This is a genomic window from Pseudomonas sp. TMB3-21, assembly GCF_054898145.1.
The window spans coordinates 4,636,002-4,691,712 of the sequence record NZ_CM142718.1 but is presented as its reverse complement, the minus strand read 5'-3'; the positions used below and the strand labels follow the sequence as shown (position 1 = coordinate 4,691,712).

The following is a 55,711-nucleotide window of genomic DNA, read 5'->3' as shown; positions in this document are numbered from 1 at the left end:
CAGTGGCTTTAGCCATGGGAAAATACTCCTTTCAACGTTCGGTAAAATGTTGAGCCTACCGGATTCAGTGGCCCATTTCTTCTCAAAGTTCCTTCGGATGTCTACAGGCCGGCCTTGCGCAGCCGTTCGGCATGCTGCACGTACAGGCCCACCGGGTCGACGCCGGGACGGACTCGGCCAGCGGTCTGATTGATGCTGTCCATGTGATCCAGCGGATAGTCGGAGCGAATTACTTTGCCCAGGTGGGAGCTGAAACGGCCGACCATGCCGTCGTTGTGCTCGGCCTCGGTGGAGAAATAGTGGGAAAAGGCACGGCAAAATCCGTGCAATGGGTCCAGCTTGTTGGCGCCTTCGTCCAGAACGCTTCCCTGCAACGTGCCGCTCCAGGAGTAGTAGCGAACGCCATTGACCTGGTCGCGGCCCTTGCCGCCCCACGTGGTTGGCAAGCCCTGCGGGTATTTGTCATTGAATGCGCCCACCCCTTCAGTAGTCAGCGCGTTCAGCGCAGCAACGGCATTTTGTGGCATTTTTTGATGACCGCTGAGTACAGAGATGAAATCTGCAAACAGCGTGGCCACGGTTTCTGCGACTGCTTCCGGAAGTTTCCCCGGCGTGAGCGCCTTGCGCAGGAAATCGGCCAGTTCCGAGCCGTGATTTGGACCGCTGACGGAAGTGACCGACGCGACAAGCTCTGGCGCAACCGCAGCAGCGTAACGCACGGTGAGTGCGCCTTGACTGTGTCCTATCAGGTTGACTTTCTCGGCGCCGGTGCCGTCCAGCACTCGTTCGATTTGCGCCAGCAGTTGTATGCCGCGCGTTTCGTTGCAATGGGTCGCTGAAAGATGAGGGATGAACACCCTGGCACCAGCGCTGCGCAGGGCTTGTTTGATGTCGTGGAACAAGTCGACCCGGCCAATTCGATCAAAACCGAAAAGCCCATGGACCAGCAGAATCGGAAACTGAGTCGTTGCATTCCGTTGCATGTGCGTACCTTCTTCGGGGAAGTTGATTGGGGTGTCCGGGTTTCACTCTAATGCACTCTTGCGCAGCCGCGATGTATGAAAAGTCCGCTGTAGAACGGCGAAAACGGAATAGGTCTGGTACGAAAACCCGTATGTCCACGAGGTCTTGTTCCGAATCTTCGGACGTCCTTTCAACGACTTCTGCGCGGAGCATTGAAGCGCCTTACTCGGCGATAGGCATTTGCCCCAGACATCCGGCGCATTCGCCCGACATCGCCCTCCGGCAGATTCGCGATTAAATAAGCCTCGATTGTTGCCATCCTCAGGCAACGCGATTTCCATGGAATGGAGTAAACCAATGAGCACAAGCGAAGCCGGGATCCCTCAAGAAATCGGGCTATCCGTACCCGTCCTGCATCAGGCGAGGGGCGCCGTTCTGGACCCTGCAGACAGGAAAGCCATCATCCGGATTCGGCCTTATACCGGCATGGCATGTGGCGACAGATTGCTGGTGTCCTGGACGGGTCTCGATGTCGAGGGTGTTGTGTATCGCCGCGAGTTCGCGCGTTTCATCAGCGAGCGGCAGGTGGGTGCTGCCGTCGTCGTCGTCATCGATGGCGAACATATCGCGGCACTCGACGGCGGTTCACTCGAGGTTTACTACACACTCCAGAGTGCACGGATAACCGAGCCTGCACGGTCCGGCTCTTTGCACTTGAGCGTGGGCGATGCCAGCACAGGGCTTTTGCCTGCATGTGTTCCCGAAGCGGTACGCGACACGCTCGATCCAGGCCGAGTCCCGCAAGGCACGCTTGTGACCATCAGAGCGTATTCGCGAATGTCGGTCGGCGACCGTGTTGAGCTGTACTGGACGGGTATTTCCCCGCAGGCAAGCCTGACGGATACGCTGATGATCGAGGCATTTGCGCTGGGTGGGGAGCTGTCATTCTGGATCAATCCGGAGCAAATAGCGCCGAACCTCAACAGCACCGTGACCATTGCGTATTCAGTCCGGCAGGGCGAGGAAACCCGCCACTCACAGCCTGCACAATTAATGATCGGGCCGCTGATCCGCGCTACGCTGGCGCCGCCAGAGATTCTGGAGGCTGACAACGGCTGGCTGGCGCTGGAAGATGTGCTCGAGGGTGCAACCATTTCCATCGTTGACGCTGAGACAGAGGACGGTGAGCTGGTCTATCTGAAATGCAATGGCGAGTATTTCAGTCATCGTGACGCGCGCGAGATTTCGAAAGAGTCGGCCGGCGAACCGCTGGAGTTCAGCGTGCCTTACCCGTTTTGGAAAGAACACCGCGGGTCGACCGTTAAGGTGTCTTACTCGATTGAGCGGCTCGACGATGTCACTCAACAATCCGAAATGGCGTTACTGCAAGTGCGTTCATGACGCCGCCCAGCCTTTGCAAGGCCGGACGGCTGAAGCTCAGGGTCGACGCAGCCGCGTTGCCGCCTGAAGCAATAATTGCTCCGTGGCGCTCCAGCCCAGGCAACCGTCTGTGACCGAGACGCCGTAACGCAGCGACGGGCTCAAAGGCTGGCAACCTTCGAACAGATGACTTTCGATCATCATGCCGATCAACGTGGTGTCACCTTGCAGACGCTGCTCGAGTACATCAGTGAATACTGCCGGTTGACGCAGCGGGTCTTTGCCGCTATTAGCGTGGCTGCAGTCGACCATGATCCGTGCCGGGATCTTCAGCTTGCCAAGCTCGCTGTTCACCTGAGCAACGCTGTCGCGGCCGTAGTTCGGCCCGCGATGGCCACCGCGCAGGACGAGATGGGTATCAGGGTTGCCCGGTGTGTGAACGATGGCAGGATGTCCCTGACTGTCGACACCGAAATGACGGTGAGGGTGGGCGGCCGACCGCATGGCGTCGCTGGCAACGGAAATCCCGCCATCGGTGCCGTTCTTGAACCCGACCGGCATGCTCAGGCCGCTGGCCATTTCCCGATGGATCTGTGATTCGGTGGTGCGTGCACCGATCGCGACCCAGCTGAGCAGGTCGTCGAAGTAGCCGGCGGCCATCGGTTGCAGTAATTCGGTGGCGATTGGCAAGCCCAGCTCCAGCATTTCGCGCATGAGCGCCCGGGACAATGTCAGGCCGGGGGCCATGTCATCGCTGCCGTTAAGATGCGGATCGTAAGCCAGGCCTTTCCAGCCTACCGTGGTGCGTGGTTTTTCGACGTAGGCGCGCATGACCAGCAGCATCTGGTCGCTGACTTCAGCGGCGAGACGGGCAAGGTTGCCGGCATACTCGAGGGCGGATTCGGGGTCGTGAATCGAGCAAGGGCCGACGATGACCAGCAAACGGGAGTCTTCACCGTTGAGGATCGAGCGGACGGCATCGCGGTGGCTGGCGACTTGTCGGGTCAGCGTATTGCCGAGCGGCAATTGCTGTTTGAGTTGCAATGAGGTTGGCAGACGCACCGTCAGCGCTTCATTGGCAGGGCTCAGAGTGGACAGTGGCAGAGCAGAGACGGACGAGTTCATATTCAGGCTTCCTGGGCAGGCGGCGGGTTCGTTCCCGCGCACTCGGCCCTACTGGGGTGTTCGACAATTGGCCGGTTTGACCGCGTGTGTGTGCTTGCCACCTGCGGGTGACCGATCGGAGGCGGCAGGCTGTCCCGAGCGGAGGCTGCTAAATCGCCAGGCGGTAAAACTGTCGTGACGGTAATAAGTGGCGTAGTTCATGTCGTTAATCCTCAAGTGTTTGCAAAAGTGGCAAGCTGAAAAAACAAAACCCCCGATCGGGAAGCCGACCGGGGGTTGAGAAATCTCTGGTGGCGACCCGTTTGAAGTGGGCGCCGTGTGGGTATCAGGCGCGCCAGTGGCTAAACCAATACCCAAAATAAAAGCTAACGGACGGACTGACATTATTCACCCGGGCAGCCGCAACCGAGCGCAGGGCGCTGACGGTACTAAGCGGTGAGAGGGTGTTGAACATGATCGATCTCCGATGAATGCGCCGAGCTTACTAGAGGCCGGTACGCGGATTCAATCAGAAAATGCTATCGATTGACGCAGGCACTTCTATTGCTTGAGCGCCGCGCAGGTTGTGACACACTCAGCTCACTTGCCCGGATACAGCCCGATCATGACGCACTCGACCCTCACCCCCGGATATGAATTAAGCCCGGCTACGTCCCGAGACCTGGATTTCGCCCGAGCGCTGACCTGTGAATCCATGCTGCGCTATTACATTCAGCACGACTTGCGCTGGCAGGATGAAGCGTTTGACGTGGCCTGGGCCGGGCGGGAAAACCTGTTGATCCTGAAAGGTGAGGAGCGCGTGGGTTACGTGAGTCTGAGTCGCGACGCCAGGGCCCTGTACATTCGTGAACTGCACGTGCTGGACGCCTTTCAGCGGCAGGGCGCCGGTTCCTGGGTGATCGATCAGGTTTTCGCGATGGCCTGCAAGGAACGACGCCCGGCATTGCGGTTGACGGTTTTTCAGAATAATCCTGCAAAAGCCTTGTATGAGCGAAAGGGCCTCACGGTGGTCGGTAATGACGATTGTTTCTTGAGAATGCAGCGTGACGTCGGAGCCCCGAGTGTCTGAAACGCGCATACGACAAGACTTTCAAGACGAATTGAAACTGTTTTAATGACGCTGGCCGCTAGGTCTGCCAGTTGCTTTTTGCTAAGGTGTCGGCAACTCAATATGACCATATCGCGAGGTGTCTGCTTGATTAGGGTGCTAGTGGTCGATGACCATGATCTCGTTCGTACCGGCATTACACGAATGCTGGCTGACATCGATGGCCTGCAAGTGGTCGGCCAGGCCGAGTCAGGCGAAGAATCCCTGCTCAAGGCGCGTGAACTGAAGCCCGACGTGGTTCTGATGGACGTGAAGATGCCAGGCATCGGCGGCCTCGAAGCCACGCGCAAAATGCTGCGCAGTCATCCGGACATCAAGGTTGTTGCGGTCACCGTGTGTGAGGAAGACCCGTTCCCGACGCGCTTGCTGCAGGCCGGCGCGGCCGGTTACCTGACCAAGGGCGCGGGGTTGCCCGAAATGGTCCAGGCCATTCGTCTGGTGTTCGCCGGGCAGCGTTACATCAGCCCGCAAATCGCTCAGCAGCTGGCGATCAAGTCTTTTCAGCCGACCAACGATTCGCCGTTCGACGCGTTGTCGGAGCGAGAGATCCAGATCGCGTTGATGATTGTCGGCTGCCAGAAAGTGCAGATCATTTCCGACAAGCTGTGCCTGTCGCCTAAAACCGTGAACACCTACCGTTATCGAATTTTTGAAAAGCTTTCGATCAGTAGCGACGTCGAGCTGACGCTACTGGCGGTTCGCCACGGCATGGTAGATGCCAGCCTCTGAACATGACTGATACTTTCGATCCAAGCGCGTTCCTGTCCACCGTCAGTGGTCGCCCAGGTGTCTACCGCATGTTCGACAGCGAGGCGCGCCTGCTTTATGTCGGCAAGGCGAAAAACCTCAAGAATCGTCTGTCGAGCTACTTCCGCAAATCGGGCCTGGCGCCCAAGACCGCCGCGCTGGTAGCGCGAATCGCCCAGGTCGAGACTACGATCACGGCGAACGAAACCGAAGCGTTGTTGCTCGAACAGACGCTGATCAAGGAATGGCGGCCGCCCTACAACATTCTGATGCGTGACGATAAATCCTATCCTTACGTGTTTCTGTCGGACGGGCAATTTCCGCGCCTGAGCATTCACCGCGGGGCGAAAAAGGCCAAGGGCAAATATTTCGGCCCGTACCCAAGCGCGGGAGCGATTCGCGAAAGCCTTAGCCTGCTGCAGAAAACCTTTTTCGTTCGCCAGTGTGAAGACAGTTATTACCGCAACCGCACACGGCCGTGTCTGCAATACCAGATCAAACGCTGCAAGGCGCCGTGTGTCGGTCTGGTCGAGCCCGAGGTTTACGCTGAAGACGTGCGGCACTCGGTGATGTTTCTGGAAGGGCGCAGTAATGCCCTGACGGATGAGTTGTCGGCAGCGATGGAAGAGGCGGCGGTCAATCTCGAGTTCGAGCGGGCTGCCGAATTGCGCGATCAGATCTCGTTGCTGCGCCGGGTGCAGGATCAGCAGAGCATGGAAGGCGGGTCGGGCGACGTTGATGTCATCGCGGCATTTGTTAACCCCGGCGGCGCCTGCGTTCACCTGATCAGCGTACGGGGCGGGCGGGTGCTGGGAAGCAAGAACTTCTTCCCGCAGGTCGGCATCGACGAAGACGTTTCAGAGGTCATGGCGGCATTTCTCGGACATTATTTCATCAGCAGCCCCGAGCGCGACCTGCCAAGCGAGCTGATCGTCAATGTGGTTCACGAAGATTTCCCCACCGTGATCGAGGCGATTGAAGAGCTGCGTGGTCGTGAATTGACCATCAGTCACCGGGTGCGCGGGACCCGCGCACGCTGGCAACAGTTGGCCGTCACGAATGCCGAGCAGGCGCTGGGTGCGCGGCTGGCCAACCGGCAGCATATGGGCGCCCGCTTCGAAGCGCTGGCGGAAGTGCTCAAACTCGATGAGCCGCCGCAGCGTCTGGAGTGCTACGACATCAGTCACTCCAGCGGTGAAGCGACGGTGGCATCCTGTGTGGTATTCGGTCCGGAAGGTCCGATCAAGTCTGATTACCGCCGCTATAACATCGAAGGCGTGACGGCTGGCGACGATTACGCCGCCATGCATCAGGCGCTGACACGACGCTTTAGTAAGCTCAAGGACGGCGAGGGCAAGCTGCCGGACATTCTGTTGGTCGACGGCGGCAAAGGCCAATTGTCGATGGCGCGTGATGTGCTCAATGAACTAGCCGTGCCCGATCTGATTTTGCTCGGCGTGGCCAAAGGCGCGACTCGCAAGGCCGGTTTTGAAACGTTGTATCTGAATGATGCCGCGCACGAGTTCACCTTGCGCGGCGACTCACCGGCCCTGCATCTGATCCAGCAGATCCGCGACGAGGCGCACCGTTTCGCGATTACCGGGCACCGCGCCCGTCGTGGTAAAACCCGCCGTACGTCTACGCTCGAGGGTGTTGCCGGGGTAGGGCCAACGCGCCGCCGTGATTTGTTGAAACATTTTGGTGGATTGCAGGAGCTGTCTCGTGCCAGCATCGAAGAGATAGCCAAAGCACCCGGAATCAGTAAAAAGCTCGCAGAGTTGATTTATGCAAATCTGCACAGCGAGTAGAATGCCACCTCACCTCGTAGCCAGTTGTGCCGATGAATATCCCTAATCTGATTACCGTACTACGCGTCCTGCTCATCCCGATCTTCATTTTACTGTTCTACCTGCCGTACCAATGGAGTTACATGGCGTCCGCTTCGGTGTTCGCATTTGCCGCCGCGACGGACTGGCTGGACGGGTATCTGGCCCGCCGTCTCGAACAAAGCACACCGTTTGGGGCTTTCCTCGATCCGGTTGCCGACAAGCTGATGGTTGCGGTCGCGCTGGTGTTGCTGGTGCAGGAGCACGGTAATCTGTGGCTGACACTGCCGGCGGCCGTGATCATCGGGCGCGAAATTGTCGTCTCGGCGCTGCGTGAGTGGATGGCCGAACTGGGCGCACGTGCGCACGTTGCGGTATCGAACCTCGGCAAATGGAAAACCGCCGCGCAGATGCTGGCGCTGGTGATCCTGCTGGCCAATCCGTCGAGCTTCACGTTCTGGGTTTTGCTGGGCTACGCCTTGCTGCTGATCTCGGCCGGTTTGACCCTGTGGTCCATGGTCCAATACCTGCGCGCCGCCTGGCCGCATCTGAAGACCGAGGTCGAAAAGAAATAAAACATTTTTGAATCAAAGGGTTGACGGGGCATTCGGTTTCTATAGAATGCGCCTCACCAAGACGCGGGAATAGCTCAGTTGGTAGAGCACGACCTTGCCAAGGTCGGGGTCGCGAGTTCGAGTCTCGTTTCCCGCTCCAGGATTCAGAAAAAAGCCACTCAGATGAGTGGCTTTTTTTCGTCTGGAGTTTCCCGCTGTCAGTGTTTGTGTTGGGTGCAGGTTGTTGCTTTCGGTAGGCCTGGCCCTGAAATCGGGCTAAGCCTATTGGCAGCTACAGATACGTGCGGAAGTGGAATCAGCCCTCGATGAAAACCTTCAGCGGTGGTTCGTGCATCAGGAAGTTCTGGTGCGAGATGTTCCAGGCATAGGCGCCCGCGAGAGTGAATACCAGCAGGTCACCAATTGCTAACTGCGGCACCGGTTGTTGCCTGGCGAGGACGTCCTTGGGCGTACACAACTGACCCACCAGCGTTACGAGCTGGTCGCTGATTTGCGCCGGCTGCGAGCCTCGCAGTACCGTGAACGGATGGTCGTGGCCTTGTGCCGCAGGCGTGCGGAAGTGGTGAGTACCGCCGCGTCCGATGGCAAAAAACTCACCATGGCTGCTTTTGATGTCCAGCACCTGCATGAGGTAATAGCCACAGGCAGCGCTGATGAAGCGGCCGATCTCGAAACGTATGCGGGTCGCGCCCATGTCATACTCGTCGATCAAGCCCTTCAGGCCCTGACAGAACGATGGCCAGTCGAATGACCTCGCCGCATCCTGATAGTTGATACCCATTCCTCCGCCAACATTCAGCAGCGGTAGTTGCAGGTCGTGGTCGGTGCACAGCTGACGGAAGGTCAAAAAGTAGCTGCGAATCAATTCAAGGTGCGCGTTGACATCCAGCTGGTGCGACAGCAGATGAAAGTGCAGCCCCTTGAGCTCCAGCGACGGCTCTTCGCGCAGCAATTGCAGGGCGTTTGCCAGACCTTCTTCATCCAGACCGAACGGCGTGGGTTTGCCGCCCATGACCAATCGACTCTGCGGTGCCTGAGCCAGCTTCAGATTCAATCGCAGCATTACCGGAGCCCGCACACCGCGTTCGCGGGCGATGCGTGCCAGACTTCGCAGTTCGGTCACGCTCTCCACGTGAAATGCTGAAATCCGGTACTGCATCGCAATGTCCAGTTCGCGATCGAGCTTGCCCGGGCCACCAAAAATCAGCGGCTGGTCGGGGCACTGCTCATGCAGCCATGTCAGTTCGCCGCCCGAGGCCGCCTCGAAACCATCCACCCACGGCGCAAGGGTTTTCAGCACCATGGCTTCCGGGTTAGCCTTGGCTGCGTAGAACAATTCGCAGTTTTCAGGCAGCACCTGACGCAGTGCCTTTACATGACGTTCAAGGGCCGGCAGATCGTAGACGTACGCGCACAATGGCGCGTCGTGTTCGGCCTTGAGCTGCTCGATGCGGCGGGTGACGGAGGCAGGAAGATTCATGCGCGTTTCCTCTTTTCAGTGATCGTCAGCGGACTGGGCAGTGAGGTGTAACCGGCCTCTCGGTCGGCGCGCATCATCAGGCGCGTCATGAAGTTTTCTTTACTCGGGAAAGGCGCGCCGGCGCACAACTCCCGCAGTTCTGTGGGATGGCCGAGAAGCGCGGATTGCGCGTGCAGCAGGTCGCCGATTCGCGCCCATAGCTGTTGTTCCAGCACGTCGCTGCCGTTGGCCAGGTGGAAAATCGCTTCGCCGAGATTGTTCACCAGTGCGCAGTAACCGACTCGCTGCCACGCCTTGTCCGCGCTGTAGTACACCGAGCTGCGAGTACGTTCATCCAGCGCACTCAGACGTTCGGCGGGCCAGATTTCAGGGACCAGCTTGGTGCCTTCCAGATCGCGAATCCAGATGTGGTCAGGCAATCCGTCTTCACTGAAACCAATCACCGTATTCTGCAGATGCGGCTCCAGCACTACGCCTTGGCGGAACAGGCAATACAGCACACCTGCGAGCATCTGGCTGGCGTAGGCATCCAGCCAGTTCAGCGTGGCTTGCTCAATGGTCAAACCCACCTTTTTGGCGTAGCGCCGCACCTGTTGGCGGCACACGCTGCGACCTTGGTTATCCCAAGTGAACAACGCCATTGCCACTTGCGGCTGGTACCGCTCGCAGTCGGCGACGGAAATGTTTTCCCGGTAAACGATACCGAAGCATTCGGTGACTTCGCGAGACTCTTCGAGCGTACCCAGGGCGCTGAGGTCCAGGCTGGTAGCGCTTGGCTCGGACATCAACATGAAGCCCGGTTGTTGTGTCGCCAACTCGCTCATGATCGGGCCGAGCAGACGAGTGAGGGCGACGGCGCTGTCCAGTTCATACCAGGCGTTCTTGCGTACGCAGTTGGTCAGACGCACATGCATCGAGAACTTCATGAAATAGGCCATCTGCGGATGGTAGAGCGTGCGCACCGACGACGTCGGGTACATGGCCTGACCGAGGGGGCCGAGGTATTCGATCAAACCCTGTTGTTGCGCACGCTGTACCAACGGGTCGGCCAGCACCCGGGCGACTTCCCAGGGGTGGCACGGGTAGGCGTCTTCGCGTCCCGACAGTTGGCGCAGAGTACTGCGCGGATCTTCGCCCTGATGATGAATAAGCGTGGGGTCGACCTTGAACCAGTGCAGCTGAAAGTGCGCACCGACTTCCGGCGAGCACGCCAGCAGGTCGTCAAGGGAGACGCCTTCGCGACTTTTCGGTGTCGGATGCAGAGCGTGTCCCCACAGCTGATGCTGCTCGGAGGCCAGCAGGCTGTTGGCCGCGTCGTTGGCCGGGCGTGAATGACGCAAAAAGGTGCTAGTAACTTGCAGGCTGTTGGCGACCTGTTGCAGCATCTCGCCGACGCGGTCGGCACCACTCAATGGGGTACAGAGCAGGCGCGCCAGTTCGAGGGCTTTCAACGGGCGCCAGCTCTGGTTGCTGCCTTTGAAATAGGGCGCGCTGGTGTAATGGCAGCGACCCAGAAGGCTGGCGCGATCAATGCGTATGACCAACCGGCCAGCAGGCAGGCGAATGCTGATGCAACGGCCGTTGGCCTGGCGCAGGCTCATCGGCAGATCATGCGCCTGATAGTTCAGGTTCGCTTCGTTGCGTGGCAATGCATACTCGCGCAGATAGCAATTGAGCAGGCACTCGATGGCATGTCGCTGGGCTTCGCCATCGAGGGCGTTATCGTGCAGCGATACGGGGTTCAACGATGCAGTGTTCATAACGAGCGTCATGCCGGAATCTCCCGGGAGGTCATCAATAGAGGGCGCGCGAGCACCATGGCCGTCATGGCGGCCAGGCACGCAATAAGGAAGGGGGACGCGATGCCGCAGGTTTGACTGACCAGTGCGGCGGCGGCACCCGCAGCGGTACCGGCCCATTTGCCACTGGAGTCGAACCAGCCGAACAATCGACCGGCGCTGCCTGTTCGGCTGCGCTGGCTGAGGCAGCGGTGCAGCCCGACAAAACTGAGCAGCATGCCGGCCCCGCTGATCAGACGCAGAATAAACAGCAGCTCGGCCTGCACGCTCCAGAATTGCAGCGCGTTACTGATTGCGAGCAACGCCAGCCCCGGCAACAGCAGGTTGCTCTGCTGTCTCTGTACCCAAGGCAGGGCCAGCAGGTAAACCAAGTGCGGCAGGCTGTAGAGCATGCCGATCACGGCATCGCTGCCAATTCCCAGTTGCTCGCCGAAAGGCATGAAGTAGGGAAAGGTGACGACCATCGCGAAGCTGAACAGAAACTGCACGGCCAGCAGCCGTGGCATGTCTTGCGGCAGTTCGCCCAATGCCTCGGCTTTTTTACTGCCCAAGACATGCCTGGGGGCATCCTTGGGCAACGGCAGGATGAGTACGAAGGCCAGCAGGGGTAACCAGGCCAGATAGCGATACAGGCTCAACCCCATGCCTTGAGCAGTCAGCAGCCCCAGCAGAATCGGGCCACTGATCATCGCCAGGCGCGCCGAATACTGTGTCCAGTTCAGGGCGCGGGATAAATCGCCGCCCTTGAACTGGGTCGACAGGTAGGCATTGGATGCCGCCATCGCGCCGCCGAAGGTGCCCTGGATGATCAAGGCCAGGACGAATACCGTCAGATTGGGGCTGAAGCCTGCCAGCAGAAAACCCGCGAACAATCCGGCATGAGCACGCAGCAACGACAAGCGACAGCCGTTGCGATCGGCCCAGCGTCCCCAGATCGGCGCCGCCAGTGCGGTGCATAGCGTCGGCAACACGAACAGCACTCCGATGGCCCACCCTGGCGTGTCAGGTGCGAGGTCAGCGAGGATGCGCGGCAGGTACAGTGGAATACCCAGCGCTGTGAAGGCTGAAAGGTAATGTCCCAGCAGGACGCTGGAGATCAGTCGCCGTTGCATGGGGTGTCCTCCTGCAGGAAGTTCGCCGCGCTGTAACCATAGAATTTGTTGATGTCGCTGGCGCCTGAATGCGCCTTGCTGAACAGGCTGCCGGCGCTGAGCAGGTATTTCACTGGCAATTTCGGGCTGTCGAGCAGCCATCGGCGCGCATCGTCGCAGTCGATACCTTCGGCTTCGAGTTGTTGCAGGCAGGTCCTCAGACGCTGACGCAGCGAGTCGTACAGGCCGGATCGCGAGATCAGGCCTGCGGTCGCTATCGCTTCCAGGATCGCAACAATGTTCAACTGCAACGTGATGGTGCAGAACATCTCGGCCAGCGGCTGGCTGCTGTCGACGCGAATGCGCTCGTCCTGCAAGGCCGCCGGCAGATCAGCGAGATGCGGGCAGGCAGTGGCGAAACGCTGAGGCCACAAACGAGCGGCGTCGTTGTCCTTCATCAACAGACGCAATGGCTGACCTTGCTCGAACATCAATACGGCGTTCTGCTGGTTGGCCTCCAGCGCGATGCCGTAATGCAGCCACAGTCGCAGATGCACCTGCAGCAGTAGATCGAGATAATCATCCAGCCAGTGTTGCAACGACCCCGCGTAGAAGCGCTCGGCCAGTTGTTCAAGGAACAGGCGCCCGTCGGCAAGCGGGCTGGCCAACGCGGCGACTGGAACCAGAGTGATGTTCTCCAGCCCTGTCGGATAACGGCGCGCGATATAGGCCAAATGTCGACTCTCGGCGGCATGACCACCGTGTTTTTCGTCCACGTGCAGATAACGTGACGACAGCGCCACATCGCGCTCGGTCAGGGCCTGCAAGGTGGTCTGGAACCAGTGACCGTCGTAGAGGGTGCCGGGCTTGATCAGGCGCAAATTGCGCGCACCGAGCGTGCTGACCAACAACGGCAGTTTGATATGCCACTGAGGTTGAGTGATGCAAACCACCGTGCGCACGGACAGCGTTGGCTCGACCTGCATCGCGGTACGCGGAGCCTTGAGGGACCCATCAGGCAAGCCGTATTGCTCCAGTTCGCACCATGTCAGCGGGTGCACTGGCAGTAATGAATGACTGTTTTGCAGGGCTGATGACAAGCCGACTTCCTCGAAGTCCGGCCAGTGCGGCGGCTGCGCGCTGGTCAGGGTCAGGGCGTTGTTGGGAATCGCCAGCCAGTTGAGTTCGAAGCGCGGCGCGAACTCCGGCGCGTAGCCTCTGAGCGCGGCGGCATCGAAACCGCTTTTGGCCCGTGCCGTTGGATAAAACGGGTGATCCAGGTAGCTCGCCAGTTGATCGATCTTCAGCAACCTCTGCGACCAATCCTTCAGGTCGGTCACATCGCTCAGCGCAGGCGCATGTTGCCGATACGCCTGATTACACAGGGTCCGGTGTTCGCTCGCGCAATCGGCTTCGTTCAGATACGCCGCGAACAGCGCCAGACTGTCTTCGTCCAGGCCGTGGCTCAGGTGGCCGAGCCAGAGCGCGTAGCCGCGTTGAGTCTCGCCGTGGCCTTGTGGCGACACTTTGATCCAGGCGTCACCTGTTCCGATCCAGTCCTGCAACGGATACGCCTGGACCACCGGCAGCCAGAGTTCGTCGGGGCCCAGGTGGGCGATTCGCAGCCAGCTTGCATCGGACTGATGCTGCAAGTGTTGACTCAATTCTTCCGGCATCGGGCAAATCTGTCCTGCGCTGACGATCCCCCGGATGTCCTCCCGCAGGCAGCAATCGATGATGCGTCCAGTCATGTACGCCTGATCCTCGGCGTCCGGATACCGGCTCATGACATCACCCACTTCAGGTTGTTCAGCGTCATATTCAGTTGCGCTTCGAGGCTTGCTTCATCCGGGGCGATCAGTCTCAGTACGCCAACATAGTCCTTGTTGGAATGGCTAATGGTCACGGTGTCGCCGGTGTTGTGAAGTGCGCGGTAATCGCACCAATGGCTCTCACTTTCGCGATTGAAGCTGGCACTGGCCTGTTTCAGCTGTCCCGAACAGTCGGCTACAAGGTAATGAACGGTAGCTTCGGCCTGCGCGGGTTGTGTATCGACCAGCTTTTCTCCCAGATGCAGAGCGATGATGCGGTCGAACCAGCCCTGTGGCAGAAGTCTGTCCAGCAGGAACTCGCGGCCATCACCGATGCTGCGGTAGTTGATCTCGACCAGTACCGGGCCGTGGGCGGTCAGAATGAACTCGCTGTGGCAAACGCCGAAATTGACCCCGAACGCGGCCACTTGAGCCAGGGCGCCGGCGCGCTGCGCGCGGCTGAGTTGGCCATTCCAGCGTGCGGCGAGTTCTACGAAATGCGGCGGTGCCGAAAGGGTGACGTCGAAGCCACCGATGGCTTGCAGATTGCGCCCGTCGCCCAGCGTCTCGAGGGTAAATAAAGGACCCTCCATGTACGCCTCCAGCAACAACGCCCGGTCCGGCTGCTGCTGCCAGAACTGCTCGCAGTAAACGGCCAGATCGGCGGCGTTATGACACAGTCTGACGTCCAGGCTGGCGACACCTTCACGAGGCTTGGCGACCACTGGCCACGGCGCATCGGTAGGCAGTCTGGAATTCGATGTGATCACCTGGAACCAGGGGCCGGGCAAGCCGAGACGTTGCATGCGCTCGCGCATGGCTGCCTTGTTTTTTGCCGCATAGCACAGTTGCCAGTCCTTGCCGGGGCATTCGAATACCTGCGCCACCATGGCTGTCGCGGTCTGCAGGTGATCGCTGTTGGAGAACACTGCAGCGGGGCGCAAACCCTGACTGTTGAGTGTCTCGACGACCGCGAGCGGGTTGAACACATCACATTCGATAACGTGCAGCTCATCCGGCGAAATGTGCGAGGTGGCGAGCAGGCGCCGGTGCTCCTGAGCGTGGTCAGTAATGATCACGATCGGCAACCCGCGTGCGTGCGCGGCAAACAGAAAACCCTCGAGAATGGCTGGGTGGGCGACGTGGGCGAGAATGACGAATGGGTGTTCCATGGCAGTTTCCTGGGGGCAGCTGCTGACCGTCCCGGAGGATCGGGCAGCAGATTGACAGGGGCGCAGATGCGCGGTTTAGAAGCGGTAGTTGACGCCGAGGGTGAGCGAGCGCTCTGGCGCGGCTTGACGACCCCATGGGCTGGTGTCGATACCGCGGAAGTAGTACTCGCGGTTGAACAGGTTGCTGACCCCCACGGACGCGGTCAAAAGGCTCTCGTCCGCCAGCTTGAATTCACGCTCAAGGGCTGTGTTCCAGAGCCAGTAAGCAGGCAGTTTGCCCACGCTGGCGGTGGCATCTTCATCGCTGGAGTTGGCAGCATCGGTGTAAGCGCTGCTGACATACAGGCCGTCAAGGTTGTAAGTCCAGTGCTCGGCAAAACGGTAACGACCGTCAATCGTGAACTGATTGCGCGAGGAATACGGCACTTCGTTGCCCTTGAATGTGCCGTTGCGTTGCTTGGCATCGAGGTACGCAAAGCTGGCGTGCAGGTCCAGATCAGGGAGCGCTTGCGGCGTCCAGAAAATCTCGCTCTCGAAACCCTGGTGACGTGTGCTGCCAAGGTTATTGAAGCGGTCAGTCGTGGCGTTGTAACTGATCTGGTCGTCGAAATCGATGCGGTACAGATTGAAATCTACGCGCAGGCCGTCCCACGGTGTATAGCGCACGCCGGTCTCATAGTTCCACGCCAGTTCGGCGCCGACATCGCCTTCCTTGACGATCTGCGTGACTTGCGGTGGGCGCAGGGACTTCTGGGCGTTGGCGTAGACATACCAGGTGTCGGTCGCCTGATAACCCACTGTGAGGCCCGGCAGCCATTCTTCGGATTTGTTCTCGCGCGAGAAGCCGGTGATGCCGTCTGCGTAATCCATGCGGGCATTTTCGTAGCGCACGCCGGGGGTGATGGTTAGACGATGATCAAGCAGGCTGATGGCGTTGCTGAGGTAGAACGCGCGGGCGTCGTCATCGAACTTCCAGTCCCGGAATGGCGTCGTTCTACCGGTAGCGACGCTCTGGCGGTTGACCTTGTAATCGATGTCTTCGCTGACATAACGGGCGCCCAGCAACCAGGTCTGGCCAACCGTGTCGCCATCGATGGTGGCACTGATGCGCGGCTCCGAGCCCCAGACTTTGAAATCGCGTGGACCGTCCTGTTTGGTCACCGCCGTACCGTCCGGAGTGAACGGCAGGCCGACGACGAAGTTGCGGTAGCTGTCGTGGGCGAAATTGGTCCAGCTGTATTCCACTGAGTCGAACGGCCCTATGGCGCCCAGGCGCTGGGTGTAGGTACCCCATACGCGATTGGTGTCGCCCTCGAAGCGGTCCAGCGGGCGCGTCGATTGCCGTGGATCATCTTTGTAATCCTTAACGCTCAGTGCACCGGCCAGGTCCATATCGGCCTTGTAGTGCTGGATACCGAAGCTCAGATCGCGATCGTCGTCGATGTTCCACTGTCCGCGCAGACGGTAATTCTGAACATCGGTTTCGGAGTGCTCGCGCCCGGATTCGCCACCCAGGGTGTTGAGGTCCAGTTGCAGGCCGAAGTTGTCGGTCAGGTAGCCGCCGGTGCCCAGATAGTTGTCCCACAACCGGCGCCCGCCAGCGTTAAACGTCAACTTCTCCTGCAGCGTGGTTTCCCACTCGCGCGGAATCGGCTTGCTGATGAAATTGATTACTCCGCCAACGTTGTTCGGGCCGTATTGCACCGCGGCGCCCCCACGCACGATATCAATGCGATCGACAGTGGCCATGGTCATCGGAAACAGTGACATACCCGTCTGGCCATACGGTGCCAGTGCCAGCGGGATGCCATCCGACAACGCTTGAATCCGGCCGCTACGACTTTCGTACAGGCCGCGTACCGATATCTGTGGCAAGGCGCCGGTGCCGGTTTCGTCAAAAATCTTGACGCCCGGTACCCGTTGCAACGCATCGTCCAGACCGCGAACGCTGGCTTTTTTCAGTTCGCTTGCGTCAACGACGCTGCGGCTGCCGGCGTAGGTACGCACCTCTTGATCGCTGGCCGTGCCGAGAACGTCACCCTGAATCACCACGGGCACCAGTTCCATGCTGCTGGCAGGGCTGGCGGACGCATCGACGGGTTGTTCGGCGGCCATGGCAACCTGGCAAATACTCAACGTGATGAGACTGAGAGAAAAATGTAGGGAATTTGTTGTTTTCATGTGGGCTACGTTGGCTCATCTTTTCGGTTGGAGAGTTACGGTTGGAGAGAATGCAGGCGGGCTTTCAATGCGTTATGCAGCAAGCCCCGGTCTTCACCGGCGAGAAAACTCCGGATCCCGCGAGCGCGCCACAGCGTGTTTTGTTCGGGCGTGCGGGGATTTGGGCAGAAAGGTATTGCGGCGCTGAAGCAGGCATCGGCCATGTTTTGCAGCGTTTGCCAGACTTGAGGGTTGAGCGGATCGGGTCCCAGGCCTAGATCGAGGGACAGGTCCAGCGCGCCCTCCATGATCATGCCGACGCCCGGCAGTTGCAGGATGTCGTCGAGCGCGTCGACCCCGGCGCGGCTTTCGATCATGGGAATAATCGGCGTCTGACGATTGGCCAGATCAATGTATTCGGGTAATGGAAGGCGACCGAACCCGGTGATACGGCCACCGGTGATTCCACGCTTGCCCAAGGGAGGGAAGAAGGCCGCTTCGATGGCGCGCTGAACTTGCGCGGCACTTTCGGTACGTGAAAGGACGATGGCTTCGATACCGGCATCCAGCGCCCGACCGATCAGTTTTTCGTCCACTTCGGGTATGCGCAGCCAGGGCGAAATACCCGCGGCCTCACACGCGCGGACACAATGCATGATGTCTTCTTCAGAGCGCAGCAAGTGCTCAAGATCCAGAATCACGAAGTCATAGCCCGCAAATGCGAGCATTTCGCAGAGCATCGGGGACGGTAGAGAGTTAAGCAGGCCGTAGACGTTGTTCCCTGCGTGTAACCGGGAGAACACTGGAGAGGTTCGTATCACTGCGCTAATCCTTCAGGCTGGGTGCGCGCTAATAGTAATCATTCCCAAACATAAGTAAACATTTTTAGTCAGCGCTACGGGATATTCGATCTATCATCCCGAGCGAATCGTCTGGCTTAAGGACGCAACGTCTAAATGGAGAACACAATGACCGACACCAAGCCACGGCTTTCCAAAGCCATCCCGATTCTGGCGTCGACGGATATCGCACGCACACTCGATTTCTACAGAGGATTGGGGTTCAAGGCTCAGCATTTTGAAGATTTTTCTTATGGGATGGCGGCCTGGGGCGACGTCGAGCTGCTTTTCTGGAGCTGCGCTGACAAGTACATCGCCGAAAATACGTCCTGCTACATTCGCGTTGACGATATCGATGCCGTGCATGCGGTACTGAAGGGTGCGTTACCGGAACTCCAGGACGTGAGTCGCACAGCCTGGGGCACCGCCGAGATTTACGTCATCGATCCGGATGGCAACCTGCTGAAGTTCGGGCAGTCGCTCGATTAAAACTATCGTGGTGCAGTGCTGCGGCGACAAAAAAAGCCACTCGATGAGTGGCTTTTCTACATCTGGGGTTTACGTTCTCCGGGGATTGCTGATCAGATCTGGCAAATCAAAGCTTCGGCAACTGCCCGATACGCCCCATCATTTCCGTCACGATCTGCAAGTCCAGCAGAAACTGGTCAACCGTTTTGAACTCGTTATCGGTATGGCCGGTGTATTTCGCCTCAGGCCGCGCCAGGCCAAACTGCACGCCATTGGGTAATTCATGCACCGAAGTCGCGCCGGCCGAGGTGCCGAATTTATGTTCCATGCCCAGGTTTTCGCTGGCAACGGCCAGCAACGCCTTGACCCATTCGCCTTCCGGATTGCGGTACATCGGTTCGGCGACCGAATAATCGAACGCCACGGCGACCTTGGACTTCTTGCTCCAGGCGTCCAGCTTTTCGGCGATTTCAGTCTTGAGCACTTCCGCAGACTTGCCCTTCGGCACACGCAGGTTGACCGCCAGCTTGAAGTTTTTTTCATCCATGCCGACAAATGTCAGCGAGGTGGTCAGCGGACCCATGAACGCATCGGAGAAGCCCACGCCCAATTTTCCACCGAGGTAATCGAGCCCCCAGTTGTCGGCGGCGTAGCGGGCGGCGTCGGTAATGTAGTTGTGCTTGAGCGCGACTTTGCCGTCGAGGCTATTGATGAAGTCGAGCATTCTGGCCACCGGGTTGACGCCGGATTCTGGCTCGGAGGAGTGCGCTGAAACACCGGTAACTGCCAGTTTGACGCCCTTGTCGACGACTTTGGCCGTCACGCTGAAGTCGCCACCATTGCGCTTGACGTAGTCCGCGCCGGCCTTCTCGAGTGTAGCGGCCAGTTCGGCGGGTTGGTCGGTGACCAGCGTAGCGACCGAAGCAGATGGGATCTGGTTGGTCGCCAGGCCGCCGGTCATGCTGGTGATTTCGGCGCCTGTGCCCTCGGCTGGGCGCCGGGCAAAATTCGCCATGACCGTGCCGGAGCCTTTTTCAGCAATCACTACCGGGTAACCGCCGTCCAGCGCCAGGTTGTAGTTGGGTGTCGGGTTGCGTTCGAAGTAGTAAGGGATGGCGTCACTGGTGGTTTCTTCGGTGGTGTCGACCAGCAGTTTGAAATTGCGCGCCAGGGGCAGTTTTTCTTCCTTGATGACTTTCATGGCATACAGCGAAACGACGATGCCGTTCTTGTCATCCTCGGTGCCGCGACCGTACATGCGGTCGCCGATCAGTGTCACCTTGAAGGGGTCGAGCCGCGTGCCGTCCTCCAATACCCAGTTATCTGGAGTCACTGGCACTACATCGGCATGCGCGTGAATGCCGACGACTTCAGGGCTGCTGCCTTCCAGCGAAATCTCGTAGACACGGTTGTCGATGTTGCGGAATTTCAGGTTGAAGGCTTCTGCGAGGTTCTTGATCTTGTCGGCGATCTTGATGAATTCCGGGTTGTCATGCTGGGCCATGCCTTCGACCTGAAAGGTCGGGATGGCCACCAGTTCGCGCAGCGTCTCGGTCGCGGCGCTGCCGTACTTGATCCGCGCGTAGAGGCCAAGCAGACGATGAATTTCGTTCTGTTGTTCAGCGGTGAGGGACTTGTCGCCTAGGAAAGCGCCGATTGCCGGGCCAATATCATTGGATTTGGCCAGGTCGGTTTTCGCCAGGCTGGCGAGGAACTGGCGGAAATCCGTAACCGAGGCCTCGTCAAACGTCTTGAGGATGGTCGCGTTTTGTTGCGGCGTAAGGTTGGCCTGGGCCGATGTGGTGAAGGCCGACAGGCCAGCCACGAGCAGAGTTGTCGCAGCCAGATGTTTGAACGAAAAGTGCATTGCGGAGCATTCCTTTGCGGGTGTGGTGAAGGTGATTGAAACAAAACATTTCCAAGGTAACACCACTGAGCGATTGGGCAATCGCTCATTCGGAATGTGTCGCGGAGCAGGCTGAAAGGGGCGCTCAGATGTAAAAAATGAAATTCAACTGGCTACGTTATAGGGTAACAATATAATCTGTATCCCGATTCCCTCGCGACTCTTTCAACTCACCCTTTTTGCAGTGCGAACTTTTCATGACTGTTGCTACACACCCTCCCGCTGGAACGGCGATTGGCCGACTTCTGTCTATCGATGCCTTACGCGGCATGGTGATTCTTTTCATGCTGCTTGACCATGTGCGTGAAACGTTTTTCCTGCATCGGCAGGTGTCCGATCCCATGGACATCGCCACGACGGAACCGGCGCTTTTTTTCAGCCGCACCCTGGCGCATTTGTGCGCGCCGGTGTTCGTCCTGCTCACCGGCCTGTCCGCCTGGCTATACGGCGAGAAATATGCCGGCAGAAGCGATGTTTGCAGCTTTCTGTTTAAACGCGGTCTGTTTCTGGTGGTGCTCGAATTCACCCTGGTGAACCTCGCGTGGACGTTCCAGCTGCCACCCACCGTCATCTACTTGCAGGTGATCTGGGCGATTGGCTTGAGCATGATGGCCCTGGCGCTGATGGTTTGGTTGCCGCGCCCGATATTGCTCGCGCTGAGCCTGGCAATCATCGCCGGCCACAACCTGCTCGACGCGGTGCATTTCCCGATTGAATCAGCGATGCATGTGCCCTGGGCGATTCTCCACGACCGTGGCTGGATCGATGCCGTCGACGGGCTTCGTCTGCGCACTTCGTATCCGGTGCTGCCATGGATCGGCGTCATCGGGCTGGGTTACGCCATCGGACCGTGGTTCGGGCGGGCGGCCGATGCGCAGACTCGTCAGCGCAGACTGTTGATCGCAGGTGTCATGGGATTGATCGGGTTCGTGGCATTAAGGCTCTTCAACGGTTACGGCGAGGCGCCGTGGCATGAGGGTGAGACCGCCGTGCAGACGCTGATGAGTTTTTTCAACATCACCAAGTACCCGCCGTCACTGCTGTTTGTCACGCTGACCCTGAGTGTTGGCTGTTTGCTGCTTCTGTGGTTCGAACGCCTGCACACCACGCGGTGGCTGCGACCGCTGACTGTATTCGGTTCGGCGCCGATGTTCTTCTATCTATTGCACTTGTACGTACTGAAAGTGCTGTACCTCATCGCCGTTGCGCTAGCAGGGCCTAATCAGGGCATTTTGTTCGGTTTCGACTCGATAGTCGCGGTGTGGCTCACTGCGATTCTGTTGACGATCGCACTGTATCCGCCGGTGAAATGGTTTTCGGCATTGAAGGCGCGGCGGCGTGACCTTGCGTGGTTGAAATACCTGTGACCCGTGCACTTTTATAAAGCCCGAGCGCTTCGATTGCACTAAGGGAAGGCATCGCGTTGAACGTGTAGACACGCTCAACGTCGAGAAAACCTTTGTAAATCAGTGTTTTTTTAATCTGGCACAAACACTGCAAGACATCGGTCAGGCCCACCGCGAATGCAATCGAGTGGGCAGCCCCTCGATCAACGACGATCGATTCACGGGCAACATCGGTGGACCAGGCACAGTCGTCTGCAGTCGATACCGCAAAAGAACAGGCAAAGGCGCCTGGAACCGAAAGGTTTCAGGCGTTTTTTTTTGCTTTCTGAACCGCTTTAGCCGGGTGCTTCTTATGAATTCCAATGTTGCCGCGTTGAACAAATTGCAAACTCTGGTGGTGATCGGCAATGGCATGGTCGGCCATCATTGCGTTGAACAGTTGATTGAGCGGGGCGCGCTTGAGCAGTATCGGCTGCACGTGTTCAGTGAGGAGCCGATGCGCGCCTACGATCGCGTGCACCTTTCCGAATACTTTACCGGCCGCGATGCCGAGTCGCTGGCCCTCGGTCACGCTTCGCTCTATCAGACGCCGGGCGTCACGCTGCATCTGGGCGTACCGGTGCTGGAAATCGACCGCGCGCGGCGTCAGGTGATTACCGCACAAGGATGCGTCGCTTACGACAAACTGGTGCTGGCCACGGGTTCATATCCGTTCGTGCCACCGGTCGAGGGCGCCGAGGGCAATTCACGACTGGTTTACCGGACCCTTGAAGACCTCGACGCGATTCGCGCCGCCGCTGCCAACGCCAGACGCGGCGTGGTGGTGGGTGGTGGATTGCTCGGTCTCGAAGCCGCCAATGCGCTGAAAAGCCTTGGCCTGGAAGCGCACGTCGTCGAGTTTGCACCGCGCCTGATGCCGGTGCAGCTGGATGAAATGGGAGGCATGGCGCTTAAGTCGCAAATCGAACGCCTCGGCGTCGGCGTGCACTTGTCCCGCGCAACCCAGTCGATCACGGCGGGTGAGCAGTATCGCTATCGAATGAATTTCGCCAATGACGAATTTCTCGAAACCGATCTCATCGTGTTCTCCGCCGGCATCCGCGCGCAGGACGCGCTGGCCCGGCAATCGGCGCTGGAGATCGGCCCGCGTGGCGGCGTCGTAGTGGACAACCACTGCCTTAGCAGCGACCCGCATATTTATGCCATCGGCGAATGCGCTTCGTGGAACGGCAGCCTGTTCGGCCTGGTTGCGCCGGGCTACCAAATGGCACGCGGCGTAGCAGCGGTCCTGTGCAATCAGGTCGCCGAGCCGTTCATGGGCGCGGACATGTCGACCAAATTGAAACTGCTCGGCGTCGATGTCGGCTCCATCGGCGACGCTCACGGCAGCACGCCGGGCTCACGCAGTTATCAATTCATCGACGAAGCCAGCGCCAGCTATCGTCGCCTGGTGGTGGATGCCACCGGCAAACATGTGCTCGGCGCGGTGCTGGTCGGCGACAACAGCTATTACGATACGTTGCTGCAATACATGCAGAACGCGATTGCTTTGCCGGCGGAACCGGCGAGTCTGATTTTGCCGTCTTCCGCAGGCGCACCGACACTGGGCCCGGGGGCGTTGCCGGAATCGGCCACGATCTGCTCGTGCCACAACGTCACCAAAGGTTCGATCTGCTCGGCCATCGACGGCGGCTGCAGCGACCTTGGCCTGCTTAAAGCGCAAACCAAGGCCTGCACCGGTTGCGGCGGTTGCGCGGGTCTGCTCAAGCAGGTTTTTGAACATGAGCTGATAGCCCGAGGCGTCAGTGTTGATAAAAGCCTGTGTGAACATTTCGCCTACACCCGTCAAGAGTTGTATGCATTGGTGCGCGTCGAAGGGGTGATCACCTTTGAAGAGTTGCTCGCCAAACATGGTCGCGGCCATACCGGTTGCGATGTGTGCAAACCCGCGGTCGGTTCGATTCTCGCTTCGTGCTGGAACCAGCCGATCATGGATGCGTCGCTGGTGCCGCTGCAGGACACCAACGACACCTTCATGGCCAACATGCAGAAGAACGGCACTTACTCGGTGGTGCCGCGCATTCCCGGTGGCGAGATCACTGCGGACAAACTGATCGCGATCGGTGTGGTCGCGAAGAAATACGACCTTTACACCAAGATCACCGGCGGCCAGCGCATCGACCTGTTCGGCGCGCAATTGCACGAGTTGCCGGACATCTGGGCCGAGCTTATCGAGGCCGGTTTCGAGACCGGCCATGCCTACGGCAAGTCCACCCGGACAGTGAAGTCCTGCGTCGGCAGTACCTGGTGTCGCTACGGTGTGCAGGACAGCGTGCAAATGGCCTTGACCATCGAGGACCGCTATAAAGGCCTGCGCTCGCCGCACAAGCTTAAGTTCGCGGTGTCCGGTTGCACCCGCGAGTGCGCCGAGGCGCAGAGCAAAGACGTCGGTGTGATCGCCACCGAGAAAGGCTGGAACCTTTATATCGCCGGTAACGGCGGCATGCGCCCACGCCACGCCGAGCTGTTCGCCACTGACCTCGATGACGCCATGCTGATTCGCTACATCGACCGTTTCCTGATGTTCTACATCCGCACTGCGGACAAATTGCAGCGCACCTCGGTCTGGCGCGAAAGCCTCGAAGGCGGCCTCGATTTCCTCAAGGACGTGATCATTCACGACAGCCTGGGCCTCGGTGCGGAGCTCGAAGTGCAGATGCAGCTGGTGGTCGATCGCTACGAATGCGAGTGGGCCAATGCCCTCAAGGACCCGCAAAAACTCAAGCGCTTCCGCACCTTCGTCAACGATAAACGCCCCGATCCGGACATTCATTTCGTTCAGGAGCGCGGTCAGCGGCGCCCGATCATGGCCGCCGAACTCAACCTTATTCCCGTCACCGAGGAGATTGCCTGATGAGCCAGATCAATACGCAACCCATCGCAGCCATGACCGGTGCCGAGGTGTGGACGCCGGTGTGTGAACAGCAGGACCTGGTCGACAATTCCGGGGTGGTGGTTTGGCTGGACGGTGCGCAGGTGGCGCTGTTTTATCTGTCGGCGGCTGAAGGTAAAAACCTCTATGCCATCGACAATCACGACCCGCAATCGGGGGCCAATGTGATCGGCCGTGGGCTGATCGGCAGCATCAAGGGCGAGATGGTCGTGGCATCGCCGATCTACAAACAGCATTTCCGTCTGGAAGACGGCAGCTGCCTGGAATACCCGCAACAGCGTCTGCGTGTGTGGCCGGTGCGCTTAAATCAGGGTGTGGTTGAAGTCGGCAAGGCATGACGCCAGATAAGACAGTGGCGCTGCCTGCCCTGTGGGAGCCGATCTTGCTCGCGATGGCGACGTGACATTCAGCGTTTGAGTTGACTGTCCGACCGCGATCGCGAGCAAGCTGTGCTCCCACAGACATCCATGCGTCTCAGCGGGAGATAAGCCCGTGGTCCATCGCGTATTTGACCAGTGCTGCGGGCTTATCGATGTTGAGTTTGCGCCGAATGCTCAGCCGGTGGGTTTCCACGGTGCGCACGCTGATGTCGAGTTCGCGGGCCATTTCCTTGTTGTTCAGACCTTGGGCCATTTTCGACAGCACCTGGTTCTCGCGTGGGGTCAGCTCGTTGTCGGTGGTTTTATCGGCAATCAAACGCTGGGCGATCTCGGCGCTGTAGAAGGTGCCGCCGCTGGCGATGGCTTCGATGGCGGCGATGATTTCCCGTGACGGTGCGTTCTTCAGCACGTAACCGCTGGCGCCGGAGCGCACCGATTCACTGACATATTCGTAGTTGTCGTACATGCTCAACACCAGCACTTTCAGCGCCGGATACTGACCGCGCAGAACGCGGGTGAGTTCGAGGCCGTTGATGTCCTGCAGGCTGATATCGACCAGCAGCAGATCCGGCTGGCAGCGGCCGACCATCTCGATGGCGTCCGCACCATTTTCAGCTTCACCCACGACTTCAAGTTGGGCCATGACCGACAGCAGCGCTCTGATGCCGTCACGCACCAGCGAATGATCGTCAACCAGGGCAACACGGATCGGGGAGGGCAGGTTCATCGCAGGCATTCACTCTTAAAGGGCGGATCAGCGTCTTGCGCCGGGAATTTTCATCGGCAGCAGCACATCCAGCACGCTGCTGCCCGGCATGGATATCAGTTCAAGGCGGCCACCGAAATGTTCGACACGTTCGCGCATATTGCGCAGGCCGATGCCGGCCTGGTGACGTTCAACCTGGGCGACGTTGAAGCCGATGCCGTCATCGACCACCGTCAGTCGAATGGAATCTTCAGAGCCGTGCAGGGTAATCGAAACGTGCCTGGCCTGCGCGTGGCGCTCGATATTGGTCAGGCCTTCCTGGACGATGCGAAACAGTGACACAGCAGCGCCATCGACCAAATGGCAGTCGAATTCATTGTCGTTGTACGTGACCGTGAGCCCGCTGCGTTGCTCGAATTCTTCGGCAAGCTGGCCGATGGCGGCGGACAAACCCAGGGTGTCGAGCAGGGAGGAGCGCAGGTCGTGGGAAAGACTGCGCACCTCGCCAATCGCCTCGCCGAGCCGTTGAGTGGCTTCGCGCAAAATGCTCAGCCCCTTGTCCTGGCCATTTTCCAGCACGTGGCTGGCGAGCTCGAACTGAAACTTGATCGAGACCAGCACCTGGCTGATGCCGTCGTGCAGCTCACGGGACACTCGTGAGCGTTCCTCTTCCTGCAGGCTGACGATGCGCTGAGTCAGGCGCTGCAGTTTTTTGTCGGCGAGGCGGTGTTCGCTGACGTTGAGGGTCATGCCGCTGGCGAACACGAAAAGCACGGCCACCAGCGCCACGGCGGCAATCGCCAGCATCGTGGTGCGAATGCCTTGCGCCACTTCGTCGCGAGCCTGTTGGGTGGCGCGTTCGACGTCCTCAAGGTAAATGCCGGTGCCGAGCATCCAGCCCCAGCTGTCCAGCATGACGACGTACGCAAGCTTGTCGGTGACCTGGCCGGACGACGGTTTATTCCAGGCATAGCGCTGAAAGCCTTCCCCCGATTGCGCGCTTTTAAGCAGCGCCTGAATGACTGGCAAACCTTGCGGATCTTTCATGTCCCACAGGTATTGACCGACCAGATCGGACTGGCGCGCGTGCATCAGGCTGCGGCCCTCGCGGTCGTACACGAAAAAATAGCCGTTGATGCCGAAGCTGAGTTTGCGCAGTTCTTCCAGTACCTGGCGCTGTGCCTGCGCGTCACCCTGGCCATTGTCATAGAGCGGGGCGATCAGGCTCTGCGCCATTTCGACGTAGTTTTTCAGCTCGGCGCGTTTGCTGGCCAGGATGCTGTCTTCGATCAGTTGGGCCTGTTGATCACCGAGCTGGCGGTTCAGCGAAATCACCAGCGCGCAGATAACCGCGATCGCGAGTACCAGCGGTAGAATCCCGAGCGCGACGATTTTGTGTTTGAGCTGCATCTGGGTTCCCGGCTGGACGGAGGAAAGCGGTGGCGAGGCATCATATGCCAAAGCAGCGTATACCCAGAAGCGTGGCTGGACGGAATGATCGTGCACCTGAATCGGTCATTGGAAAAGCCAATCCAATGGCCTCGGGAGTCTGCTCAACTCAGGCGCATCTGGTCTGCCAGAAAATCGATCAATGCGGTAACGCGCTTGCTGCAGGGGCCGCTCGAAGTGACGGCGTGGAGATCTACGTGAGGTAGGGCGTAGTCGTCCAGTGCGGTGGATAACAGATTCTGTTCCAACTCACGTTTTATTTCCCAACGGTGTTTTAACATGATGCCGTAGCCCTTCATGGTCCAATGCCGCAGCACAGCGCTATCATTAGCGCTGCGATTGCCAGTGACTTGAACGTATTTGCGTGTGGTTCGATTGATCAGACGCGTTTGAAGCTGTTCTTCGAGTTGCTGCAGGGCGAGCGTCACGGTTGAGGTGGCTACGGATTGCTGGCGCGCCGCGGCGGTGAGCCTGCCGGTATCGGCGATTCTGACCAATAAGCGTAAGGCATCGAAACTGTCCATAGATCCCTCTTGGGCGCGCTAAAGAATGGCTGCCTTATCCATCGATCCGATGGCCGCGGATGAAAATGGCTAAACAGGCCGCAGCAGCAAAGACAAACAGGGCTGTCACGACATTTGCTGCCTCGAGCATGACACCAAAAAGTGGCGTCCCGGCTGTTTGGCCAAGTGCCAGAACGAGGAAGGGGATACCCAGGCCCAGGACCGGGCGATCTGGAAACAGGTCGATGCCCTGAATCAGATAGACGCCTGTAGAAACAATATAGGCGGCGCCGAATACGCACATGGCCGTGAAGCCAAAGATCGGAGAGAGGGTCGCTGCAGCCAGGCTCAGGATCCCGATCGCCATCCCTAGAAGCGCCAGACCATGCATTCTGCGCGTACCGTAGCGGTTTGTAAGCATGCCGGTTGTACACCCGCTGATACCGGCAGCGCCGAGTGCTATCCAGGCCCAGGCGATGTTGATGTCGTTAAAGCCAAATTTATTACGCAGGAGGTCTGCGCCGAACGTCCAGATCGCAGTACTCGCCAGGCCCATGAGAAAGGCGCTGCTACACAGTGCCAAAAGACCGGGCCTTTGCAGCAGTTTTACGGAGAACCGGGATGCGGTGTCAGTAGCGCCCTGCGCAGGCACGGCAAACCACAGCCACACGGTGACGCTGCCGCCGATCAGCGCAAACAAAGCATAAAGCTCTCGCCATGCCCCGTACGCCAAAACAGCGGCCAAGCCTGAAAAGACAATGCCTGCGGCTGTGCCCGCGTTAATGAAACCGTTCGCTCTGGGGCGATCCCTATCCGCGAGCAGGGCGGCGACAGCGGAGGCGAGCGGGGGCGACGTCAACCCCGTGCTCAGTCCCGCGAGCGCAACGCCGCAGCCCAGCACCAATCCCGAGCCGGCGAAGACAATCAGTCCCATGCCAATTGAAGCGGCCAGGCCTGCGCTGACAGCCATTGCGCGAGGGCTCAGCCTGCCATTGCTCAGAAAGGTCATGATGATGCCAAGACAATAAGCCGCAAAAGCGCTACCGCCGATCCATCCCGCAGCGGATACACCGAGGCCAAGATCGTTGCGAATCTGCGGCAGGAACAGGCCGTAGGCAAATCTTGCCAGGCCGTATGACAAAGCAGTCAAGGCGAAGGCAGCGGCTATCAGGTTATTGCCCGGCTTCATGAGTGGCGTCCTCGAGCACATTCGACCAGCGTGAGCGCAGCGCTCTTGGCGTCATCGATAATTGACACGTTTGAAACGGTGGCGGCCGCCGTTGCGCCCTCGAACAGTAACCAGATCTGATTACGTAGTTCAGCGTCCTCTTGACCGAGCGCAGCCAATACACGCGCGGCCACTTCAGCTCTGAATTCCAGCTTTTGACGCTCAACCAGCCTGGCGATTTCCAGGTTGGCTCCGGCGTATTCGCCACGGGCGCGCAGTAGCATGCAGCCGTGTGCGCCCCTGAGTTTTGTCCAGCAACGAAGCGTATCGAACAGTGACCCCACCGGGTCATTGCTGCTACTTTCCAGGGCGAGCTGTTCCATGAAGGCAAGATGCCTGGCCTCAAGTACCGCGATGACCAGGCCATCCCGTGAGCCAAAATGCTTGTACAGCGTACGCGTTGAAACGCCAGTGGAAGCGAGGATGTGGTCGATACCTATTCCACGAAAGCCTTGCTCCTCGAACGTAAGCGCTGCACCGGCGAGAATTTCATTTCGTTTATCCATGCAAATGAGTGTAAAACGATCGCTTTACCGGTCAAGCCGATTATTCGGATAGTGGGCTCGCCGACGTGCGAGCACCGCGGGTAATGCGCTGCAATGTAGAAGGGGAGTGTCATTGAAGAATACCTGGCTGGCGACGGTGGTCGCTTCCACCATCAGCGTGAGCTTCTGGCTGACGGCGTCCTGGATGGCGGGGGTGAATGAACCGTGGGACGCGCAATGCTACTGGACCGTTCTCTATCCAGCGGCTTTGGCGCTGACATTGATTCTTGGGCTAATGTTTTCAAAACATGCATGGCTGTCGGGTCCTATCGTCATGTTCGGACAGATTCCGTGCGTGATGGCGACCTCCGAAGCGAGTCCTTTGCTCGTTGTCGGCCTTTTGTACGCCCTGCTGTTATCTATCCCGGCAGCGATGCTGTCGTGGGTCGCGCGGGCGTTATACAGGCGAATGACCGTTAGCTGACGCAGAAAAAGCGATAGTCCCGACGTCGGCCTGCGATTTCGGCCACGTCGCCTGGGCGATGCGCAAAAAGTTCTCACCAAAAATCCCATCGATATCCGAAGCGCTGTAGCCCATGAGCGACAGCTGCGCAGCGACGGTGTTGAGCCTCTCGGGTTGCAGCTGGGTGTGCCCAGCCATCTGCCCGTAATGTTCCGGTGGCCACCAGTCATTTGCGTTTTCGCCGGCAGGCAAGTCATCGAGAGAATGGAACTCGGTATCCAGGCCCAGGCCGATGTGACCGGTCCCGACTCGCTCGGCCAGGTAATCGATCTGACGGATGAAAGCGGCGACCGAGGCCTCAGGATCTCCCATGAAAATCCGTAATCCCGTCAGACCTATCACGCCTCCCTGCGCTGCGCAGGCGAAAATCTGCTCGTCGTCGATTGTTCGTGGATGCTCAAAGATGGCCTTGACGTTGGTGTGAGAAAAGATCACCGGGCGTTGAGATATGGCCATGGTCTCGAGGCTTGAACGTTTACTCGCATGGGAGCAATCGATGATGATGCCGGCCGTGTTTACAGCGCTGACAACGTCACGCCCCAAATGGGTCAACCCCATTCCCGAACCATGACAACCGCCTGCAACGGGGTTGTCGCGATTGTAGGCCAGCAGCATCTGGCGAACCCCAAGCGCCGCGTACAGCTCGACCATCGCCGGGTCCTGAAGGAGCATGTTGGACCCTTCGAGATCAAAAGAGACCGCCATCTTTCGATGCGTGAGGGCATGGCGAATGTCGTCAGTGGTAACGACCTGCACGTAGTCTTCCGCATGGGACGCAATCCAGCTTCTAAACCCTGCAATCACCTGCATCACCGTACTGAACGGCGTCATGTCCATACCGACGTTTATCGAGACATGCTGAAAGCCTGCATCTCGATACCTTGCCAGGCCCGACATGTCGTACCCGGGAATCAGGGGGAGACACGCGTGCGCTTCCCATCGAACGACAGGCGTTGTGCTGGATTTCGAAGGGCTGGACATCTTGATAACTCCGCTATTGGGTTGCCTGTGGGAGCCTTGTCGTGGCCGAAAAACGGTAGCGTCTACGTAGAACTACGTAGACCGCGCGTACGTAGTAACGCGGATTTATTTGTAGACGGCATGCGCGGATATTGGGCCAGCTCCGCTCAGCGGACACAATTATAAAAAATTACCGCCGCAGTCACTGGCTGTCGGCAGGAGACACGCTATGCCCCGTATGGCTAAACACCTCGCCTGGTTTGCCGTGGCTGTCCTGGGAGCGTTCGCGCTGAGTGTCGTGGCCTTGCGCCGCGGCGAAGCCATCAACGCCCTGTGGATCGTAGTCGCAGCAGTCGCAATCTACCTCGTTGCTTACCGTTATTACAGCCTGTTCATCGCCACCAAGGTGATGCAGCTGGACCCCAATCGTGCCACGCCCGCCGTGCTCAACAATGACGGTCTGGACTTCGTGCCGACCAACAAACACGTGCTCTTCGGCCACCACTTCGCCGCCATTGCCGGTGCCGGTCCGCTCGTCGGCCCTGTGCTCGCCGCGCAAATGGGCTACTTGCCCGGTACGCTCTGGCTGATCGCCGGTGTAGTGCTGGCGGGCGCGGTACAGGATTTCATGATCCTGTTCCTCTCCACCCGTCGCAACGGTCGCTCGCTGGGCGACATGGTCCGAGAGGAAATGGGTCGCATCCCCGGCACCATCGCGCTGTTCGGCTGCTTCCTGATCATGATCATCATCCTTGCGGTGCTGGCGTTGATCGTGGTCAAAGCGCTGGCCGAGAGTCCGTGGGGCATGTTCACCGTGATGGCGACCTTGCCGATCGCAATGTTCATGGGCATTTATATGCGCTACATCCGCCCGGGTCGTATCGGTGAAATCTCGATCATTGGTGTGTTGCTGTTGCTGGGCTCGATCTGGCTCGGTGGGCAGATCGCTGCCGATCCGGTCTGGGCCAAGGCATTCAGCTTCACCGGCGTGCAAATCACCTGGATGCTGATTGGCTACGGTTTTGTCGCAGCGGTATTGCCGGTGTGGCTGATCCTCGCTCCGCGTGATTACCTGTCGACCTTCCTGAAAATCGGCACCATCATTGCGCTGGCGATCGGCATCCTGATCACCATGCCCGATCTGAAAATGCCGGCACTGACGCAGTTTATTGACGGCACCGGGCCGGTGTGGAAGGGCGGTCTGTTTCCGTTCCTGTTCATCACCATCGCGTGTGGTGCGGTCTCCGGTTTCCACTCGCTGATTGCTTCCGGCACCACGCCGAAATTGCTCGCCAGTGAAGGCCATGCCCGCTACATCGGTTACGGCGGCATGCTCATGGAATCGTTCGTCGCGATCATGGCGATGGTCGCCGCTTCGGTGATCGAGCCGGGCGTTTACTTCGCCATGAACAGCCCGGCGGCTATCGTTGGCAGCGACGTAGTAACGGTTGCACAGACTGTCAGCAGCTGGGGTTTTGCGATCACTCCGGAAGCGTTGCAGGCGGTGGCCACCGACATCGGTGAAACCACGATCCTGGCCCGTGCCGGCGGTGCGCCGACCCTGGCGGTCGGTATCGCGCAGATTCTGCACAGCGTGCTGCCGGGTGAGAACACCATGGCGTTCTGGTACCACTTTGCGATTCTGTTCGAAGCGCTGTTCATTCTGACGGCCGTTGACGCCGGTACCCGTGCCGGCCGCTTCATGCTGCAGGATCTGCTCGGCGCCTTCGTGCCGGCGCTGAAACGCACCGAATCCTGGACCGCCAACCTGATCGCCACCGCCGGCTGCGTGGCGATGTGGGGGTACTTGCTCTATCAAGGCGTGATTGATCCGCTCGGTGGCATCAACACCTTGTGGCCGCTGTTCGGCATCTCCAACCAGATGCTGGCCGGTATCGCCCTGATGCTCGCCACCGTTGTGCTGATCAAAATGAAACGCCAGCGCTACATCTGGGTGACCATGCTGCCTGCTGTCTGGCTGCTGATCTGCACTACGACCGCGGGCTTCATCAAGCTGTTCGACGCCAACCCGGCGATCGGTTTCCTGTCGCTGGCCAAGAAGTACAGCGATGCGCTGGCCAATGGACAGGTGCTGGCACCGGCGAAAAATATCGATCAGATGCAGCATGTGATCTACAACGCGTATACCAACGCGACGCTGACGGCGCTGTTCCTGTTCGTGGTCTTCAGCATCCTGTTCTTTGCGCTCAAGGTCGGTATCGCCGCCTGGGGCACCAAGGAACGCACGGATAAAGAAGCGCCGTTCCAACCTGTGCCAGATGCCTGAGCGAGGAGGGCCGCATGTTCAATGACCTGAGTCGCCTCGGGAAATACCTCGGTCAGGCCGCGCGCCTGATGGTGGGGATGCCCGATTACGACAACTATGTCGAGCACATGCAGACCAAACATCCGGACCAGCCGTTGATGAGTTATGAGGTGTTCTTTCGGGAACGTCAGGAGGCTCGTTACGGCAGCAAGGCCGGACCGAAGTGTTGTTGAAATACATCTTCAGGTAACACGATAAAACCGTAGGAGCAGAGCTTGGCCAGTCTGACTCCTACGGTTTTTTTTCGTCCATGGTAAACGTGCTCACGGTAGCTCTTCCCAAGAGACCTCGGTCAAACCAGCAGAACTTGCATGTTCGAGCAAGCGCAGGTGATCGTCCTGCGGGTACGACTCCCCATACAAAAGGCCTACGCCGGAGTGCAGGCACGCGTAATACCAGGCATCTTCATCGGTCATGTGTGAATCCGGCTGGACGAATATTCGTCGAGCCTTGCTAAAGCTGTAAGTGATTTGAAAATGCCGAGGGCGCGTCATCCGATTCTCCAGGTGATGTCGCTACGACATTAGTGGCGGAGTGCCAGTTCCGTGGCTGCTGTAAAAAATTAAGTAACCGGTCAAGAAAAAGCCCGCTGATAGCGGGCTCTGACACATCACGAAGTATTCAACTGCCGCCGCTACCACCTCCACCGCCACCACTGCTGCTGCCGCCACCCGCCTTGTCACCGCCGCCGGTTTTCGCGCCGCCAGGGGTCGGGCCGCTGTCAGTGGTTCCGCCGTCGGCACCTTTGGGCAACGAGCCGGCATCCGGGTCGGCATTGGTGCTTGGGGAGGCAGGCTGCCGGGTGTCCGTCGCCCCATCACCGGACATGCCCGTGCCAGTCGAGGTGGCCGCCATAACGTGAAACGAGCACGCCGAGAGGATGCCGGCAAGCGTGAGCACCGCAATTCTGTTGTTCATCATTTTGAATCTTCCTTGCGAGTGGATGACACCACATTGGAAGTGCGCTGCTTGAAAACGTGCGAGTCAGCGGACGGGCGGCATGCTCAATCGACGATTTCCACGCGCTCGGTGGCAAGAACGTATCGCTCATCAATTCATTGGAACTCCCGAGCGCAGTTTTTCGTCATCTGAATGGATGGGCTTCAGGCACATGACGCTGCAGCCCCGACACGCTTGTTTTTCATTTCGAAGGCGAGGACGACATGAATACTTCAGATAACAGGACTGATAATCAGCCTGGCAATCAGCAATCCGGGGGACCGGAAAAGGGCTTTGACCAGATCAAGGAAAATGTGACAGAGGCGCTCGGTGGTGCGCGGCAGCAAGCGGATGCGCAATTCGGTCAATACCGCGACACGGCAGCAGACCAGATTGAAGCACTGGCCCAGGGCGCCAAATCTGTGGTCTCGGAAATGGAAAGCAAGGATACCCTCGGCATGTCCGATTACCTTGCCGATGTTGCCGATTCGATGACCGGGCTGGCCAGCAACCTGCGTGGAAAAAGCGCCGAGGAACTGTTGCACGACGGCGCCGATCTGGCGCGGAAAAACCCGACACTGTTCATCGCCGGCAGCATCGCGTTGGGCTTTGCGCTGTCACGGTTCCTCAAGGCGGGTACCGCACCGGCTGCATCTTTCAACGATGATCGTGATCCGGCCGAAAGCAGCTCGATGCCGCCCTCAGGTGGTTTCGGCGCTCAGCGACCTTACGAAAGCTCCATGCCTTCGCGCGGCGGGTCCGAATCCGGGCTGGCAACCGGCATTACTCCGACCTCGCCAAATGAGCAAGACCATCCCTCGGACTTCGCCTCGTCTGCAACGCCCGGGTCCTCGACATCGACCTCGAGCCCAACCACAAATCCGACCTCCACACCGGGCTCCGCAAGCTTCAACTCGACGCCAGGTTCCTCGACTTACAAAGGAGAGCTGTGATGAACAGAGAAGATACTGAGTTGCCGGGTAGCCGTCCTGCTGCCGCGCCGGAAAACGATGCCTCGGTTGTCGGGTTGTTGCGCCAGCTATCCCGCGAAGTGCCAGCGCTGTTTACCAAAGAACTGGCGCTGGCCAAGGCCGAGCTGCAGGCCAGCCTCACCACCATGAAGGCCGGGATAGCCGGTGTGGCCGGGGGCGCGATCGTGCTGCTCGCCGGTTTCATCATTCTGTTAATGGCGGTGGTTTACGGCCTGAGCATGGTCATGGCGCCCTGGCTGGCGGCATTGATCGTTGGCGTGGTGGTGATGATCATTGGCTTCACCATGCTGCAGTCCGGCAAGAAGCAATTCGAGCCATCCAACCTCAAGCCTGATCGTACGCTGGACGCCTTGAACAAAGACCAGGAAGCGCTGCGGAGGAAAGTCTCATGAACCGTGAATTCGACATCGAATCAGAAAGAAGCCCTGAAGACATCGAGCGCGAAATCGATGCTCAACGCGAAAGCATTGGCAACATCGTCGATGCCCTGGAAAGCAAGTTCACTCCGGGGCAAATGTTCGACCAGGCCATGGGCATGATGCAAAACAACGGCACCACGTTCCTGACCAATCTGGGCACCAGCGTGCGCAACAACCCTGTGCCGGCGGTCGTGACGTCGGTCGGATTGCTGTGGCTGATGATGAGCCAGAACCGTCCACCTGCAGCACGTCATGTGTACCGCACAGGGCCGGATCAGGACAGAACAGGCCAGTGGGCCGATGGTCTGTCTGATGGCGTCGACAGCGCCCGCGACCGTATGCATCAGACCGCCGATTCGCTCAAGGGCGGCTATCAGTCGGTCAAAGGCAAGGCGGCTCATCTGGCAGACAACCTGTCATCGGCCACCGACAGCCTAAGCCACACCGCGCATGACGTCAGCGATCGCATCAGCCACACCGCGCACGATGTCAGTGACCGTGTTGCACGCAGCACCCAGCAGATGGGCAACCAGTTCAATCAGTTGCTCAGGGACCAACCGCTGGTGGTTGCCGCTGCAGGCATCGCTTTGGGTGCGCTATTGGGCGCTGCATTGCCGTCTACCCGTACCGAACAGCGTTACATGGGCAAGACCAGCGCGGACATTGCAGACAAGGTCAAACAGCAGGCACGCGAAGGGATGGAAGCGGTGCGTGACACGGTTACCAAAACTACCGACCATCCCGACACCAAGGAGAATTCAAACGCCAACACCACGGCCAACGCGAGCTCGAATGCTCAATCTTCGACGCAAACACCCAAGCCGGGTGGTACCGCTGCGGATTTGTCAGGGGGGTTGGGTACGCCTTGAGCAAAACAAAGCGGGAGGCCTTGAGAGCCTCCCGCTTTTTTTGCAACTCACCACAGATGACTCAGTTTCCGTCTGCCACTTTGCGTTCGATCTCTGCGGTCTTGCGTTGCAGCTCGTCCACCTCCTGCTCTTTGACGCGAGTCGACGAAGGCGTGATCGTTTTGTCCACGCCATCGGTATCGCTGTCGCTGTCCTGAAGGTCGCGTTCAACCACATTCACCGGTTTGCCTGCCGCATCGGTGGGTGGCGCATTCGCCGGTTTGCCAGTGTTCACACGGTCGTCGTTATTCATTTCACATTCCTCCGTTGGCTTACATCAGTGGAGCATCGCGGCGGCCCAAAAGTTTGACTGGATCGCGCCGTGCTCGACGATTGGCACCCGAGGCGTGACGGTATCCACCCGGCAAAAAAATGCCTCTGGTCGGCATTCCTGAACCTATGCCGACAATCGCTGATCCATCCAGAAATACGTCAGGAATCCGACCGCCATGAACTCCTTCAGAAACCTGCTGACGCCGGCCCATGAGCGACGACTGCGTGCGCTGGATCGCTGGCACCAAACGCTGGACAACGCCGCGCTGCGCAGGGAGTCTCCGGATGCCTATCACGAGGAACTGCTGCGTCAGACAGACGAGATGGACCGCCAGTGCATTGTCAGTTGGGAAGAGTGGCGGGACTTGCGTCGTGAAGCGGACCAAGCGTATTTGCGCGCGGTCGCGGGTGATGATTATCACTGAGGGTCGCTAATGAACACCGACCTGAGATTCGGCATAGAAGAGGAATACTTCATCACCGAACTGGCCAGCCGGAGAATGTTCGCGCAGCCGTCTAAAGCAGCCATCCAAGCATGCGAAGCGGCGCTGGGTGAGTACTTTGCCCTGGAGATGTTCCAGGGTCAGATCGAAGTTGCCTCGCCGATTTTCAACAATGTCGCCGAGGCGGCTCATTACCTTGATGAAGCCCGCGCCAGCCTGCGCCATGCGCTCGAACCTCATGGCTTGGGCTTATTAAGCGTGGGCAGCCATCCTTTGGCCGACTGGCGCACGCAACGTGCGACCCAGCAGCCGCATTTTTGCAAATTGTTTGAAGACTACCGTCACGTCGCGCAGCGTAGCGTGCTTTCTGGATTGCACGTGCATGTTGAAGTGCCGAGCCAGCTGGACCGCATACGGGTGATGAACGAGGTCCTGCCATGGACGCCATTATTGCTCGCGCTGAGCTGCTCGTCACCGTTCTGGGACGGCGCTGACAGCGGCTACATGAGTTATCGGCAGACGGCCTGTGACGAGTGGCCGCGGATGGGTATTCCGGAGTTCTTCGCTGACGAGCTGGCCTATGACGCCTACGTGGCGTTGCTGATGCAAACCGGCGCCATCAAGCAGGCCGGTGATTGCTGGTGGGGCGTTCGACCTGCGGGCAAATACCCGACGCTTGAGTTACGCATGACCGACGCCTGCCCGCGCGTGGACGACGCGCTGTGCATCGCCTCGTTTTTCCGTTTGCTGGTTGCCTACGCCATCGAGCACGCGCAACCCGGCGCGGACTACTCGCAAAATTCCCGCTGGATACTCCTGGAGAACCGTTGGCGGGCCAAACGCTACGGCGTAGAGGCTGCCTTCGTCATCGAGGGTTACGACCGACCGTTCACCACCGAGCAATGGCTGTTCCGGGCGCAACAGGTACTGGGTAAAACAGCGCACGAGATGGGTGTGGAAGACGTCTTTCGACAGCTGCGCCGAATGCTCGCAGAAGGCAGCAGTGCGCATCGACAGCTGGGGATTTTCCAGCGCACTTTAACCGACGGCAACGATACCCAGGCGGCGCTGGCGGCGGTGGTCGATCACTTGATGAAGGAAACCGCGAAGCCATCACGCTTCGTCGACCACACGCTGGAAACATTGAACGCCGGTTGAGGCAGTGTGCCTGATTAGTATCAACTATCTGGAGAGCACGACCATGTCGGAAGCAGTCAGCTATTTCATGATCGCCATTGCGGTGTTCATTTTGCTCGTGGACTTGTGGGCAATCGTCAGCGTGTTCAGAAGCGACAAGCCGGTCGGCATCAAGGCGGCATGGGCGATCGGCCTGATCGTTTTTCCGGTCATCGGGCTGATTGCCTGGGGCATCGCCGGACCTCGTGGGATCAAGCAAGGACCAACGTCGCCCGAGCACAGCAAAGGTTGAAGGCGCGATCGGGATTTCCCACGCAAAAGTGACCAAGCCCTGAAATCCAGGGCTTGGTCATTTTCACGATTGCCTCATACCGCAATCGGTGTGAATTAAATAAACCCATGCCGCACCACAAATCCTGTGGGAGCATGGCTTGCCCGCGAAGGCGGTGGATCAGTCAGCAAAGGTGCCAACTGTTCGTGCCCCTTCGCGGGCAAGCCCGGCTCCAACAGGTTTTAGGACCCGCCGCAGATTTGCATCCTCCACGGCTGAGTCAGACTTTCGCCGGGTTCTGCTTCTCCGGGTCGATGCCATAGAGCACAATCGCCTCGGTCACTTTTTCCCTTCCAATCGCGCCGTCATCAGCCAGCGCCTTTAATGCCGCCAGTGCGATGAAATGGCGATCCACTTCGAAGAAGGTGCGCAGTGACTCGCGGGTATCCGACTGCCCGAAGCCATCCGTGCCCAATGCCACAAAACGTCGTTTGGGCACGAACGGGCGGATCTGGTCGGCGAAGATTTTCATGTAGTCCGTGGCGACCACCACCGGGCCCTGCTTGTTCTGCAGGCTACTTTCCACATGACCGATGCGCGGTTCCTGATCCGGATGCAGCAGGTTCCAGCGTTCCGCGTCCTGGCCGTCACGGCGCAGTTCGGTCAGGCTGGTGACGCTCCACACCTCACTGCTCACCCCAAAGTCCTGTTGCAGCAACTGGGCGGCGGCAATCATCTCCTGCAGGATCGAACCGCAACCCATCAACTGAACATGCTTGCCTTCGACCGGCTGTGGCGGAGCCGAGAGCCGGTACATGCCTTTGAGAATGTCCTGTTCAACACCTTCGGGCATTGGCGGGTGAGCGTAGTTTTCGTTGAGCAGGGTGATGTAGTAATAGATGTCTTCGTTTTCGACATACATGCGGCGCATGCCGTCCTGGATGATCACCGCCAGTTCGTAAGCGAAAGTCGGGTCGTAAGACACGCAGCACGGCACGGTGGAGGACAGCACGTGGCTGTGCCCGTCGTCATGCTGCAGGCCTTCGCCCATCAGCGTGGTTCTGCCGGACGTGGCACCCAGCAGGAACCCCCGGGCGCGGGCATCGCCTGCCGCCCAGGCCAGATCGCCGACGCGCTGAAAGCCGAACATCGAGTAGAAGATGTAGAAGGGCACCGTCATTATGCCGTGCGTGCTGTACGACGTACTCGCGGCGATCCATGAGGAAATGCCGCCGGATTCATTCAGGCCTTCCTGCATGATCTGGCCGTCGCGCGCCTCTTTGTAATAACTCAACTGGCCGGCGTCCTGGGGCGTGTACAACTGGCCAACGTGGGAATGGATGCCGATCTGACGGAACAGGCTTTCCATGCCGAAGGTGCGTGATTCGTCCGGAACAATCGGCACGATCAGCTTGCCGATGTTCGGGTCCTTGAGCAGCGTGCCGAGGATGCGCACGAACGCCATGGTAGTTGAAATCCCGCGCTCGCCGGTGCCTTTGAGCTGGGTGTCCAGCGCCGATAACGGCGGAATCTGCAGGGGCTCGACGGCACTGAAGCGTGCCGGAATATAGCCGCCGAGTTGCGCGCGCCTGGCTTGCAGATAAACGGCTTCGACACTGTCCGCGGCCGGTTTGAGGTAGGGCATGTCGCCCAGTTGATCGTCGCTGAGGTCCAGCCCGAAACGATCACGGAACGCCTTCACCGCGTCGTCGCCCATCTTCTTCAGCTGATGGTTGATGTTCTGGCCTTCGCCAGCTTCGCCCATACCGAAGCCCTTGACGGTCTTCGCCAGGATGACGGTCGGCCCGCCGGTGTGGCGCATCGCGGCTGCGTAGGCGTTGTAGACTTTTTCCGGGTCATGGCCGCCGCGTGACAACTTCCAGATCTCGTCATCGCTGAGGTCGCTGACCAGTTCGAGCAACTCGGGGTACTTTCCGAAAAAGTGCTCACGAACGTAAGCGCCGTTTTGCGATTTGTAATTTTGATAATCGCCGTCCACGCATTCCATCATGCGCTGGCGCAGCAAGCCGCTTTTGTCTTTTTCCAGCAAGGCATCCCAACCGCTGCCCCAGATGACTTTGATGACATTCCAGCCGGCCGCCCGGTACAGGCTTTCAAATTCCTGGATGACTTTGCTGTTGCCGCGCACGGGTCCGTCGAGGCGCTGGAGGTTGCAGTTGACGACAAAAATGATGTTATCGAGCTTCTCTCGACCGGCCAGGGAAATCGCCGCCAGAGATTCCGGCTGATCCATCTCGCCGTCACCGAGAAACGCCCAGACTTTACGACCTTGATGCTCTTTCAGGCCACGGTCTTCGAGGTAACGCATGAACCGCGCCTGATACGCTGCGGTGATCGGCCCGAGCCCCATGGATACCGTCGGAAATTGCCAGAAGTCTGGCATTAGCCTTGGATGTGGGTAGGAAGAAACGCCATCGCGGTCGGTCTCGCGGCGGAAATTATCCAGCTGGTCTTCACTCAGGCGACCTTCGAGATAAGCGCGGCCGTAGATGCCTGGCGAGGAGTGGCCCTGGATGTACACCATGTCGCCGGCAAATTGCTCGGTGCGCCCGCGGAAAAAATGCTCGAAGCCAACGTCGTACAAAACGGCCGCCGAGGCATAGGATGCGATGTGTCCGCCCACGTTCGAATGCTTGCCGGCGCGCAGCACCATGGCCAAGGCGTTCCAGCGAATGTAAGCGTTGATCCGGCGCTCGATGGCCAGGTCACCGGGGTAGGGCTGCTGACGGTCGACCGGGATGGTGTTGACGTAAGGCGTGGTGACGCGCCCATAGAAATCACCGTGACGGTTGGCATCGAAATCAAGCATTTGATCGATCAGGTAATGAGCGCGAGAACGCCCTTCGACGCTTGCCACCGATTCGATGGATTCGAGCCATTCGCGAGTTTCTTGTGGATCCTCGTCGAGAAACAGGGGTTGTTGAGCCATCGTCGTCTCCTGGACAGTGCAGCAGCACCGAGTCGTTTGGTGCCTGGTGAAGGGGCGCGGGTAGACGCCAGCCTTGAGGAATTTTTGTAGTTGCAATTGCAACTACGAGTGAGAACTTAGCCTGCGCCACGCTACAATTGCAACTAAATCGAATTCATCAGAAGGGTGAAGCATGTCGTCAAGTGATCCGGATACCTGGTTCAGATTCGTCCGGGCCCACCGTTGCCTGATCCGCGAAATCGAGCGTCGGCTGGCTGCCGCCGAGCTCCCGGCTTACGCCTGGTACGACGCGTTATGGGGCCTGGAAAGCGGCCCGGACGGCAGCCGACGCATGAGCGAACTGGCTGACGTCATGGCGATCGAGCGCTACAACCTGACTCGCCTGGTGGACCGCCTGGAGGCCGAGGGCCTGGTCACCCGCAGCCGTGCCAGCGACGACGGTCGTGGTGCGTATGCCGTCATCACCGAGAGCGGCAAGGTACTGCGAAAAAAAATGTGGCAAGTCTATGAAGGGGCGGTCGACGAACTGTTTCTGGCGCAGTTCGATAGCGAGCAACAGCAGGTCTTCAGCGATGCGCTTGAGCGCGCGGCAACGGCCGCGCGCAACAGCGGGCGCGCGGGTTGAATAACGTGCGCGGTCATTGCAGCAAATAACGGTTCATGGCTTCACTGACGCACGTCTGTGCGATCCGCCCGTCATCGGCCAGAGCCCGCAACGCCAGGACGACAATCCAGCGTTTATCCAGCGTTGTGTCGAGGGTCGCTTCAGGCGAGTCAGCACCCAGCGTCACGAAGCGTGACGTGATATGGGCACCGATCTGATCGGCGACATGCCGGCCATACCCCGTCACCGCCACCACCGGACAATCGTCGAGGCTCATGCAGTCGAGCAAATGCGCTGATCGCCGCGGCATGGCCGGATGCATGCGGTTCCATCGCTGCGCCCTGTCTGCATCCCGCGCCAACCGCGTATAGCTGGGGCAACTCCAGAGCTCGCTTTCGACGCCCCAGTCCTCGCGCAACATTTGCGCCGCGGCAACCACCGACTGCAATGCGCGGCCAGCGCCCAACAAGCGAACCCTGGGACCTGCGGCTTCAGCAGCGACTTCGCTGAGCCTGTACATCCCCCTGAGCGCGTGGCTCGCGCTGACTTGGCTGATGGGCGCAACAAAATCATAAGGCTCGTCATGCAGCGCCATGTAGTAAAAACCGTCGTTGCCTTCCACGTACAGGCTGTGCAAAGCGGCGAGCGCAATAGCGTGCGCTTCGGCACCGCTGGCGGGGTCGAAAGGCATGCACTGCGGGTTGGCGGCCAGCCAGATCGAGACCCAGGGATGAGCGCCCTTGGGCCAGCGCGAGGGCAGGGTCTCTATGTCATTGCACAGAATGCCGCGATGGGCCGACTCGTTTGAAAGGGCGCACAGTTCGGCGGACGTCGCAGAACTGGCGAGGTACAACAGGGGTTTTTCGCTGGCACAGGCGGCAGGACTAAAGCGCAGCGGCCACGCATTGATTCGGGTGTGAGCGCCATCGATTTGCGACTGCTTGTTGGCGCGCACGACCCAAATATGTCGGGCGGTTCCGGGATCCCGTTCCAGTCGATTGGCGATGTCGATCATGGTGTAGAGCGGAGAGCAAAACCCCACAGTGTGCGGCTGCGTCATGCTGCGGATTTTATCAATGCAAGCCTGAGCGGCAACGCGGGTATCCGGTGTTTTGCTGAAGCTGGAAAAGCCGATCATGCCTGATATCTCCGTGCGATCCATCGTGCTTGCACCATACTGCACGCCTCAATATGATTGCAAATGCAATTAAAATGTCCTCAACAGGAGATTTCATATGAGTGCGTCTTACCCCATCACGCTTTACACAGCGGATACACCCAACGGGCAGAAAATCAGTATTTTCCTGAAAGAAGCTGCCATTGATTGTGAAAAAGTGAAGTTCGACCTGTCCGCGGGCAGGCAACATTCGGCGGATTTTTTGCGGATCAATCCCAATGGGAAAATTCCGGCCATCGTTGATCATGAGGCTGGTATCTCGGTTTTCGAATCCGCTGCCATTCTCGGTTACCTGTCGCAAAAATTTGAATGTCTGCAGCCTGATTCTTCTGCTGTAAAACTGTCCGTTCAGCAATGGTTATACTTTCAGGTAGGGGCCATTGGTCCGATGCTGGGGCAGTTGTGGTGGTTCCTGCACGGCAGCACGACACCCAACGAAGAAGCCATTGCGCGCTACCGTAAAGAGGCGCTGCGAATCTATGGAGTGGTGGACAAACAGCTGGCCTCGCACAGTTATCTGGCTGGCGATGAGTACTCCATCGCCGACATCGCGGCGTTCACCTGGCTGCGTACCCATGAAGAGCTGGCGCTGGATATCACGTCGTATACCCATGTGGTGCGCTGGCTGGCGGTGATTGAGTCCCGTCCTGCCGTACAGGCAGGGCTCGCCGAATCTCGCAACGCTCCAACGGATTAACACGGGACTGGCCTGGGAGCCTCCCGGGCCTCAACGCCGCTGACTGGTACAGAGGAGGGCGGATGTCCGACAGTCCGTTTGACATCGGCTAATGCAATATTGATTCAGTGCCCACGGGCATCCTTGTAGTGTTGATTTGGCTTTACTACGTAGCGGGACCGAGATTGAATCATTGCCTCAATTGAGATGCAGCAGCGCAAACGTCAGCCGCAACCATAAAAAAAGGAGTTTTTATGAGCACTCGGTACTTGAAAGGGGGCAAAGCGTTACACCCGATTTCGCAAATGGATGAACGTCTGAGAACTGCTTTTGAAAAATGCCTGTTGCCTCTGGAGGGCTGCCATTACGCCTATTTCCTCACGTCCAAGGCTCGTGAGGTTGAACCAAGAATCTTTTCCAACTATCCCGAGCATTGGCTCGATGTGTATAAAACCGAGGGTTACCACCTCATAGATCCTGTCATCAGACACGGCATGAAATGTATAGCGCCGTTCTTTTGGCATGAGGCGCTTGAATCGAAGGATTCAGGGATGGGGCGGGAGGTGTTTGCGTCCTCGGAGAAATACCGGATATCCGATGGTTTTACTTTTAATCTGCATGATGCCCACGGGCTTTTTGCCGCATTGAGCATCAGCAATACCGAGCGTCGTCATGATTTTGAGCAGTTCATGACGGGAAACGCGGCGGAAATCCAGATGACACTCGTTCAATTTCAAAGCCGTTTAACGAATTGTTTTTCCCTCAATGAGCTTTTTCCTGATCTGGATGAGACCGGCCTGTCGGATCGCGAGTTGAGCGTGCTCAAGTGGGTTGTCATGGGTAAGGCATACAGGGAAATTGCCGCCATTTGTGCCATCTCGATTCGCACTGTGAAATTCCACATGGCCAATGTCGTCAATAAACTTCAAGTCTGCAACGCCAAGCAAGCCGTGTACAAAGCCGTAAGTCTGGGGTTGGTCTAAAAGGTGCCTGCGCCTTGATTAGCAGGTGATCTCCAGTGCCTTGCGCAGTGGCTGTTTACTCTTCGACTCGATCACCTCCTTGAGTCGCTTATCATTTTCGGAAGACACTGGCATATTCAGCAACAGCACTTTTTCCCCCGGTGAAGCCTCGCCTGTAGCCAACACTTCATACAGCCATCCCGCCCTTAGAACGATGCGCGACATGGCCTGGCTGACCACCGTAATGATCGATCGCAAACCCTGTCGAGTGGCGTGATCGTGCATCGCCAGAAGCAACATTTCGGTGATCGGTGCTCTGCTCAGGCCTAGTGCGCGGGAACGGGTCTTGTCGACGAAAAAGCGGCTGGACTCAGCAATCAACGGGTCTTTGGGCAACGTACAGTCGAAGAAGCCGCGAAAAGGTCCCTCCACCATGTAAGGGTTCAGCGTATTGATCAAACGAAGGCTGGCCAATGGTATGCCTGCATAGACGCCTACCAGGTAGGTTGAAGAGGCATTGTCATATTCGTCAATCTCCCTGCCCTCGTTAACGATGACCCGCCAGTCCAGACGGTCGGCGAACACTTCCTTTCTCAATCGGAACAGGTTGCCCATCAGTTCTTCTGAGGCATCTGAATAATCGACTTTGTGAAAAATTACCTGGTCCATGCGTTTATGAATTCCGTCCGTGTACAACTACATTAATCGGTTTGTAACGCGCGAGGAGAATGGCGATTGAAACTGCAAAATACAACTGTACCTAAAGACAGGTGTAAAAAAAAATACAAACCTGCACTGAGGTACAGTTGTAGAGCAAAAGAGCAACGTTAATTATTGGGTCGGGTTTATCTGCAGATTTGTGAGCAGGCTATCTACGTAGATAACTAAGTTGACTCTTACAGGAATAACAAGATGAATGTTGCAGCCCGTCATGACGTCAAGGAAGACATCACCCAGCATGAAATTTCTGCCCTGAAAACACGCTTTAACCTGGCTGATGCCCACACGCACCAGGATCAGAGTGTGACTCAGCGAAAAATTGTCGAGCGCTTGCCCGAACTCTGGTATCGCGCGCAAAACCGCACGCAGTATCAGAGTGAACAGGAATTCATTCAGGCGTTTTTTTCCTTTCACGGACAACAACACGCGCTTAAGCGACACGATGAAATTTACCTCGTGTACGCCGCCTCAATTGCGATGCACATCACCGCAACCTACCTGCGCAAACGCAACATGAGTGTGGGATTGATCGAGCCTTGCTTCGATAACCTGCACGATCTGCTCAAACACATGGAAGTGCCGTTGACTGCACTGGATGAAAGCCTTTTCCAATCGCCAGCAAGCGTCTACACAAAACTTCAAACGGCAGCAGCCGATGTTGATTCGATTTTTCTGGTAGATCCCAACAACCCGACCGGTTCAAGCATGTTTGCCACTGGCGCCGACACCTTTGTGGAGGTGGCGCGTTACTGCAAGGACCACGGCAAATTGCTGATTCTGGATTTCTGCTTTGCGGCATTTTTCAAAACAGCAGGCGGCTGCCGATTCGACGCTTATGCAATCCTGGACGACATTGGCACCCAATACATCGTTATGGAAGACACCGGTAAAACCTGGCCACTGCAGGACACCAAGTGCGCAACGATCATGGCCAGTACGGACATCAACGCTGACATCTACAGCATCGTCACCAGTGTATTGCTGAACGTCTCGCCCTTCATTCTCAATGTGGTGACCCAGTACATTCGAGACAGTAGCGAAGACGATTTCGAATCTGTTCGCAGCGTGCTTGAAGTCAATCGCACAAGCGCCAAACGCCACCTCGATGGCCATTTTCTTCGGTACGTAACGCCCATGGTCGAAACCAGCGTTGCGTGGTTTGAAATCATGCGGGGGGGTGTCACAGCCGATGACTTGCAGGCGTATTTGATGGAGTACGAAGTCTACGTGTTGCCTGGCAAATACTTCTACTGGAGTCAGCCGCAGGCGGGGCAAAAGTACATTCGTCTGGCATTGGCCCGCAAACCCGACGAGTTCGAGCAGGCCGTCAACACCATCGCCCGCGCTCTGGAGCAGTACCATGACTGATCCCATCATCCCGGTTATCGATGCCACTGTGTTCATGGGCATGCACCATGCCGATCCGGGCATCCGAGAGACATCCCTGGCTTTTTTCAACGCCTTCTATTCACGTCAGATCCTGATGAGTTTCGGTCAGATCGGAATGTGCGATGCCATCATCTGGAAGAAGAGCCGCCAGTTGCAGGATGTCTATTACCCCTTTATGGACGTCCTCCATACGGACATGGACATTCAGCGTCAGGGCTATTGCAGCAAAGTCCTCAAGCGTGCCTGCCTGCAGACGAATTGGGCGCATCTGAGCGTCGAAAAAAAATTACTCGCCGCGCAGGTAGTCGAGCATCAGCAACCACTCTTCACCCACGACAGTGCACTGCGTGAACTGGAAGCGTTACAGCCTTTCCTGCAACCGTTTCCTTCATTGATAAATGGCCCCGTCTTCCCTGAGAAACTGCAAAGTCTTTACGAACAGTCCCGTGAGATGTCCATTGAACAGGAGGACTTTCAGCATGTCGGCTAAAAATGTTTTCGTCCCGTTGATTACCCCGCTTGATGAGCAATCGCGTATTTGTGAAACCAGCGTGCGCCGGTTGATGCACAGCTCCAGGCCCTTCGTTGACGGGTACATTCCCTGCCTGACTTCCGGTGAGGGCTGGCGCCTGGGGCGTCGCGACTGGCAACGTATGCTGGAGCTGACGCTTGCCCACGCACAGGATAAAACAGTGATCGCTGGCATCGAACGTGCCACTACGGCCGAGGTGATTGAATACGCGCTGCTGGCCCAGGAGCTGGGTGCTCAGGCGATCATGTTTACTTCGCCTTTCGCATCCGGGACGAATCAGAAAGACATCATTGAGCATTACCGCGCCGTTCATGACGCCGTTTCCATGGATATCTTCATCTACAACGAGTCTGCGCTATCCGGCAACGAAAAAAGCTTTGATACGTTAATGGCGATTGCGCGGTTACCCAGGGTCATCGGCATCAAGGATTCACCCTCGCAGCCGCGCGTCCAAAGCGAGATCGATCAGCTGCGCAATGAGGGTCTGGATTACTTCCTCGGCTGGGAAATGCTCCTGGCTAGAGAGCTGCAGTCCGACGGCAATGTCGTGTCGTTGGCCAATCTGGAACCTGCACTCTGTCGCATGGCAATAAGTGCACAGCAACCTTTGGTAAGTGCGCTGGTGGAATCGCTCGACCAGCGCTTCGAACTCGCTGCGGACGATTGGTACGCGCACGTCAAAAAGGAACTCAAGGCGCGAGGCATCATCACCACGGACCAAGTGTTGGTGGCAGAGGGGGCCATGGCATGAACGCACAGCAAAAAGATCTGTTCCTGGCCAATCGCGCCTGTATCAAACAGCTTCAGCCATTGCCCGCACATATCCTGGCCTTTGAGCGTGACTGGATCGATTCAACGATCCAGAAAACGCGAACTGCCAACACGCCCTCCGACCTGGCCGGTTTGCGCAAACAACTCGCGGAACTGGTAGAACTGGAACGCAGCGTAATGCCGCCCAGCGCAGCCTACGTTGGCGATCATATGACGCGTGAGGAATTCAAGATCCTGGTGCAGGAGTTCGCGCTGGATGGCCTGACCGAGGCGCAGGTGTTCTATCACCTGATGCCTCGACTGAGCCTCGCCGCTCAGATGCCTATGTTGCGGATGATGATTGATGAGTTCGGCTCCGGCAATCTCAAGCGTTCCCACACCACGCTGTACATAGACCTGCTGAACGAATTGCAGATGCCGACCGACCTGGCGTTCTACATTGACGTCAATGCTGCAGCCGGGTTCTCGTTTCCCAACATGTTTTGCTGGCTGACAATGCGGGCGGATGATCCGTCGTATTTCGCGGGAGTCATTACCTATTTTGAAACGGTCGTGCCGTTTTTCTTCGAGTGTTACACATCGATTTGTTCGCGTTTGCAAATCAAGGCTCACACGTATTATTCCGAGCATGTGCACATTGATGTGTTTCACGCCATCGAAGGCCAGCGTTTGCTGAAAGCGATGGATGCGACGGGCGATCTGGACCCGGTCAAAGCGTGGGAGGGCATCTGTATGGGACGGGAAATTACTAATGCAGCCTTTGATGCGGCGGTCGATAAGGCCAGGCGTCAGAAATTTTTTGACAAGGAGCGTGAGATTGAGCAAGCCCTCTGAGTTTCATCGCCCCGGCAGATTCACCGTGGAAATCGGCGACCAGCTTTTTGAAGTGCCGCACACGTGCCCGCACCGAGCAGGGTGGCTGGAACACGGTATGGTCAATGAACAGCGCAAGAGCATCACCTGTCCATTGCATTTTTCCGTGTTCAGTCTGGAGACCGGTGAGCAACTGAGCGGCCCGCCCTGTGGGCGCCTGGATGTCAGACGCTTGATTTGATCATTGCTTTTGGCGAGTCCTGCGCCGTGAATGGGGGCAGGATTTCGCCAATATCGCGTCGTTGTCAGCTGACAGACAAATGAACCCGCCGCTATCCACATGGGTTCCATCCGTTTACTTCCAGGTCAGCGCCTTGACTAGCCTGGAGGCTTTTGCATTCAGCTTCAGGATCGCGATACTCCGGGCACATCCATATTGATCTTGCGCCACGCCGCTTGGGCAAAACTGTAGACGGAAAAAGCGATCAGGCCCAATGCGATAATCATCAATATGACTGCACCTGCCGGCAGGTTCTGCAGGGCATCGAGCGCGTCTTTCATGCCCGGCGGGTCCATGGCTTTATAGGCCGAGCCGCTGACCAGCAGTAACACGGCAATTTCGATGAAGACTACGCCTCGGGCAATCAGGCCGAATCTAGAGACCGGACGCACATAACGCATCACGTCTTCATCCGCTTCGAAGTACTTCTCGAACGTCGCCTTCCAGCCTTTGATGATGTGAGCAATGCCGACGCCCAGTGGCACCAGTGCGATGAGGTAAACCAATACGTTCGAATATTCCCAGGACAGCAGGCTGGCCAGCAGGTCCTTGGTCTGACCACCTCCGGAATCGCCCGAGCTCTTGCGCCCACTGACGAGTAGACCCAGGGCAAAAAACGCCAGTGCGCCATTAACCAAACCGCCGGCCAGCAATCCGGTACGAATGACAAGGCCTTTGAATTCCTTGCCGTGATGATCGACGTCGCGGGTCGCTTGCAGCACACGCCAAGCGGCGAACGCCAGCAGGCCCGCCACTACCAGCCCGACCAGCACGTAACCGAATGGCTGGCTAAACAATGCTTCCAGGCTTTTGTGACTATCCTTGGGTTTAGTCGAGTCTTGAGCCGCCAGTAACGCGAAGATCCCGATGATCAGGTAAATAACGCCTCGCGCGGCATAACCGCCGCGTGCGAGAACAACCAGGCCTTGATGAGCGGACATACGTCTGATTCCAGAAAAAGTATTACTACAGAAGACCCATAAACCCGCAAGGCGTTCGAAAAAATCAAAGCAAGGCTCACGCCTGTCGCGCCGCCGCATTCAGGGTGAAAGAACGCTGCGTTGTCCTCATGCTCTGGTTGATACGGCTGGTGTTCATTCGGCGGAGTAAAAGCAAGGATCAAGTAACAGGTACGACCTCTATGTCCTGAAAGCGCCATCGCCGCGAACTTCATCCGATCAATTCGGTCGACCAGTCAGCGGCTTCTTTTCGCACGACGATCCAGAAATACTTACAACAATGGTGATCGCGATGAATTGTCTTATTTGTGTCAACGCCGCAGAGCGCATTCAATGTCATGGGCCCTGGGAGGAAAGGGACTGTCCTGACTGCGGACGCTATCGGGTGTCCGATGAACTGATTCTCGCGCTGATCGACCAAGGACAAATCTTCGACGTCGTGAAAACCCGAGGCTGGCTGGACCGGCAACGGATGCAAGTGGCGATTCCGGCAATCGTAAAAAGCGAGGCGCTGCTGGTTTCTTGAGTTTATTGCGCAGCCCCACGCTGCTTCAAAAGCGATCGAGTCGGTAGGGGTGCAGCGCGGGCAAACCGGGCTTCGCAGAACCCGCTGACACCAGTCCACAAACCAGTTCGGCAGTCACCGCCGCCTGGGTCAAGCCCAAATGCTGGTGCCCGAACGCCAACAGCACCTTGCCCTCACACACCCGGTCGATGATCGGCAGGGAATCCGGCAGCGACGGACGAAAGCCCATCCACGGAGTCGCCTCCTCAGCGTTCAGATCCCGACGAAACAGACCTTTGCTCAGGTGATGCAACTGCCAGGCGCGCTGCATGTTGGCCGGGCTGTGCAGGCCAGCGAATTCGACGGTGCCTGCCAGCCTCAGCCCGGCGGCCATCGGCGTCATGATGAATCGGCGTTCCAGTGAGGTGACGGCGAAGGGCAGCCGATTGTGTTCATGGGGCAGCATCAGGTGATAACCGCGTTCGGTATCCAGCGGGATCTTTTTGCCGGTCAATGCGGCGGTCAATTCGGCTGAATGAGCCCCGCAGGCGATCAGTACCTGCCGAGCTTGCAACGTGCCTTGGTCGGTGACGAGTGCAACGCCATCCTCGTGCAAGTGACCGCCCTGAACATGCTGTTGCACAAACTCCACGCCACTGGTTTGTGCGGCGTTCACCAGCTCGCAAACCACGCGATAGGGATCGAGAAAATGCCCGGTGCGCGGGAAGAACAGCCCGCCCTGAATCTGATGGCTGAGGTGTGGCGCGACGTTGTGCACTGCACCGGCAGACCAGAAATCCACCGGCACCTGTTGCTGATGCAAGCGCTTTTGCAGCGCTTCGATCGCCGGTCGCGCGTCGGCGCGTTCGAACACTAGCAACGAGCCGTCCTCCTTCAGCAGGTCGGGACGCTCAATGGTCGTCAGCAACCGCTGCCACGCACCCAGGCTGCCTTCATTCAGCGCGCGCAAACCGGCGACTGTTTGCTGGAACGGCGCCGAGCGCAGGTTGAGCAACAGACGCGTGAACCAGGGCAGGGCGCGCGGCAGGTATTTCCAGTCCAGGCGCAGCGGCCCCATCGGGTCCATCAGCATCGACGGCAGCCGTTTGAGAATGGACAGGTCGGCAATCGGGAACACCTGCTCGGTCGCCAAATGCCCGGCGTTGCCAAACGAAGCACCGTGGCCGGGCGCCTGTCGGTCGATGACCACGACCCGCAAGCCTTGACGCGCCAGGCGCAAGGCGCAGGCAACACCGATGATGCCGGCGCCGACGATGGCGATATCGTGCGGCGGGTTAGCCGTGTTTGGGTCGCGCATGTTCCGGGGATCCTTGCGGTGGCGTTTTTCAGGCGAGATCGGCTGACCAGCTCTCATACCATTGCCGGAACAACGCGTATTGTTGCTCGGCATAGCGGCGCTGGGAATCGCTGAGTTCGTCGGTCTCATTGAAATGCAGGGCGTAACCTTGATCGCCGTTGAGCACCATCAGGTGCTTGTAAAACAGCACCAGGTCGCAACCTTCATCGAACGAGGACAGCACGGCCAGCGCCGATTCCAGTTCGCGTGCCAGGCGGCGTGCCTTGGCGTCGCCGTTGGCGGCCTGCCTGCTCAGGGCTACCAGTTGCAGCACTTCACGCGGCAGGGCATTGCCGATGCCGGTGATGGCGCCGGTGGCGTTGCAGTTGACAAAACCGTGCACCACTTGCGTGTCGACGCCGACCATCAACGTCACGCTGTCATCTTTGCCGGTGATGTTTTCGGCGGCGTAGCGCAGGTCGGCGGCACCGCCAAACTCCTTGAAGCCAATCAGGTTCGGATGCTCGCGACGCAGTTCGAAAAACAGCTCGGCGCGGGTCGCAAAACCATAATAAGGGCTGTTGTAGATGACGGCCGGCAACTCTGGCGCCGCCTCGAGGATGGCCGCAAAGTGAGCTTTTTGCGCGGTGGCGGAGGCACCCCGCGACAGCACGCGCGGAATCACCATCAAGCCATGCGCGCCTACCGCTGCCGCATGCGCCGCGTGAGAAACCGCTTCGCGACTGTTGACGGCGCCGGTGCCAACGATCGTCGGCACACCGGCGTCCACCAGACGCGCAACGCCTTCCTGGCGCTGGGCTTGCGTAAGCAGCGGCCAGTCGCCCATGGAGCCGCAATACACCACGGCGCTCATGCCGATATCCACCAGTTCACGACCTTTGGCCACCAACGCATCGAAGTCAGGTTTTCGCTCGGCGGTGCAGGGGGTCATCAACGCCGGAATGCAGCCAGTGAAAATGTTTGCGCTCATCAATCTAGCTCCTGGGAATTTTTCAAGTCTGGATAAGGGGAGGGGGCCATTCAGATGCCCCAGGCGAAAGGGTCCTGGTCGTCGATCAGCAAGGTGCTGTCGGCCGTCATGTAAGCGCGTCCGCTAATGAATGGGCGGACACGTTTGCCTTCCCATTCGAAGCGGCCTTCGAACTGGCTGCCGGTGATGCTCGCCTGAACCCAGATCTCGCCCTCGGCGAGTTTGCCGTCGGCCGCCAGACACGCCAGTTTGGCGCTGGTGCCGGTGCCGCAAGGGGAGCGGTCATAGGCTTTGCCGGGGCACATGACGAAGTTGCGGCTGTCCGCCTCGGCATCGTCGGCGAACAATTCCACGTGGTCGATCAACGCGCCGTCTTCGCCGTGAATTCCTTGAGCTTCCAGCGCTTTGAGTATTGACCAGGTGAAAGCGCTGAGGGCGTCGACGTTGTCCATGTGCAGCGCATGGCCATGCTCGGCCACCAGGAAAAACCAGTTGCCGCCCCAGGCGATATCGCCGTAGATGCGGCCGTAACCTGGCACTTCCACCGGCACCAGTTTGCGATAACGGTAAGCCGGCACGTTGCGCAGCGTGACCGCGCCGTCTTCGTGCAGGGTGGCACTGACCGCACCGACGGGTGTGTCGATGGTGTGCACCCCCGGGCTGATGTGCCCAAGATAATGCAACGATGCGACGAGGCCGATGGTGCCGTGCCCGCACATACCGAGGTAACCGGCGTTGTTGAAGAAGATCACCCCGCAGGTCGCTGCGGCCGAAACGGCTGGGCAATACAGCGCGCCGACCAATACATCGTTGCCTCGCGGTTCGAGCAGACAGGCTCGGCGCCATTGATCATGCTCATCACGCAGGGCGTCGCGCTTTTCAGCCATGGAGGTGCCGGGCAGGTTGGGGAAACCTGACATCACCAGGCGCGTGGGTTCGCCGCCGGTGTGGGAATCGATGACGTGGAGTTTTTTCATGGGAGGGTCCATTCAGTGACGGCTCGGCGTTAACACTGAACTTGCGGACGGCGCGGCGATTGATGTTTTATGTCGGGTAGGATGACGAAATCGGCATAGTTGGAGCGCTGGAGGGCGTTTCGCAATTCAACGGGGGCGAGCCCCCTCGCCACAGGGCAGCGCTCGACACCGGCGCGACCGTGCGGCAATCTGCTAACACTTGCAGAAGTAAAGCTTGGTGGGAGCAAAGCTTGCTCGCGATTACGCACTGTCAATCGCCGACAATCTTGAGCAGAGGCAGCAAAACCAATGACACCCAACGCATTCGCTCACCTTTGCCAAGACCCCGACTCATCTCGCGCGCAAACCCTCGAAGACCTGCTCTCCAGCATCGCACCGCTTTTGCCAATGCTGGACGTTATCCCCAACGCCACCATTTTCATCAAGGACAGCCAGGCCCGTTATGTCATGGCCAATCGCACGCTGGTCCAGCGCTGCGGCCTGAAGGACTTGAAACCGCTGCTGGGGAAAACCAGCGCCGAGGTGTTTCCGGCACAGTTGGGGCCGGGCTATACCGAACAGGATCGCCGCGTGCTGGAGCAGGGTTTGGTGTTGGAGGATCAACTCGAACTGCACCTTTACGGCAGCCGCGAACCCGGCTGGTGCCTGACGCACAAGCAGCCACTGTTGAATCGGGAAGGTGTAATCATCGGCCTGACGGGTGTTTCGGTTGACTTGCAATCAGTTGCTGACACCCACCCGGCTTATCAACGGCTGGCCGCTGTCGATCAACATATCCGCGCTCATTTCCACCGGCGCATCGCATTGGCCGAACTGACTCGCATCGCCGATATCTCGGTCGCGCAACTGGAGCGGTATTGCAAGCGTGTATTCCACCTGACGCCACGGCAAATGATCCAGAAGATTCGCCTCGAACATGCGCATCGACTGCTGATCACCGCATTGCCCATTACCGAGATTGCATTGCAATGCGGCTATACCGATCACAGCGCATTCACACGTCAGTTCAAAGATTTGACCGGGTTCACGCCGCGCCAGTATCGGCAGGCGACGTCTGGTTGAGCGGGGGCCTGGATATCCGCTTGATGGCGACGGGCGATTCTCAGCATGCCCCACAGCATCGAAATAGCAATCGCCAGCCAGGCGGCGATCATGCTGAAGATTGTCATTGCAAGGCTCATAAATTCCTCCACTGCTGTGTCGTCTTCCTGCTCTCCCTTTTAATGACCCTGTGATGGCACAGGGATTCAAATTAATGGCCCGTCTGATGGCCAGAAACGACAAAGCCCCGAATGAACAGGGCTTTGTCGTTATCGTGGTGCAGTTGTGAAGGTGCAGTTACCGGTTGCGAGTGACCCGCCACACGGTGTTGGCCAGGTCATCAGCGATGATCAAAGCACCACGCGGGTCGACCGTG

Annotated in this window: 56 protein-coding genes and 1 tRNA gene (2 of these 57 only partly in view); 29 read left to right on the top strand and 28 right to left on the bottom strand. The window is 58.4% G+C overall.

Annotated features, from left to right (window positions below; translation table 11 throughout):
- On the bottom strand, positions 1–16 hold the start of the coding sequence (locus tag ACYZTS_RS21300; protein ID WP_028622714.1) for a peptidylprolyl isomerase. The gene continues 266 nt to the left of window position 1, outside the view; 16 of the gene's 282 nt are visible here — the first part of the coding sequence; its start codon is at positions 14–16; its stop codon lies off the left edge, out of view.
- A gap of 85 nt (positions 17–101) precedes the next feature.
- Positions 102–983, bottom strand: coding sequence for a triacylglycerol lipase (locus tag ACYZTS_RS21295; RefSeq protein WP_028622713.1), 882 nt, complete (start codon positions 981–983; stop codon positions 102–104).
- Between the two features lie 337 nt (positions 984–1,320).
- Here ACYZTS_RS21295 and ACYZTS_RS21290 point away from each other — a divergent pair, with 337 nt between their 5' ends.
- A complete protein-coding gene (locus ACYZTS_RS21290; RefSeq protein ID WP_461991860.1) occupies positions 1,321–2,364 on the top strand; it encodes a hypothetical protein in 1,044 nt (347 codons plus the stop codon).
- 36 nt (positions 2,365–2,400) lie between these two features.
- Here ACYZTS_RS21290 and ACYZTS_RS21285 read toward each other — a convergent pair whose 3' ends face one another.
- Entirely contained in the window at positions 2,401–3,468 is a 1,068-nt protein-coding gene (locus ACYZTS_RS21285; RefSeq protein ID WP_461991858.1) for a 3-deoxy-7-phosphoheptulonate synthase, read from the bottom strand.
- Positions 3,469–4,072: 604 nt separating this feature from the next.
- On the opposite strand from ACYZTS_RS21285, the gene ACYZTS_RS21280 reads away from it, so the two are divergent.
- From ACYZTS_RS21280 to ACYZTS_RS21260, 5 genes are all read left to right on the top strand, one after another.
- Complete coding sequence (locus ACYZTS_RS21280) at positions 4,073–4,537, top strand: GNAT family N-acetyltransferase (RefSeq protein ID WP_033050616.1); 465 nt, start codon at positions 4,073–4,075, stop codon at positions 4,535–4,537.
- Between the two features lie 126 nt (positions 4,538–4,663).
- Positions 4,664–5,305: a response regulator transcription factor GacA gene (gene gacA, locus ACYZTS_RS21275; protein ID WP_028622709.1), complete on the top strand. Its 642-nt coding sequence runs from the start codon at positions 4,664–4,666 to the stop codon at positions 5,303–5,305.
- A 2-nt stretch (positions 5,306–5,307) separates the two neighbouring features.
- Positions 5,308–7,131 (top strand): excinuclease ABC subunit UvrC, encoded by a 1,824-nt coding sequence (gene uvrC / locus ACYZTS_RS21270; protein ID WP_028622708.1) that lies wholly within the window; start codon positions 5,308–5,310, stop codon positions 7,129–7,131.
- Between the two features lie 32 nt (positions 7,132–7,163).
- The gene (gene pgsA, locus ACYZTS_RS21265; RefSeq protein ID WP_028622707.1) at positions 7,164–7,724 is read left to right on the top strand and encodes a CDP-diacylglycerol--glycerol-3-phosphate 3-phosphatidyltransferase; all 561 of its coding nucleotides are present in this window, start codon (positions 7,164–7,166) and stop codon (positions 7,722–7,724) included.
- 63 nt (positions 7,725–7,787) lie between these two features.
- A tRNA-Gly gene (locus ACYZTS_RS21260) sits at positions 7,788–7,863 on the top strand.
- Between the two features lie 156 nt (positions 7,864–8,019).
- Here ACYZTS_RS21260 and ACYZTS_RS21255 read toward each other — a convergent pair.
- The 7 genes from ACYZTS_RS21255 to ACYZTS_RS21225 all read right to left on the bottom strand — a co-directional run bounded on the left by ACYZTS_RS21255 (position 8,020) and on the right by ACYZTS_RS21225 (position 17,977).
- Complete coding sequence (locus ACYZTS_RS21255; protein WP_461991855.1) at positions 8,020–9,204, bottom strand: type III PLP-dependent enzyme; 1,185 nt, start codon at positions 9,202–9,204, stop codon at positions 8,020–8,022.
- Complete coding sequence (locus ACYZTS_RS21250) at positions 9,201–10,976, bottom strand: IucA/IucC family protein (protein WP_461991853.1); 1,776 nt, start codon at positions 10,974–10,976, stop codon at positions 9,201–9,203. Before ACYZTS_RS21250 ends, ACYZTS_RS21255 begins: the two co-directional genes overlap by 4 nt.
- Positions 10,973–12,115, bottom strand: a complete 1,143-nt coding sequence (locus ACYZTS_RS21245; protein WP_461991851.1) for an MFS transporter — start codon at positions 12,113–12,115, stop codon at positions 10,973–10,975. The genes ACYZTS_RS21250 and ACYZTS_RS21245 overlap by 4 nt, the downstream gene beginning before the upstream one ends.
- Positions 12,100–13,881, bottom strand: a complete 1,782-nt coding sequence (locus ACYZTS_RS21240; protein WP_461991849.1) for an IucA/IucC family protein — start codon at positions 13,879–13,881, stop codon at positions 12,100–12,102. Before ACYZTS_RS21240 ends, ACYZTS_RS21245 begins: the two co-directional genes overlap by 16 nt.
- On the bottom strand, positions 13,878–15,077 hold the full coding sequence (locus ACYZTS_RS21235; RefSeq protein ID WP_461991847.1) for an ATP-grasp domain-containing protein: 1,200 nt from the start codon (positions 15,075–15,077) through the stop codon (positions 13,878–13,880). The genes ACYZTS_RS21240 and ACYZTS_RS21235 overlap by 4 nt, the downstream gene beginning before the upstream one ends.
- 75 nt (positions 15,078–15,152) lie before the next feature.
- Positions 15,153–17,258 (bottom strand): TonB-dependent receptor family protein, encoded by a 2,106-nt coding sequence (locus tag ACYZTS_RS21230; protein ID WP_028621292.1) that lies wholly within the window; start codon positions 17,256–17,258, stop codon positions 15,153–15,155.
- Positions 17,259–17,293: 35 nt separating this feature from the next.
- Complete coding sequence (locus ACYZTS_RS21225) at positions 17,294–17,977, bottom strand: HpcH/HpaI aldolase family protein (RefSeq protein ID WP_461996507.1); 684 nt, start codon at positions 17,975–17,977, stop codon at positions 17,294–17,296.
- Between the two features lie 228 nt (positions 17,978–18,205).
- On the opposite strand from ACYZTS_RS21225, the gene ACYZTS_RS21220 reads away from it, so the two are divergent.
- The gene (locus tag ACYZTS_RS21220; protein ID WP_461991845.1) at positions 18,206–18,565 is read left to right on the top strand and encodes a bleomycin resistance protein; all 360 of its coding nucleotides are present in this window, start codon (positions 18,206–18,208) and stop codon (positions 18,563–18,565) included.
- Between the two features lie 106 nt (positions 18,566–18,671).
- On the opposite strand, the gene ACYZTS_RS21215 is transcribed toward ACYZTS_RS21220, so the two are convergent.
- Entirely contained in the window at positions 18,672–20,411 is a 1,740-nt protein-coding gene (locus tag ACYZTS_RS21215; protein ID WP_461991844.1) for a dipeptidase, read from the bottom strand.
- A 236-nt stretch (positions 20,412–20,647) separates the two neighbouring features.
- Here ACYZTS_RS21215 and ACYZTS_RS21210 point away from each other — a divergent pair, with 236 nt between their 5' ends.
- From ACYZTS_RS21210 to nirD, 3 genes are all read left to right on the top strand, one after another.
- Positions 20,648–21,817, top strand: a complete 1,170-nt coding sequence (locus tag ACYZTS_RS21210; RefSeq protein ID WP_461991842.1) for a DUF1624 domain-containing protein — start codon at positions 20,648–20,650, stop codon at positions 21,815–21,817.
- Positions 21,818–22,148: 331 nt separating this feature from the next.
- Positions 22,149–24,710, top strand: a complete 2,562-nt coding sequence (gene nirB / locus ACYZTS_RS21205; protein WP_461991840.1) for a nitrite reductase large subunit NirB — start codon at positions 22,149–22,151, stop codon at positions 24,708–24,710.
- Positions 24,710–25,087, top strand: a complete 378-nt coding sequence (nirD, locus tag ACYZTS_RS21200; protein ID WP_028621297.1) for a nitrite reductase small subunit NirD — start codon at positions 24,710–24,712, stop codon at positions 25,085–25,087. The genes nirB and nirD overlap by 1 nt, the downstream gene beginning before the upstream one ends.
- A gap of 136 nt (positions 25,088–25,223) precedes the next feature.
- Here the strand turns inward: nirD and ACYZTS_RS21195 are convergent, their stop codons facing one another.
- The 5 genes from ACYZTS_RS21195 to ACYZTS_RS21175 all read right to left on the bottom strand — a co-directional run bounded on the left by ACYZTS_RS21195 (position 25,224) and on the right by ACYZTS_RS21175 (position 29,521).
- Positions 25,224–25,856: a response regulator gene (locus tag ACYZTS_RS21195; protein WP_028621298.1), complete on the bottom strand. Its 633-nt coding sequence runs from the start codon at positions 25,854–25,856 to the stop codon at positions 25,224–25,226.
- A gap of 27 nt (positions 25,857–25,883) precedes the next feature.
- Positions 25,884–27,245: a cache domain-containing protein gene (locus ACYZTS_RS21190; protein ID WP_461991838.1), complete on the bottom strand. Its 1,362-nt coding sequence runs from the start codon at positions 27,243–27,245 to the stop codon at positions 25,884–25,886.
- A 143-nt stretch (positions 27,246–27,388) separates the two neighbouring features.
- Positions 27,389–27,808 (bottom strand): LysR family transcriptional regulator, encoded by a 420-nt coding sequence (locus ACYZTS_RS21185; RefSeq protein WP_461991836.1) that lies wholly within the window; start codon positions 27,806–27,808, stop codon positions 27,389–27,391.
- A gap of 34 nt (positions 27,809–27,842) precedes the next feature.
- The gene (locus ACYZTS_RS21180) at positions 27,843–28,976 is read right to left on the bottom strand and encodes an MFS transporter (protein WP_461991834.1); all 1,134 of its coding nucleotides are present in this window, start codon (positions 28,974–28,976) and stop codon (positions 27,843–27,845) included.
- Complete coding sequence (locus tag ACYZTS_RS21175) at positions 28,973–29,521, bottom strand: TetR/AcrR family transcriptional regulator (protein WP_461991833.1); 549 nt, start codon at positions 29,519–29,521, stop codon at positions 28,973–28,975. Before ACYZTS_RS21175 ends, ACYZTS_RS21180 begins: the two co-directional genes overlap by 4 nt.
- 112 nt (positions 29,522–29,633) lie before the next feature.
- Here ACYZTS_RS21175 and ACYZTS_RS21170 point away from each other — a divergent pair, with 112 nt between their 5' ends.
- Complete coding sequence (locus ACYZTS_RS21170) at positions 29,634–29,984, top strand: hypothetical protein (RefSeq protein WP_461991832.1); 351 nt, start codon at positions 29,634–29,636, stop codon at positions 29,982–29,984.
- Here ACYZTS_RS21170 and ACYZTS_RS21165 read toward each other — a convergent pair.
- The gene (locus ACYZTS_RS21165; RefSeq protein WP_461991831.1) at positions 29,958–31,004 is read right to left on the bottom strand and encodes a membrane dipeptidase; all 1,047 of its coding nucleotides are present in this window, start codon (positions 31,002–31,004) and stop codon (positions 29,958–29,960) included. The genes ACYZTS_RS21170 and ACYZTS_RS21165 overlap by 27 nt on opposite strands.
- Positions 31,005–31,212: 208 nt before the next feature.
- Here ACYZTS_RS21165 and ACYZTS_RS21160 point away from each other — a divergent pair, with 208 nt between their 5' ends.
- Positions 31,213–33,270, top strand: a complete 2,058-nt coding sequence (locus tag ACYZTS_RS21160) for a carbon starvation CstA family protein (RefSeq protein ID WP_028621302.1) — start codon at positions 31,213–31,215, stop codon at positions 33,268–33,270.
- A 14-nt stretch (positions 33,271–33,284) separates the two neighbouring features.
- Positions 33,285–33,482: a YbdD/YjiX family protein gene (locus ACYZTS_RS21155; RefSeq protein WP_028621303.1), complete on the top strand. Its 198-nt coding sequence runs from the start codon at positions 33,285–33,287 to the stop codon at positions 33,480–33,482.
- 90 nt (positions 33,483–33,572) lie between these two features.
- Here the strand turns inward: ACYZTS_RS21155 and ACYZTS_RS21150 are convergent, their stop codons facing one another.
- Positions 33,573–33,803, bottom strand: coding sequence for a DUF6555 family protein (locus ACYZTS_RS21150; protein WP_028621304.1), 231 nt, complete (start codon positions 33,801–33,803; stop codon positions 33,573–33,575).
- A gap of 127 nt (positions 33,804–33,930) precedes the next feature.
- Positions 33,931–34,230: a hypothetical protein gene (locus tag ACYZTS_RS21145; protein ID WP_461991830.1), complete on the bottom strand. Its 300-nt coding sequence runs from the start codon at positions 34,228–34,230 to the stop codon at positions 33,931–33,933.
- A gap of 242 nt (positions 34,231–34,472) precedes the next feature.
- On the opposite strand from ACYZTS_RS21145, the gene ACYZTS_RS21140 reads away from it, so the two are divergent.
- Genes ACYZTS_RS21140 through ACYZTS_RS21130 form a run of 3 tightly spaced genes read left to right on the top strand, consistent with a single transcriptional unit; the run spans position 34,473 to position 36,528 of the window.
- Positions 34,473–35,201 carry a hypothetical protein gene (locus ACYZTS_RS21140; protein ID WP_461991829.1) on the top strand — a complete coding sequence of 243 codons (729 nt, stop codon included), beginning with the start codon at positions 34,473–34,475 and terminating at the stop codon, positions 35,199–35,201.
- Positions 35,201–35,632: a phage holin family protein gene (locus ACYZTS_RS21135; protein WP_028621306.1), complete on the top strand. Its 432-nt coding sequence runs from the start codon at positions 35,201–35,203 to the stop codon at positions 35,630–35,632. The genes ACYZTS_RS21140 and ACYZTS_RS21135 overlap by 1 nt, the downstream gene beginning before the upstream one ends.
- The gene (locus ACYZTS_RS21130; RefSeq protein WP_461991828.1) at positions 35,629–36,528 is read left to right on the top strand and encodes a DUF3618 domain-containing protein; all 900 of its coding nucleotides are present in this window, start codon (positions 35,629–35,631) and stop codon (positions 36,526–36,528) included. Before ACYZTS_RS21135 ends, ACYZTS_RS21130 begins: the two co-directional genes overlap by 4 nt.
- Before the next feature lie 61 nt (positions 36,529–36,589).
- Here ACYZTS_RS21130 and ACYZTS_RS21125 read toward each other — a convergent pair whose 3' ends face one another.
- Entirely contained in the window at positions 36,590–36,820 is a 231-nt protein-coding gene (locus tag ACYZTS_RS21125) for a hypothetical protein (RefSeq protein ID WP_028621308.1), read from the bottom strand.
- 196 nt (positions 36,821–37,016) lie between these two features.
- Between ACYZTS_RS21125 and ACYZTS_RS21120 the strand changes: the two genes are divergently transcribed.
- The 3 genes from ACYZTS_RS21120 to ACYZTS_RS21110 are packed head-to-tail and all read left to right on the top strand — an operon-like array spanning position 37,017 to position 38,712.
- On the top strand, positions 37,017–37,265 hold the full coding sequence (locus ACYZTS_RS21120; RefSeq protein ID WP_461991826.1) for a hypothetical protein: 249 nt from the start codon (positions 37,017–37,019) through the stop codon (positions 37,263–37,265).
- 9 nt (positions 37,266–37,274) lie between these two features.
- Entirely contained in the window at positions 37,275–38,441 is a 1,167-nt protein-coding gene (locus ACYZTS_RS21115; protein WP_461991824.1) for a carboxylate-amine ligase, read from the top strand.
- Positions 38,442–38,484: 43 nt separating this feature from the next.
- Complete coding sequence (locus tag ACYZTS_RS21110; RefSeq protein WP_028621310.1) at positions 38,485–38,712, top strand: PLD nuclease N-terminal domain-containing protein; 228 nt, start codon at positions 38,485–38,487, stop codon at positions 38,710–38,712.
- A 259-nt stretch (positions 38,713–38,971) separates the two neighbouring features.
- Here ACYZTS_RS21110 and aceE read toward each other — a convergent pair whose 3' ends face one another.
- The gene (gene aceE, locus ACYZTS_RS21105; protein ID WP_461991822.1) at positions 38,972–41,641 is read right to left on the bottom strand and encodes a pyruvate dehydrogenase (acetyl-transferring), homodimeric type; all 2,670 of its coding nucleotides are present in this window, start codon (positions 41,639–41,641) and stop codon (positions 38,972–38,974) included.
- A gap of 172 nt (positions 41,642–41,813) precedes the next feature.
- Here aceE and ACYZTS_RS21100 point away from each other — a divergent pair, with 172 nt between their 5' ends.
- Positions 41,814–42,266, top strand: a complete 453-nt coding sequence (locus ACYZTS_RS21100) for a MarR family winged helix-turn-helix transcriptional regulator (RefSeq protein WP_028621312.1) — start codon at positions 41,814–41,816, stop codon at positions 42,264–42,266.
- 13 nt (positions 42,267–42,279) lie between these two features.
- Here the strand turns inward: ACYZTS_RS21100 and ACYZTS_RS21095 are convergent, their stop codons facing one another.
- On the bottom strand, positions 42,280–43,383 hold the full coding sequence (locus ACYZTS_RS21095; protein WP_033050357.1) for a transketolase-like TK C-terminal-containing protein: 1,104 nt from the start codon (positions 43,381–43,383) through the stop codon (positions 42,280–42,282).
- A gap of 97 nt (positions 43,384–43,480) precedes the next feature.
- Here ACYZTS_RS21095 and ACYZTS_RS21090 point away from each other — a divergent pair, with 97 nt between their 5' ends.
- Positions 43,481–44,119, top strand: a complete 639-nt coding sequence (locus ACYZTS_RS21090) for a glutathione S-transferase family protein (RefSeq protein ID WP_461991820.1) — start codon at positions 43,481–43,483, stop codon at positions 44,117–44,119.
- 233 nt (positions 44,120–44,352) lie between these two features.
- Positions 44,353–45,081 carry a helix-turn-helix transcriptional regulator gene (locus ACYZTS_RS21085; protein ID WP_236645588.1) on the top strand — a complete coding sequence of 243 codons (729 nt, stop codon included), beginning with the start codon at positions 44,353–44,355 and terminating at the stop codon, positions 45,079–45,081.
- A gap of 18 nt (positions 45,082–45,099) precedes the next feature.
- On the opposite strand, the gene ACYZTS_RS21080 is transcribed toward ACYZTS_RS21085, so the two are convergent.
- A complete protein-coding gene (locus tag ACYZTS_RS21080) occupies positions 45,100–45,729 on the bottom strand; it encodes an acyl-homoserine-lactone synthase (RefSeq protein WP_033050380.1) in 630 nt (209 codons plus the stop codon).
- Between the two features lie 243 nt (positions 45,730–45,972).
- Between ACYZTS_RS21080 and ACYZTS_RS21075 the strand changes: the two genes are divergently transcribed.
- The 5 genes from ACYZTS_RS21075 to ACYZTS_RS21055 are packed head-to-tail and all read left to right on the top strand — an operon-like array spanning position 45,973 to position 49,526.
- A complete protein-coding gene (locus ACYZTS_RS21075; protein WP_028621316.1) occupies positions 45,973–47,148 on the top strand; it encodes a pyridoxal phosphate-dependent aminotransferase in 1,176 nt (391 codons plus the stop codon).
- Complete coding sequence (locus ACYZTS_RS21070) at positions 47,141–47,659, top strand: DUF6190 family protein (protein WP_028621317.1); 519 nt, start codon at positions 47,141–47,143, stop codon at positions 47,657–47,659. The genes ACYZTS_RS21075 and ACYZTS_RS21070 overlap by 8 nt, the downstream gene beginning before the upstream one ends.
- Positions 47,649–48,452, top strand: a complete 804-nt coding sequence (locus ACYZTS_RS21065; RefSeq protein WP_461991816.1) for a dihydrodipicolinate synthase family protein — start codon at positions 47,649–47,651, stop codon at positions 48,450–48,452. Before ACYZTS_RS21070 ends, ACYZTS_RS21065 begins: the two co-directional genes overlap by 11 nt.
- A complete protein-coding gene (locus tag ACYZTS_RS21060; protein WP_461991814.1) occupies positions 48,449–49,306 on the top strand; it encodes an iron-containing redox enzyme family protein in 858 nt (285 codons plus the stop codon). Before ACYZTS_RS21065 ends, ACYZTS_RS21060 begins: the two co-directional genes overlap by 4 nt.
- On the top strand, positions 49,290–49,526 hold the full coding sequence (locus ACYZTS_RS21055; protein WP_461991812.1) for a Rieske (2Fe-2S) protein: 237 nt from the start codon (positions 49,290–49,292) through the stop codon (positions 49,524–49,526). The genes ACYZTS_RS21060 and ACYZTS_RS21055 overlap by 17 nt, the downstream gene beginning before the upstream one ends.
- Before the next feature lie 164 nt (positions 49,527–49,690).
- On the opposite strand, the gene ACYZTS_RS21050 is transcribed toward ACYZTS_RS21055, so the two are convergent.
- Complete coding sequence (locus tag ACYZTS_RS21050) at positions 49,691–50,506, bottom strand: DUF1206 domain-containing protein (protein ID WP_028621321.1); 816 nt, start codon at positions 50,504–50,506, stop codon at positions 49,691–49,693.
- A 403-nt stretch (positions 50,507–50,909) separates the two neighbouring features.
- Between ACYZTS_RS21050 and ACYZTS_RS21045 the strand changes: the two genes are divergently transcribed.
- A complete protein-coding gene (locus ACYZTS_RS21045) occupies positions 50,910–51,050 on the top strand; it encodes a hypothetical protein (RefSeq protein WP_461991810.1) in 141 nt (46 codons plus the stop codon).
- 25 nt (positions 51,051–51,075) lie between these two features.
- Here ACYZTS_RS21045 and ACYZTS_RS21040 read toward each other — a convergent pair whose 3' ends face one another.
- Genes ACYZTS_RS21040 through ACYZTS_RS21030 form a run of 3 tightly spaced genes read right to left on the bottom strand, consistent with a single transcriptional unit; the run spans position 51,076 to position 54,294 of the window.
- Complete coding sequence (locus ACYZTS_RS21040) at positions 51,076–52,347, bottom strand: NAD(P)/FAD-dependent oxidoreductase (protein WP_461991808.1); 1,272 nt, start codon at positions 52,345–52,347, stop codon at positions 51,076–51,078.
- Positions 52,348–52,375: 28 nt separating this feature from the next.
- The gene (locus ACYZTS_RS21035) at positions 52,376–53,317 is read right to left on the bottom strand and encodes a dihydrodipicolinate synthase family protein (protein ID WP_461991806.1); all 942 of its coding nucleotides are present in this window, start codon (positions 53,315–53,317) and stop codon (positions 52,376–52,378) included.
- A 50-nt stretch (positions 53,318–53,367) separates the two neighbouring features.
- A complete protein-coding gene (locus ACYZTS_RS21030) occupies positions 53,368–54,294 on the bottom strand; it encodes a 4-hydroxyproline epimerase (protein ID WP_461991804.1) in 927 nt (308 codons plus the stop codon).
- A gap of 288 nt (positions 54,295–54,582) precedes the next feature.
- Here ACYZTS_RS21030 and ACYZTS_RS21025 point away from each other — a divergent pair, with 288 nt between their 5' ends.
- The gene (locus ACYZTS_RS21025; protein ID WP_461991802.1) at positions 54,583–55,356 is read left to right on the top strand and encodes a PAS domain-containing protein; all 774 of its coding nucleotides are present in this window, start codon (positions 54,583–54,585) and stop codon (positions 55,354–55,356) included.
- A gap of 276 nt (positions 55,357–55,632) precedes the next feature.
- On the opposite strand, the gene ACYZTS_RS21020 is transcribed toward ACYZTS_RS21025, so the two are convergent.
- Positions 55,633–55,711 carry the final stretch of a PQQ-dependent sugar dehydrogenase gene (locus ACYZTS_RS21020; protein WP_028621327.1) on the bottom strand. The gene runs 1,214 nt beyond the window's last position, so the window shows 79 of its 1,293 coding nt (coding positions 1,215–1,293); the start codon falls outside the window, past its right edge; the stop codon is at positions 55,633–55,635.

Bases quoted from the DNA above. Each gene is read 5' to 3' on its own strand.
- ACYZTS_RS21295 (WP_028622713.1), bottom strand. From the start codon at position 983: ATGCAACGGAATGCAACGACTCAGTTTCCGATTCTGCTGGTCCATGGG.
- ACYZTS_RS21290 (WP_461991860.1), top strand. From the start codon at position 1,321: ATGAGCACAAGCGAAGCCGGGATCCCTCAAGAAATCGGGCTATCCGTA.
- ACYZTS_RS21285 (WP_461991858.1), bottom strand. From the start codon at position 3,468: ATGAACTCGTCCGTCTCTGCTCTGCCACTGTCCACTCTGAGCCCTGCC.
- ACYZTS_RS21280 (WP_033050616.1), top strand. From the start codon at position 4,073: ATGACGCACTCGACCCTCACCCCCGGATATGAATTAAGCCCGGCTACG.
- uvrC (WP_028622708.1), top strand. From the start codon at position 5,308: ATGACTGATACTTTCGATCCAAGCGCGTTCCTGTCCACCGTCAGTGGT.
- pgsA (WP_028622707.1), top strand. From the start codon at position 7,164: ATGAATATCCCTAATCTGATTACCGTACTACGCGTCCTGCTCATCCCG.
- ACYZTS_RS21255 (WP_461991855.1), bottom strand. From the start codon at position 9,204: ATGAATCTTCCTGCCTCCGTCACCCGCCGCATCGAGCAGCTCAAGGCC.
- ACYZTS_RS21250 (WP_461991853.1), bottom strand. From the start codon at position 10,976: ATGACGCTCGTTATGAACACTGCATCGTTGAACCCCGTATCGCTGCAC.
- ACYZTS_RS21245 (WP_461991851.1), bottom strand. From the start codon at position 12,115: ATGCAACGGCGACTGATCTCCAGCGTCCTGCTGGGACATTACCTTTCA.
- ACYZTS_RS21240 (WP_461991849.1), bottom strand. From the start codon at position 13,881: ATGAGCCGGTATCCGGACGCCGAGGATCAGGCGTACATGACTGGACGC.
- ACYZTS_RS21235 (WP_461991847.1), bottom strand. From the start codon at position 15,077: ATGGAACACCCATTCGTCATTCTCGCCCACGTCGCCCACCCAGCCATT.
- ACYZTS_RS21230 (WP_028621292.1), bottom strand. From the start codon at position 17,258: ATGAAAACAACAAATTCCCTACATTTTTCTCTCAGTCTCATCACGTTG.
- ACYZTS_RS21225 (WP_461996507.1), bottom strand. From the start codon at position 17,977: ATGCTCTGCGAAATGCTCGCATTTGCGGGCTATGACTTCGTGATTCTG.
- ACYZTS_RS21220 (WP_461991845.1), top strand. From the start codon at position 18,206: ATGACCGACACCAAGCCACGGCTTTCCAAAGCCATCCCGATTCTGGCG.
- ACYZTS_RS21215 (WP_461991844.1), bottom strand. From the start codon at position 20,411: ATGCACTTTTCGTTCAAACATCTGGCTGCGACAACTCTGCTCGTGGCT.
- ACYZTS_RS21210 (WP_461991842.1), top strand. From the start codon at position 20,648: ATGACTGTTGCTACACACCCTCCCGCTGGAACGGCGATTGGCCGACTT.
- nirB (WP_461991840.1), top strand. From the start codon at position 22,149: ATGAATTCCAATGTTGCCGCGTTGAACAAATTGCAAACTCTGGTGGTG.
- nirD (WP_028621297.1), top strand. From the start codon at position 24,710: ATGAGCCAGATCAATACGCAACCCATCGCAGCCATGACCGGTGCCGAG.
- ACYZTS_RS21195 (WP_028621298.1), bottom strand. From the start codon at position 25,856: ATGAACCTGCCCTCCCCGATCCGTGTTGCCCTGGTTGACGATCATTCG.
- ACYZTS_RS21190 (WP_461991838.1), bottom strand. From the start codon at position 27,245: ATGCAGCTCAAACACAAAATCGTCGCGCTCGGGATTCTACCGCTGGTA.
- ACYZTS_RS21185 (WP_461991836.1), bottom strand. From the start codon at position 27,808: ATGGACAGTTTCGATGCCTTACGCTTATTGGTCAGAATCGCCGATACC.
- ACYZTS_RS21180 (WP_461991834.1), bottom strand. From the start codon at position 28,976: ATGAAGCCGGGCAATAACCTGATAGCCGCTGCCTTCGCCTTGACTGCT.
- ACYZTS_RS21175 (WP_461991833.1), bottom strand. From the start codon at position 29,521: ATGGATAAACGAAATGAAATTCTCGCCGGTGCAGCGCTTACGTTCGAG.
- ACYZTS_RS21165 (WP_461991831.1), bottom strand. From the start codon at position 31,004: ATGTCCAGCCCTTCGAAATCCAGCACAACGCCTGTCGTTCGATGGGAA.
- ACYZTS_RS21160 (WP_028621302.1), top strand. From the start codon at position 31,213: ATGCCCCGTATGGCTAAACACCTCGCCTGGTTTGCCGTGGCTGTCCTG.
- ACYZTS_RS21155 (WP_028621303.1), top strand. From the start codon at position 33,285: ATGTTCAATGACCTGAGTCGCCTCGGGAAATACCTCGGTCAGGCCGCG.
- ACYZTS_RS21150 (WP_028621304.1), bottom strand. From the start codon at position 33,803: ATGACGCGCCCTCGGCATTTTCAAATCACTTACAGCTTTAGCAAGGCT.
- ACYZTS_RS21145 (WP_461991830.1), bottom strand. From the start codon at position 34,230: ATGATGAACAACAGAATTGCGGTGCTCACGCTTGCCGGCATCCTCTCG.
- ACYZTS_RS21140 (WP_461991829.1), top strand. From the start codon at position 34,473: ATGAATACTTCAGATAACAGGACTGATAATCAGCCTGGCAATCAGCAA.
- ACYZTS_RS21135 (WP_028621306.1), top strand. From the start codon at position 35,201: ATGAACAGAGAAGATACTGAGTTGCCGGGTAGCCGTCCTGCTGCCGCG.
- ACYZTS_RS21130 (WP_461991828.1), top strand. From the start codon at position 35,629: ATGAACCGTGAATTCGACATCGAATCAGAAAGAAGCCCTGAAGACATC.
- ACYZTS_RS21125 (WP_028621308.1), bottom strand. From the start codon at position 36,820: ATGAATAACGACGACCGTGTGAACACTGGCAAACCGGCGAATGCGCCA.
- ACYZTS_RS21120 (WP_461991826.1), top strand. From the start codon at position 37,017: ATGAACTCCTTCAGAAACCTGCTGACGCCGGCCCATGAGCGACGACTG.
- ACYZTS_RS21115 (WP_461991824.1), top strand. From the start codon at position 37,275: ATGAACACCGACCTGAGATTCGGCATAGAAGAGGAATACTTCATCACC.
- ACYZTS_RS21110 (WP_028621310.1), top strand. From the start codon at position 38,485: ATGTCGGAAGCAGTCAGCTATTTCATGATCGCCATTGCGGTGTTCATT.
- aceE (WP_461991822.1), bottom strand. From the start codon at position 41,641: ATGGCTCAACAACCCCTGTTTCTCGACGAGGATCCACAAGAAACTCGC.
- ACYZTS_RS21100 (WP_028621312.1), top strand. From the start codon at position 41,814: ATGTCGTCAAGTGATCCGGATACCTGGTTCAGATTCGTCCGGGCCCAC.
- ACYZTS_RS21095 (WP_033050357.1), bottom strand. From the start codon at position 43,383: ATGATCGGCTTTTCCAGCTTCAGCAAAACACCGGATACCCGCGTTGCC.
- ACYZTS_RS21090 (WP_461991820.1), top strand. From the start codon at position 43,481: ATGAGTGCGTCTTACCCCATCACGCTTTACACAGCGGATACACCCAAC.
- ACYZTS_RS21085 (WP_236645588.1), top strand. From the start codon at position 44,353: ATGAGCACTCGGTACTTGAAAGGGGGCAAAGCGTTACACCCGATTTCG.
- ACYZTS_RS21080 (WP_033050380.1), bottom strand. From the start codon at position 45,729: ATGGACCAGGTAATTTTTCACAAAGTCGATTATTCAGATGCCTCAGAA.
- ACYZTS_RS21075 (WP_028621316.1), top strand. From the start codon at position 45,973: ATGAATGTTGCAGCCCGTCATGACGTCAAGGAAGACATCACCCAGCAT.
- ACYZTS_RS21070 (WP_028621317.1), top strand. From the start codon at position 47,141: ATGACTGATCCCATCATCCCGGTTATCGATGCCACTGTGTTCATGGGC.
- ACYZTS_RS21065 (WP_461991816.1), top strand. From the start codon at position 47,649: ATGTCGGCTAAAAATGTTTTCGTCCCGTTGATTACCCCGCTTGATGAG.
- ACYZTS_RS21060 (WP_461991814.1), top strand. From the start codon at position 48,449: ATGAACGCACAGCAAAAAGATCTGTTCCTGGCCAATCGCGCCTGTATC.
- ACYZTS_RS21050 (WP_028621321.1), bottom strand. From the start codon at position 50,506: ATGTCCGCTCATCAAGGCCTGGTTGTTCTCGCACGCGGCGGTTATGCC.
- ACYZTS_RS21040 (WP_461991808.1), bottom strand. From the start codon at position 52,347: ATGCGCGACCCAAACACGGCTAACCCGCCGCACGATATCGCCATCGTC.
- ACYZTS_RS21035 (WP_461991806.1), bottom strand. From the start codon at position 53,317: ATGAGCGCAAACATTTTCACTGGCTGCATTCCGGCGTTGATGACCCCC.
- ACYZTS_RS21030 (WP_461991804.1), bottom strand. From the start codon at position 54,294: ATGAAAAAACTCCACGTCATCGATTCCCACACCGGCGGCGAACCCACG.
- ACYZTS_RS21025 (WP_461991802.1), top strand. From the start codon at position 54,583: ATGACACCCAACGCATTCGCTCACCTTTGCCAAGACCCCGACTCATCT.